The 43339-nt window shown below is 68.3% G+C and carries 50 protein-coding genes and 2 tRNA genes (1 of these 52 only partly in view); 25 read left to right on the top strand and 27 right to left on the bottom strand.

Annotated features, from left to right (window positions below; all coding sequences use genetic code 11):
* Positions 1-468, top strand: partial view of an acyltransferase domain-containing protein gene (locus ACLJOO_RS12445; RefSeq protein WP_410787046.1) — the 3' end only. The gene continues 531 nt to the left of window position 1, outside the view; only the last 468 of its 999 coding nucleotides appear in the window; the start codon falls outside the window, past its left edge; its stop codon occupies positions 466-468.
* Positions 459-1241 (top strand): alpha/beta fold hydrolase, encoded by a 783-nt coding sequence (locus ACLJOO_RS12450; protein WP_410787047.1) that lies wholly within the window; start codon positions 459-461, stop codon positions 1239-1241. The genes ACLJOO_RS12445 and ACLJOO_RS12450 overlap by 10 nt, the downstream gene beginning before the upstream one ends.
* On the opposite strand, the gene trpD is transcribed toward ACLJOO_RS12450, so the two are convergent.
* Both trpD and ACLJOO_RS12460 read right to left on the bottom strand, forming a co-directional pair.
* On the bottom strand, positions 1218-2243 hold the full coding sequence (trpD, locus tag ACLJOO_RS12455; protein ID WP_410787048.1) for an anthranilate phosphoribosyltransferase: 1026 nt from the start codon (positions 2241-2243) through the stop codon (positions 1218-1220). The two genes, ACLJOO_RS12450 and trpD, sit on opposite strands and share 24 nt — an antisense overlap.
* A 145-nt stretch (positions 2244-2388) precedes the next feature.
* Complete coding sequence (locus tag ACLJOO_RS12460) at positions 2389-3126, bottom strand: glycoside hydrolase family 16 protein (protein WP_410787049.1); 738 nt, start codon at positions 3124-3126, stop codon at positions 2389-2391.
* A 75-nt stretch (positions 3127-3201) separates the two neighbouring features.
* On the opposite strand from ACLJOO_RS12460, the gene sigJ reads away from it, so the two are divergent.
* Positions 3202-4080, top strand: a complete 879-nt coding sequence (sigJ, locus tag ACLJOO_RS12465; RefSeq protein WP_410787050.1) for an RNA polymerase sigma factor SigJ — start codon at positions 3202-3204, stop codon at positions 4078-4080.
* Here the strand turns inward: sigJ and ACLJOO_RS12470 are convergent.
* Complete coding sequence (locus tag ACLJOO_RS12470) at positions 4061-4801, bottom strand: aminoglycoside phosphotransferase family protein (protein WP_410787051.1); 741 nt, start codon at positions 4799-4801, stop codon at positions 4061-4063. The genes sigJ and ACLJOO_RS12470 overlap by 20 nt on opposite strands.
* Positions 4802-4888: 87 nt before the next feature.
* Between ACLJOO_RS12470 and ACLJOO_RS12475 the strand changes: the two genes are divergently transcribed.
* Positions 4889-6157 carry an FAD-binding oxidoreductase gene (locus ACLJOO_RS12475; RefSeq protein WP_410787052.1) on the top strand — a complete coding sequence of 423 codons (1269 nt, stop codon included), beginning with the start codon at positions 4889-4891 and terminating at the stop codon, positions 6155-6157.
* Between the two features lie 44 nt (positions 6158-6201).
* Here the strand turns inward: ACLJOO_RS12475 and ACLJOO_RS12480 are convergent, their stop codons facing one another.
* Both ACLJOO_RS12480 and ACLJOO_RS12485 read right to left on the bottom strand, forming a co-directional pair.
* Positions 6202-7104, bottom strand: coding sequence for an SH3 domain-containing protein (locus ACLJOO_RS12480; protein ID WP_410787053.1), 903 nt, complete (start codon positions 7102-7104; stop codon positions 6202-6204).
* Between the two features lie 232 nt (positions 7105-7336).
* Positions 7337-7984, bottom strand: a complete 648-nt coding sequence (locus ACLJOO_RS12485; RefSeq protein ID WP_410787054.1) for a TetR/AcrR family transcriptional regulator — start codon at positions 7982-7984, stop codon at positions 7337-7339.
* A gap of 56 nt (positions 7985-8040) precedes the next feature.
* Here ACLJOO_RS12485 and ACLJOO_RS12490 point away from each other — a divergent pair, with 56 nt between their 5' ends.
* Positions 8041-8562, top strand: a complete 522-nt coding sequence (locus ACLJOO_RS12490; protein WP_410787055.1) for an ester cyclase — start codon at positions 8041-8043, stop codon at positions 8560-8562.
* A 45-nt stretch (positions 8563-8607) separates the two neighbouring features.
* Entirely contained in the window at positions 8608-9375 is a 768-nt protein-coding gene (locus ACLJOO_RS12495; protein WP_410787057.1) for an enoyl-CoA hydratase/isomerase family protein, read from the top strand.
* Here the strand turns inward: ACLJOO_RS12495 and ACLJOO_RS12500 are convergent.
* From ACLJOO_RS12500 to ACLJOO_RS12510, 3 genes are all read right to left on the bottom strand, one after another.
* On the bottom strand, positions 9346-9708 hold the full coding sequence (locus tag ACLJOO_RS12500) for a YciI family protein (RefSeq protein ID WP_410787058.1): 363 nt from the start codon (positions 9706-9708) through the stop codon (positions 9346-9348). The genes ACLJOO_RS12495 and ACLJOO_RS12500 overlap by 30 nt on opposite strands.
* Positions 9709-9785: 77 nt before the next feature.
* On the bottom strand, positions 9786-9941 hold the full coding sequence (locus tag ACLJOO_RS12505) for a hypothetical protein (RefSeq protein ID WP_410787059.1): 156 nt from the start codon (positions 9939-9941) through the stop codon (positions 9786-9788).
* Between the two features lie 10 nt (positions 9942-9951).
* The gene (locus ACLJOO_RS12510) at positions 9952-11382 is read right to left on the bottom strand and encodes an MFS transporter (protein WP_410787060.1); all 1431 of its coding nucleotides are present in this window, start codon (positions 11380-11382) and stop codon (positions 9952-9954) included.
* A gap of 179 nt (positions 11383-11561) precedes the next feature.
* Here ACLJOO_RS12510 and ACLJOO_RS12515 point away from each other — a divergent pair, with 179 nt between their 5' ends.
* Genes ACLJOO_RS12515 through ACLJOO_RS12525 form a run of 3 tightly spaced genes read left to right on the top strand, consistent with a single transcriptional unit; the run spans position 11562 to position 13817 of the window.
* Complete coding sequence (locus tag ACLJOO_RS12515; protein ID WP_410787153.1) at positions 11562-11915, top strand: YciI family protein; 354 nt, start codon at positions 11562-11564, stop codon at positions 11913-11915.
* Positions 11912-13138: an RNA polymerase sigma factor gene (locus ACLJOO_RS12520; protein ID WP_410787061.1), complete on the top strand. Its 1227-nt coding sequence runs from the start codon at positions 11912-11914 to the stop codon at positions 13136-13138. The genes ACLJOO_RS12515 and ACLJOO_RS12520 overlap by 4 nt, the downstream gene beginning before the upstream one ends.
* A gap of 19 nt (positions 13139-13157) precedes the next feature.
* Positions 13158-13817, top strand: coding sequence for a hypothetical protein (locus ACLJOO_RS12525; RefSeq protein ID WP_410787063.1), 660 nt, complete (start codon positions 13158-13160; stop codon positions 13815-13817).
* Here ACLJOO_RS12525 and ACLJOO_RS12530 read toward each other — a convergent pair.
* The 3 genes from ACLJOO_RS12530 to ACLJOO_RS12540 are packed head-to-tail and all read right to left on the bottom strand — an operon-like array spanning position 13814 to position 16188.
* Positions 13814-14365: a DUF4240 domain-containing protein gene (locus ACLJOO_RS12530; RefSeq protein WP_410787064.1), complete on the bottom strand. Its 552-nt coding sequence runs from the start codon at positions 14363-14365 to the stop codon at positions 13814-13816. The two genes, ACLJOO_RS12525 and ACLJOO_RS12530, sit on opposite strands and share 4 nt — an antisense overlap.
* Before the next feature lie 45 nt (positions 14366-14410).
* Positions 14411-15355: an aldo/keto reductase gene (locus tag ACLJOO_RS12535; RefSeq protein ID WP_410787065.1), complete on the bottom strand. Its 945-nt coding sequence runs from the start codon at positions 15353-15355 to the stop codon at positions 14411-14413.
* A 29-nt stretch (positions 15356-15384) separates the two neighbouring features.
* Positions 15385-16188, bottom strand: a complete 804-nt coding sequence (locus tag ACLJOO_RS12540; protein WP_410787066.1) for an alpha/beta fold hydrolase — start codon at positions 16186-16188, stop codon at positions 15385-15387.
* A 77-nt stretch (positions 16189-16265) separates the two neighbouring features.
* On the opposite strand from ACLJOO_RS12540, the gene ACLJOO_RS12545 reads away from it, so the two are divergent.
* A complete protein-coding gene (locus ACLJOO_RS12545; protein ID WP_410787067.1) occupies positions 16266-16922 on the top strand; it encodes a TetR/AcrR family transcriptional regulator C-terminal domain-containing protein in 657 nt (218 codons plus the stop codon).
* On the opposite strand, the gene ACLJOO_RS12550 is transcribed toward ACLJOO_RS12545, so the two are convergent.
* Positions 16902-17978, bottom strand: coding sequence for a LacI family DNA-binding transcriptional regulator (locus ACLJOO_RS12550; RefSeq protein WP_410787068.1), 1077 nt, complete (start codon positions 17976-17978; stop codon positions 16902-16904). The genes ACLJOO_RS12545 and ACLJOO_RS12550 overlap by 21 nt on opposite strands.
* A gap of 194 nt (positions 17979-18172) precedes the next feature.
* On the opposite strand from ACLJOO_RS12550, the gene ACLJOO_RS12555 reads away from it, so the two are divergent.
* From ACLJOO_RS12555 to ACLJOO_RS12585, 7 genes are all read left to right on the top strand, one after another.
* Positions 18173-18499, top strand: coding sequence for an L-rhamnose mutarotase (locus ACLJOO_RS12555; RefSeq protein ID WP_410787069.1), 327 nt, complete (start codon positions 18173-18175; stop codon positions 18497-18499).
* Between the two features lie 3 nt (positions 18500-18502).
* Positions 18503-19666, top strand: coding sequence for an L-rhamnose isomerase (rhaI, locus tag ACLJOO_RS12560; protein WP_410787071.1), 1164 nt, complete (start codon positions 18503-18505; stop codon positions 19664-19666).
* On the top strand, positions 19663-21702 hold the full coding sequence (locus ACLJOO_RS12565; protein ID WP_410787073.1) for a bifunctional aldolase/short-chain dehydrogenase: 2040 nt from the start codon (positions 19663-19665) through the stop codon (positions 21700-21702). Before rhaI ends, ACLJOO_RS12565 begins: the two co-directional genes overlap by 4 nt.
* Positions 21703-21711: 9 nt before the next feature.
* Positions 21712-23154, top strand: coding sequence for an arabinose isomerase (locus ACLJOO_RS12570; protein WP_410787074.1), 1443 nt, complete (start codon positions 21712-21714; stop codon positions 23152-23154).
* Positions 23151-24575 carry a rhamnulokinase gene (locus ACLJOO_RS12575; RefSeq protein ID WP_410787076.1) on the top strand — a complete coding sequence of 475 codons (1425 nt, stop codon included), beginning with the start codon at positions 23151-23153 and terminating at the stop codon, positions 24573-24575. The genes ACLJOO_RS12570 and ACLJOO_RS12575 overlap by 4 nt, the downstream gene beginning before the upstream one ends.
* Positions 24576-24580: 5 nt before the next feature.
* Positions 24581-24823, top strand: coding sequence for a LuxR C-terminal-related transcriptional regulator (locus ACLJOO_RS12580; RefSeq protein ID WP_130386717.1), 243 nt, complete (start codon positions 24581-24583; stop codon positions 24821-24823).
* A 64-nt stretch (positions 24824-24887) separates the two neighbouring features.
* On the top strand, positions 24888-25331 hold the full coding sequence (locus ACLJOO_RS12585; protein WP_410787077.1) for a hypothetical protein: 444 nt from the start codon (positions 24888-24890) through the stop codon (positions 25329-25331).
* Positions 25332-25337: 6 nt separating this feature from the next.
* On the opposite strand, the gene ilvA is transcribed toward ACLJOO_RS12585, so the two are convergent.
* Positions 25338-26609, bottom strand: a complete 1272-nt coding sequence (ilvA, locus tag ACLJOO_RS12590) for a threonine ammonia-lyase IlvA (RefSeq protein WP_410787078.1) — start codon at positions 26607-26609, stop codon at positions 25338-25340.
* Between the two features lie 231 nt (positions 26610-26840).
* Here ilvA and ACLJOO_RS12595 point away from each other — a divergent pair, with 231 nt between their 5' ends.
* Positions 26841-27707 (top strand): HIRAN domain-containing protein, encoded by an 867-nt coding sequence (locus ACLJOO_RS12595; RefSeq protein WP_410787079.1) that lies wholly within the window; start codon positions 26841-26843, stop codon positions 27705-27707.
* Positions 27708-27781: 74 nt separating this feature from the next.
* On the opposite strand, the gene ACLJOO_RS12600 is transcribed toward ACLJOO_RS12595, so the two are convergent.
* Complete coding sequence (locus tag ACLJOO_RS12600; protein ID WP_410787080.1) at positions 27782-28606, bottom strand: NAD(P)H-binding protein; 825 nt, start codon at positions 28604-28606, stop codon at positions 27782-27784.
* 76 nt (positions 28607-28682) lie between these two features.
* On the opposite strand from ACLJOO_RS12600, the gene ACLJOO_RS12605 reads away from it, so the two are divergent.
* Genes ACLJOO_RS12605 through ACLJOO_RS12620 form a run of 4 tightly spaced genes read left to right on the top strand, consistent with a single transcriptional unit; the run spans position 28683 to position 30339 of the window.
* Positions 28683-29102 carry a MarR family winged helix-turn-helix transcriptional regulator gene (locus ACLJOO_RS12605; RefSeq protein ID WP_410787081.1) on the top strand — a complete coding sequence of 140 codons (420 nt, stop codon included), beginning with the start codon at positions 28683-28685 and terminating at the stop codon, positions 29100-29102.
* Positions 29103-29158: 56 nt separating this feature from the next.
* A complete protein-coding gene (locus ACLJOO_RS12610; protein ID WP_410787083.1) occupies positions 29159-29347 on the top strand; it encodes a hypothetical protein in 189 nt (62 codons plus the stop codon).
* An 11-nt stretch (positions 29348-29358) separates the two neighbouring features.
* Positions 29359-29937 (top strand): class I SAM-dependent methyltransferase, encoded by a 579-nt coding sequence (locus tag ACLJOO_RS12615; protein ID WP_410787084.1) that lies wholly within the window; start codon positions 29359-29361, stop codon positions 29935-29937.
* Positions 29938-30339, top strand: coding sequence for a GNAT family N-acetyltransferase (locus ACLJOO_RS12620; protein WP_410787085.1), 402 nt, complete (start codon positions 29938-29940; stop codon positions 30337-30339).
* Here the strand turns inward: ACLJOO_RS12620 and ACLJOO_RS12625 are convergent.
* The 7 genes from ACLJOO_RS12625 to ACLJOO_RS12655 form a co-directional block, all read right to left on the bottom strand.
* A complete protein-coding gene (locus tag ACLJOO_RS12625) occupies positions 30317-30709 on the bottom strand; it encodes a VOC family protein (RefSeq protein ID WP_410787087.1) in 393 nt (130 codons plus the stop codon). The genes ACLJOO_RS12620 and ACLJOO_RS12625 overlap by 23 nt on opposite strands.
* Complete coding sequence (locus tag ACLJOO_RS12630) at positions 30702-31223, bottom strand: SRPBCC domain-containing protein (RefSeq protein WP_410787088.1); 522 nt, start codon at positions 31221-31223, stop codon at positions 30702-30704. Before ACLJOO_RS12630 ends, ACLJOO_RS12625 begins: the two co-directional genes overlap by 8 nt.
* A complete protein-coding gene (locus tag ACLJOO_RS12635; RefSeq protein WP_410787089.1) occupies positions 31220-31537 on the bottom strand; it encodes an ArsR/SmtB family transcription factor in 318 nt (105 codons plus the stop codon). Before ACLJOO_RS12635 ends, ACLJOO_RS12630 begins: the two co-directional genes overlap by 4 nt.
* A 41-nt stretch (positions 31538-31578) precedes the next feature.
* The gene (locus ACLJOO_RS12640) at positions 31579-32541 is read right to left on the bottom strand and encodes an acetylxylan esterase (RefSeq protein ID WP_410787090.1); all 963 of its coding nucleotides are present in this window, start codon (positions 32539-32541) and stop codon (positions 31579-31581) included.
* Positions 32542-32545: 4 nt separating this feature from the next.
* Positions 32546-33004, bottom strand: coding sequence for a hypothetical protein (locus ACLJOO_RS12645; protein WP_410787091.1), 459 nt, complete (start codon positions 33002-33004; stop codon positions 32546-32548).
* A gap of 34 nt (positions 33005-33038) precedes the next feature.
* The gene (locus ACLJOO_RS12650; RefSeq protein WP_410787092.1) at positions 33039-33989 is read right to left on the bottom strand and encodes a hypothetical protein; all 951 of its coding nucleotides are present in this window, start codon (positions 33987-33989) and stop codon (positions 33039-33041) included.
* Between the two features lie 91 nt (positions 33990-34080).
* Positions 34081-35679, bottom strand: coding sequence for an LCP family protein (locus ACLJOO_RS12655; RefSeq protein ID WP_410787094.1), 1599 nt, complete (start codon positions 35677-35679; stop codon positions 34081-34083).
* A gap of 266 nt (positions 35680-35945) precedes the next feature.
* On the opposite strand from ACLJOO_RS12655, the gene ACLJOO_RS12660 reads away from it, so the two are divergent.
* A tRNA-Ser gene (locus tag ACLJOO_RS12660) sits at positions 35946-36035 on the top strand.
* A gap of 207 nt (positions 36036-36242) precedes the next feature.
* Here the strand turns inward: ACLJOO_RS12660 and ACLJOO_RS12665 are convergent.
* Positions 36243-37115: an LLM class flavin-dependent oxidoreductase gene (locus ACLJOO_RS12665; protein ID WP_410787095.1), complete on the bottom strand. Its 873-nt coding sequence runs from the start codon at positions 37113-37115 to the stop codon at positions 36243-36245.
* Positions 37112-37525: a TIGR03618 family F420-dependent PPOX class oxidoreductase gene (locus ACLJOO_RS12670; protein ID WP_410787096.1), complete on the bottom strand. Its 414-nt coding sequence runs from the start codon at positions 37523-37525 to the stop codon at positions 37112-37114. The genes ACLJOO_RS12665 and ACLJOO_RS12670 overlap by 4 nt, the downstream gene beginning before the upstream one ends.
* A 29-nt stretch (positions 37526-37554) precedes the next feature.
* On the opposite strand from ACLJOO_RS12670, the gene ACLJOO_RS12675 reads away from it, so the two are divergent.
* On the top strand, positions 37555-38211 hold the full coding sequence (locus ACLJOO_RS12675) for a phosphoribosyltransferase (protein WP_410787097.1): 657 nt from the start codon (positions 37555-37557) through the stop codon (positions 38209-38211).
* A gap of 60 nt (positions 38212-38271) precedes the next feature.
* Here the strand turns inward: ACLJOO_RS12675 and ACLJOO_RS12680 are convergent, their stop codons facing one another.
* The 4 genes from ACLJOO_RS12680 to ACLJOO_RS12695 form a co-directional block, all read right to left on the bottom strand.
* Entirely contained in the window at positions 38272-40149 is a 1878-nt protein-coding gene (locus tag ACLJOO_RS12680) for a phosphoenolpyruvate carboxykinase (GTP) (protein WP_410787098.1), read from the bottom strand.
* Positions 40150-40471: 322 nt separating this feature from the next.
* On the bottom strand, positions 40472-41701 hold the full coding sequence (locus tag ACLJOO_RS12685; protein ID WP_410787099.1) for a hypothetical protein: 1230 nt from the start codon (positions 41699-41701) through the stop codon (positions 40472-40474).
* The gene (locus ACLJOO_RS12690) at positions 41698-42294 is read right to left on the bottom strand and encodes a hypothetical protein (protein ID WP_410787101.1); all 597 of its coding nucleotides are present in this window, start codon (positions 42292-42294) and stop codon (positions 41698-41700) included. Before ACLJOO_RS12690 ends, ACLJOO_RS12685 begins: the two co-directional genes overlap by 4 nt.
* Positions 42295-42467: 173 nt before the next feature.
* Positions 42468-43022, bottom strand: coding sequence for a hypothetical protein (locus ACLJOO_RS12695; RefSeq protein ID WP_410787102.1), 555 nt, complete (start codon positions 43020-43022; stop codon positions 42468-42470).
* A 159-nt stretch (positions 43023-43181) separates the two neighbouring features.
* Here ACLJOO_RS12695 and ACLJOO_RS12700 point away from each other — a divergent pair.
* Positions 43182-43254 (top strand) — tRNA-Arg (locus ACLJOO_RS12700).
* The last annotated feature ends 85 nt before the right edge of the window (positions 43255-43339 follow it).

Below are 43339 nucleotides of genomic sequence, written 5' to 3' on the forward strand. Positions count from 1 at the left end.
GCGTTCACGCGCACCCAGTTGGGCATGGGCGACGGAGTGTCCGGCCATGTGCTGTCGATCCACATCCCACCGAGTGGTCGCCTCGACGCACAGGAGTCAGAGGAGTCCGTCGCCACGGCAGTCGAGTCGTTCAGGCGCTGGTACCCGGAGGAGCCGCTTGCCGGGCTCGTCTGTCACTCCTGGCTGCTGGACCCGCAGCTGGCCGAGTACCTGCGCCCGGACTCGAACATCATGCGTTTCCAGAGCCGCTTCGACATCCTCCCGCTCCTACCACCAGAGGACCCGTCCGAGGGCGACCGTGAGCTCATGCGGTTGGGATTGCACCTGCCAGTACCTACGCATCAGCTGACCGACGAAGACCTCGACAGCGTCCCGCAGGACACGACTCTGCAAAGAGCGTTCGTCAAGCATCTGCGAGCTGGCGGGCATTGGTACGGACGGACGGGCATGCTGAAGACATGGAGCTGACGATCCCGGTTGGACAGGATGCGGTCTGGGCTGAGCATCTGGCCGGCGACGGAGTGCCGATAGTGCTGTTGCACCCGGGCATCGGGGACTCGAGGTCGTGGGACCTCGTGGTGCCCGGGCTCAGCGGGCATCGGGTCGTTCGGTACGACGTCCGTGGGTACGGGCGTTCGCCCCAGCCGACAGGTGAGTTCTCGCTGCTCGGCGACCTCGAGACGGTCCTGGAGCAGCTGAGCCTGGACCGCGTGCTGCTGGTCGGCTGCTCGAATGGTGGCGGTACGTCACTCAGCTTCGCGCTAGCCCACCCGGAGCGAGTCCACGGCCTGGTGCTGCTCTGTCCGGGCGTCCCCGGCTTCCCGATGCCCGAGGAGCCGGAGCTGGATGCGGAGTACGACGTACTCGCGGCCAAGCGGGATGTGGAGGGTCTGGTTCAGTTAGGACTGCGGCTCTGGTCTGCAGCGGGCTCTGACGACCCTGCGGTCGCACAGCTCCGCGCTGCTGTTCCAGCGTGGTTCGACCAGGGTGAGTACCTGAAACCGGATCCGCCCGTCTACGACCGGCTGCACGAGATTCAGGTGCCGTCGGTTGTCATGGTGGGTGACAAGGACCGTCCGATCCTCGCAGCCGTGGCCGGCGCGACTGCCGCGCGGATCCCCGGCTGCGAGTTCGTCTGGCTGCCCGGCGCTGACCACTTCCCGAGCCTTCGCGAACCACAGCTGGTGACCGACACCATCCTGCGGCTCGCAGGAGCCTCACCGACGAGTCCAGCGATCTAGTACTGCTGCTGCTCGCCCGCTGTCCACAGCCTCCCGGCATCGCTCGAAGCAGTCGGGCAACTGCTCCAGGCCGGCGTCCAGCGTCAGCGTCGCCAGCGCCGCCGCTGCGTTCAGCAGTACGACGTCCCGCACCGGACCGTGCTCTCCGTCGACCAATCCCCGCAACAGCCGTGCGTTGAACGGAGCATCCCCGCCACGCAGCTCCGCCAGAGAGGAGGGCCGTAAGCCCAGTGAGCGTGGATCGAACACCACCTCCGATGCAGAGCCGCCATGCACCACCCAGAGCCGCGAGTACCCAGTAGTGGTGAGCTTGTCGAGCCCGTCGTCGCCGCGGGCGACCAGTGCGGACCGGCCCTGTTTAGCGAGCGCACCGGCAAGCACAGGCAGCATGCGCGAGTTTGCTACGCCGACGAGCTGGTGTTGCGGGTTGGCTGGGTTCAGCAACGGTGCGAGCACGTTGAACGCGGTGGGGACCGCCAGCTCACGCCGTACCACGGCAACTTGGCGGAGGGCCGGGTTGAAGCGTGGAGCGAACAGGTAGGTCAGTCCGACCTCCGCAGCCCTCTGGGCGGCGTCCGCAGCGGTCAGGTCGAGTGGAACGCCCAAGTGCTCGACCAGGTCGCCAGAACCGGCTGCTGATGACGACGCGGCTCGTCCACCGTGCTTGACCACGGTGACACCAGCAGCAGCGACAACCACGGCTGCCATCGTGGAGATGTTCGCCGCGCCGGTCCGGTCGCCACCTGTCCCGACGATGTCCACGAACGGTCCGCTGATCCGCACCGGCGTTGCGTGCGAGCGCAGTACGTCAGCCAGCCCGTTGAGCTCGTCGGCAGTCTCACCCTTCGCGCGCAGGGCAATCAGGAACCCGGAGATCTGGGACGGCGACGCCTCGCCCAGTACCAGTTGGTCCATCGCCCAGCCGGTGTCCGCCGTCGTCAGGTCGGAGCCGGCCAGGAGCGCGGAGATCAGACCGGACCACGTCCGGAGCGTTGTTGCCATCGGAATTCCTCAGGGTCCTGTGTCGCCCACGAGGAGAACATGACAACGGCCGCCTCGCAGGAGACGGCCGGGTGGGTACGCGCGGATTCAGGCCGTCAGGTCGACGGCCCACCACATACTCGGGCGCTGGAACATGCCACCGACCTTAGCGCACCCGAATATGGTCGACCACAAAGCTCGGCACGTGGTCCTTCCCGGACTGCTCCGGGAAGTCGAAGACCGCGAGCATCAGCTGCATTGGGTACGTCGGAGCGCCCTGGCAACTGCGGATCGCGGCGCCGTCGACCGAGAACGTCGCCGTACCACCGGACCACTCGACCGCGTACGTGTGGAACTCCTGTACGTCGATCGGCATCCGCACCGCCTCGAAGTCCTGCGGTACGGCGGGATCGCGGATGGTCTTGAGCCCCATGCCGACCGCGGCGGACTCACCGGGAACGAGCGCGTCGCCGAATACCTCCATGACACAGATCTCGCCACAGTGGCCAGGCTGATCCTCCAGCCCGACCATCCAGAGCGACACCATGGAACCCGGACGGATGTCGGCGCGGGCGCGGAGCTCGACGTACCCGCCGTCCGAGGTCAAGCCCCAGAACGGCTCCTGCTCCTCTCTGACGAGCAGACCGTCACGGTACGGCTGCTGTCCGACCGTGCTGCCGACAGGACCCGAGTAGTTGCCCGACTGGACGCCGGAGACCCGCAGGTCCGGCTGGTGATCGCCCGCGCACCACAGGCCCTGCTCGACAGGGATGCTGAGCGTCAGGCAGGAGTCGGCCAAGTGGTACGTCGCCGCAGATGCGCTACGTGAACTCCACTGGGGCAAGTAGTGGGGTGACCAGACGGACAGGTCCAGTGATGACGTGTCGAAGTTGTCCTCGAACATGACCCTATGATCTGCCGATCGGGCTGCTTGTCACATCATGGTGGGCTGATCCGTCAGGGCACTGAGGAGGTAGCGGTGGACGAGCGTGAGCAGCTGGCGCGGCGGTTCGAGGAGAACCGCGGGCACCTGCGTGCGGTCGCGTACCGGATGCTCGGATCGTTGCCGGAGGCCGAGGACGCCGTACAGGAGGCCTGGCTGCGGCTGAGCCGTACTGACGTGAGTGACGTCGGCAATCTGGCGGGCTGGCTGACCACAGTGGTGTCACGGGTGTGTCTGGACATGCTGCGCAGCCGCAAGTCGCGGCGCGAGGACTCACTGGACACGTACGTGCCGGACCCGATCATCGGTGCGCCGGGACCGGAGGATGAGGCGGTCCAGGCGGACGCGATCGGGCTGGCGCTGCTCGTCGTACTGGAGACGCTGTCGCCGGCCGAGCGGCTGGCGTTCGTGCTGCACGACATGTTCGGGGTCGGGTTCGACGAGATCGCCACGATTGTGGACAAGTCGCCGGCCGCGACGCGTCAGCTGGCGAGTCGCGCGCGCCGGCGGGTCCAAGGTGCTCCGGCGAGTGACGGGGACGTCTCCCGGCAGCGGGCCGTCGTCGAGGCGTTCATGGCCGCGTCTCGGGGCGGCGACTTCGAAGCATTGCTAGCGCTGCTAGATCCGGACGTGTTGCTGCGCGCGGACGCGGGCACGGCGAGCGCCGAGTTCGCGGGACCGGCCGTATCGAAGCTGGTCCGCGGCGCGAAGGCAGTCGTCGAGCAGGCGCTCCTGTTCAGCCGTATGGCGCCGTACAACCAGCTCGTTCTGGTCAACGGGATGCCCGGCGTGATGACCGTCGTCAACGACCGCTTGATGGGCGTCATGTCCGTGACCGTGTCCGACGGCAAGATCACTCAGATCGACATCCTCGCCGACCTCGACCGCCTCGAGGTCATCCCGCTACCAGCCTGAGCACCCGCTGCGCCTGCGCCTCCGCGGTCCCCGGTGGATTGCGGTGGGCGCTCGGCCCGCCAGGCCCGATCAGCGTCAGCCAGAACCCTGCCCACAGACAGCGCGCCGCCTGGAACCGCTCGGGGTCCACGGCGAATCGCCGCACCAGCGGGGTCGGGTCGGTCTCTCGCCAGGACAGGTGCTCGACCAGGTTCGCCAACTCGACGGTGCGATCACCCGACCCGGCGTCCTCGAAGTCGACGATGCGGACCCGCTCGCCGTCCCACAGGTAGTTGGCGAGGTTGGGGTCGCCGTGGGCAACCACAGGATCGGGTACGGCGGTCAGGTCGGGCGGCTCGTTGTCGAGCCAGGTACGGGCAGCCTCGACGATCACGCCGTCGGTGTCGCGAAGCGCGACGAGTCCGGATCGGGTGCGGTCGACCAGAGCGGTGAGATCGATCGGCTTGAGGCCGTCGAATGGGGTTGACCAGAGGGTCTCGATGGCGTTGCCCAGAGCTGTGGTCTGGGTGGGGGTGAGGGGGCCTTCGAGGGGGTGGCCGGGGAGGAGGGTCATCGTGATCCAGGGGGGATCGGTGGATGACGTGAGGGGTTTGGGGACCAGGGCGGGCGCGGTCTGCGACAGGAGCGTGAGGGCGGCCCACTCGCGGGCCGGCTCGTCGCGCGCCCAGGACGTGTAGCGCTTGGTGAGGGTGTCTCCGGAGATGTCGACTGTGTGAGTCATCGAGAAAAGTTTGGCGTACGTGTCGAGCACCGGCGATCTCCTTCGACGTATGAGCAGGAAGCGGATACGGCGAAGGAGCGGGATCAGATGTCTACGCAGGCGATTGCAGCGGTTGCCAGTGACCTCGTGGCGGGACTGCTGGGGGCAGGTTTCAACGGTGCCGTCCGGCTGCCCGGAGAGCCGGAGTACGACGAGCAGCGGCGTTCCGTGATCCCTTCGGTGGACTCGCGCCCGCTCCTGGTCGCCGAGGCGTACGGGCGGACCGACGTACAGGCAGCAGTGCGGACCGCTCGCGAGTACGGCGTACCGATCGCTGTGCAGGCGACGGGACACGGCACCCGGGTACCCGCTGATGGCGGGATCCTGTTGAAGACGACGCAGATGACCGGCGTACTGATCGACCCGGAGCGCCGGATCGCCAAGGTCGCACCGGGCGCCCGCTGGGGTGCGGTGCTGGACGCCGCGCGGCAGTTCGGGCTCGCCCCGTTGTCCGGATCGCACCGCGACGTCGGCGTCACCGGGTACACGCTGGGCGGCGGAGTGGGGTGGCTGGCCCGCAAGTACGGGTTCGCGGCCGACAGCGTGATCCGCGCCGAGGTCGTCACCGCCGACGGCCGCACCGTCACCACGAGCGCCGAGCAGCACCCGGACCTGTTCTGGGCCATCCGCGGCGGCACCGGCAACTTCGGCATCGTCACCTCGCTGGAGTTCCGCCTGTACCCGGTCCGCGAGGTGCACGCCGGCATCGTCTACTACGGCATCGACCGCGCCGCCGCGATCCTCCGCCGGTACCGCGACTGGACCGCCACGATCCCCAACGAACTCAGCACCGCGGTCGTCCTGACCCGCGTCCCCGGAACCGAGCAGCGCGCCGTCGCGATCAAGGTCCTGTACGCCGGCCCGGCCGAGCTGGCCGAACACCTGCTGAAGCCGCTGTTCGAGACCGCCGGCCCGCGCCTCGCCGGTGAGCTGAAGACGATCGAGTACGCCGATGCCGCGATGGGCGGCACGCCCGCTCGCCACCTCGACTTCCTGGACACGCTGACCGACGAGGTGATCGACGTGGTCACCGAACTCGAGGACGCGATGGTCGAGGTCCGCCACTGGGGTGGCGCGATGGCCCACCCGGGACCCGGCGCCGGACCGATCGGTCACCGAGCGGCGTCGTACTCACTGATCATCGACCGCGAGGTGGTCGGCCTGCCGACCTCGGGGCGGACGTTCGTGAACTTCCTCGGCGATCCGGGGCGCGCTGACACAGCGTACGGCGCGGCGGATCTGGAGAGGCTGCGTGCGGTGAAGCGGGCCTACGACCCGACGAACTTCTTCCAGCTGAACGCCAACATCAAGCCATAGAAAAACGGCCCGGGTCCCCGCCCCGGGCCGTTTTCTTGTGTAGATCAGACCGTGCCGGAGTTTCCGTAGACGCTCACGTGCACGTGGTCGTAGTGGTTCGCGGTTGCGCCACCGCGGTCCTCCATCGCGCGCCAGCCCTCGCTGCTGCGCTGGACCGTCCAGATGTGCTGCGACCAGATCAGCTCGCTGATGCCGAGCTTCTTGTAGTTGACCTTCAGCCAGTCCGCGACCTCCTGGCCCTCGGAACCGCTGACCATGATGTCGAGCGCGCGCCCGGTGGAGTGCTCCGAGCCGGAGTCGCCGGACCGCAGACCGCCGTACGACGTGATGTCGGGGAACTTCGCGCACACCGCCCGGTGCACCCGGATCGCGTCCTGGGTCAGACCGCTCTCGACCGACGAGCCGGACTTGCAGGCGGCCTGTGAGATCGCGCCGGAAACAGTGGCGACCGGCTTGGTGGCTGACAGGTACTGCGCCTTCACCCAGCGGGACTTGCCGTCGCTGACGACCTCGGCCCAGATGCCGTCGACCTTGCCGGAGACCGAGACCTTGGTGCCCTTCGGCAGCACGTCCAGCAGCAGGCCGGTCAGCGGCAGCGACCAGAGGTTCACGTCGGTGGTGGTGTACTTCGTGCCGGTGATCTTCGGCGGCGTCGCGTTGGCGGTCAGATCCTGCGCCGCGCGGGTCTTCGCCGACGTCGGCTTCGGGATCGGCGCCTGCTTCTTCAGGTGCTTGGCCGTCGGGCTCGCCTTCGGCTTGGGTGCCGGAGTCGTCGACGTGGTGCTGATCGGCGGACGCAGAGCGTCCCGGCTGATCGTGGCGTCGCGCGACAGCTGCAGGGACGAGCTGGCGATCGACGGGTCGAGCTGAACGTGCTGGCTGGGAAGTGCGGCCGCCGAACCGGTGGCAACCATCGCCACTGCCGCGCCCGGAATCGCTACCTTCACGAGACCTGGCTGAATTATCTTCGAGCGCGACTGTCGGTGCCGCGCCTGTCTATGCCGTCCTGCCGCCACTTGTAGAACCCAATCTGCCGAGACCAAAACGTTATCGACCGGAGGAGTCAAGCACACTTCGCCGCGCCGGTTCGAATCGGCCCCTAGTCTTAACGCATTACGAACATCCACTGGCTGCCGTCAGTCGTGATCTGCCCGCTATCCGGATGTGACCGTTCCGATATCAAACGCTTGGTCGGCAGATCGCCGTCGTGATCGCGGTCGCCACGTGGTCGCCGTACCGTTCCGGGCTCCAGTCGCGGAGCAGGACGAGCAGCTCGTAGAGCTCGACGGAGATGTACGTCCACAGGACGTCGGCGACCTCGTCGAGCGTGATGCCGGGGCGGAGGTTGCCGGTCTCGAGCAGGTGGCGGCCGAACATCGTCATCCCGGTCAGCCGCTCGTCGAGCAACGTCTGCCAGGTCTCGCGGAGCGTGTCGTCGCCGTGCCGCCCGTCGCGGATCAGGATCTGTACCCGGGCCGATCGCTGCTGCCGCTCCACGAGACCGTCGACGTACCTCCGGATCTTCCGCCGTACGTCGGGTTCCTCCTGGATCGCCCGCGCCTCGGGGCGCTCCGCGATCGGCACCGGCTCGTCGTCGCCGGCGATGACGAAGTCGAAGACCGCTTTCGCGAGCGCTGCCTTGGTGCCGAAACCCTTGTAGATGCTCTCGGGTGAGACGCCGGCGCGACGGGCGACCGCACTTATCGTGGTCGCCTGGAAGCCGTCCGCATCGAACAGCTCGTGTGCCGCGACCACGACGTCGCGCCGCCGCAGCCGGGCCCGCTCGCGGCGCGAGGTTGCGTCGTAGTTCCTCTTGACTTCTGCCATCACCGATCCGATGCTTTTGAGTACAGTCACACTGTATCTAATTAGTGGGGGATCCGATGAGTACGACAACACAGGCCGGTGACATCGCCGTCCGCAGCATCCTGATCATGGCCGACGGGGAGCGGTCCGACTTCGACGCACTGATCCACCCGGAGGCGAGGAACCGGGAGGACGTGGTGGGGCCGGCGGGTGGCCGGGGGCGGGGACCGGCCGCCTTCTACGCGACCGCGCAGTGGCTGCGCGGCGCGTTCGAGGGCCTGTCGTACGAGATCGACCATGTGGTTGCTGAGGGCAACCTCGTTGCGGTGAACTCCACGATGAAAGGCCGCCACGTGGCGCCGTTCGTCACGTACGCCGTCGACGGTTCGGTGGACACGGTGTTCCCGCCGACCGGCAGGACCTTCGCTGCCACCCAGTCGCACTGGCTCCGGATCGAGGACGGCCTGGTCGTCGAGCACTGGGCGAACCGCGACGACCTCGGCCAGGCGAAGCAACTCGGCTGGGTCCCGCCCACCCCGGCGTACCTGTTCCGCATGGCCCGCGCAAAGTCCCGCGCCAAACGAGCCATCCGCATGTGATCCACGGCGCGGCGCCTGGGCGGTGGTTGCTGGTTGACTGCGCGGGTGGGATTTCGGATCGAAGGCGGGGCGGTTGCGCGGTTGGTGATTGATCGCGCGGCGAAGCGGAACGCGCTGACCCGCGCGATGTGGGCGGCCTTGCCCGGGCTGCTGGCCGACCTGGCGAGCGACGACGAGGTGAAGGTCCTGCTGGTGACCGGCGAGGGTGCGAGTTTCTCCGCCGGTGCCGATATCCGCGAGCTGATCTCGGGTGCCGACCCGGCCGATCCGATGGCTGAGCTGCGGGCGTCCAACCTGCAGGCCCAGGCGGCGTTGCGGGAATTCCCGAAGCCGACGATCGCGGTGGTCCGCGGGCACTGCATCGGCGGCGGTCTGGAGATCGCGGTGAACTGCGACTTCCGGTTCGCCGCCCGGGACGCCAGCTTCGGCGTCACACCGGCCCGGATCGGCGTCGTCTACCCGCCCGCCGCGATCAAGGTGCTGCTCGACCTGGTCGGTCCCGCGACCACGAAGTATCTGCTCTTCAGCGGTGAGCTGCTGACCGCGGACCGGGCCGAGCTGAAGGGCCTGGTCGACCGCGTGGAGGACGACCCGATGGCGGCGGCTGAGGCGTTCGCGGACACGCTGGTCTCACGGTCGCAGCTGACGATCCGCTCCGCCAAGGAGTCGGTGAACGCACTGCTGGCGGGCGAGGACGGAGACGCGGCAGCGGTACGGCGGTATCGCGAGACGATCGCCTCAGGCGAGCTCGCCGAAGGGATCGAGGCCTTCATGCAGAAGCGCTCACCGAAGTTCGTCTGGCATTCCCTCTGAGATCAGGGTGCCGCGCAGCTCGACCCGGTCGCCGACCGCGACCGAGACCCGGCCTGCGATCTCCTGCGCGCGCGTGTCGTCGGGCGCGTCGACCAGGAAGAAGCCGGCCAGTTGCTCCTTGGCTTCACCGAACGGACCGTCGGTGACGACCTGCTGACCTTCCCGGATCTGCACGATCCGGCCGTCCTCCGGCGGGAGCAGGCCTTCCGAGCTGACCAGTTCACCGGACTCGGCGAGCTCCCGTTCGAGCCGCATCAACCGCTCCAGGGCCGCGTCGTCGTCCGCGGTCCACACCCGGTCGACGCTCCGAAAGATCATCACGACGTACTTCATGGGCTCACGGTAACCACCCGCGCCGACAGAACCCCGCGGACCATTGCGGTCCGCGGGGCTCGGATGGACGGGTGTGGTCAATACCAGACCTTTCTGCCGCCGACGGCGCGGCCGGTTGCTCCGAGGATCCACAACACTGCACCGACCAGGAGCAGGATGATGCCCAGCGTCCACAGGATCGAGATACCGAGCACGAACCCGAGGATCAGCAGGATCAGACCGAGGATGATCATTTAGCCTCCTTCAGCTAAGCCGCCGGGCGGAAATGGCAGCCACGGACCTCCGGTTCCCACTCTTTCCGCCGCGAACCTCCAACGCTCGTTTGATCATCAGGCAACCGGCGAATCCGATCACGACGAAGAGCCAGACGGTCGCGAACGCGATCCGGTAGCCGTGGGTGAGGGCGACCGGCGTGATTCCCGACGTACTGGCAGTGGCTACGGCGGAGACTGCCGCGACGCCGACCGCGCCGCCGATCTGGAAGCTGGCGTTCTGCAGTCCGGACGCGACACCGGCGTCTTCGCCCGCGACGTCGCTCAGCGAGGCGATCGAGCCGGCGACCGTACCTGCGCCCAGTCCGGCGCCGAAGATCGTCAGCCCCCAGAAGGCCAGCTCGAAGTACCCAGAGGACACGGTGAGCTGGGTCATGAGCGTCGTACCCACTCCTGCGACCAGTAGCGACACGAACGCGACCCGGCGCGGTCCGACTCGAGTGACGAGGTGCTGACCGACTATGGACGCCACGACCGCGGCTGCTGCGAGTACGGCGGACATGAAGCCGTAGCGGATCGCTGACACACCCAGTGCGAGCTGTGCGTACTGCGTGTAGACGAAGTTGAGCCCGAACGCCGCCAGGCCCCAGCTGATCGTGATGAGGTTGCCGCCGACCAGTGCGCGTGAGTGGAAGATCCGGAGCGGTACGAGCGGTGCAGCCGAGCGCTTCTCCACTGCTACGAACAGTGCGAACAGAGCGGCGGAGGCGAGTACCAGGAGTACGGTCCGCGTCACCGACGACTCAGGTGCCTCGATGACGGCGTACACGAGGACGATGAGTGCTGCGGTGACGGTGATGGCACCGGCCACGTCGAACCCGCGGCGTCCCGGTCCGCGGCTGTCCAGCAGCAGTACGGGCGCCAGTACGACGACCAGCACGCAGATCGGCACGTTGATGAAGAAGATCCACTGCCAGCCGAGTCCGTCCGTGACAGGTCCGCCGACGAGCGAACCCGCCGTACCGCCGACCCCACTGGTCGCGCCCCAGATCCCCAGCGCCTTGTTGCGATCCGGACCGGACGGGAATGTGGTCATGACGATCGACAACGCGCTGGGAGCCAGTACGGCGGCCGCCGCGCCCTGCAGCCCGCGTGCGAGGACCAGGGCGTCACCACTCCACGCGAGCCCGCAGAGCAGAGAGGACCCTGCGAAGAGCAACAGTCCGGTGATGAAGACGCGCCGGCGACCCAGCAGGTCGGAGATCCGCCCGCCGAGCAGCAGGAGGCCGCCGAACATCAGCCCGTACCCGCTGGGCACCCACTGCGCGCCACCGGTCGAGAACGTCAGCTCCCGCTCGATCGACGGTACGGCGACCAGCACGATCGACGCGTCCAGGATGATCATGAACCCGGTCAGACAGAGCAACGCCAGCGCGAACCAGCGCTTCGAATGCGAAACCATCAGGCATCTCCTGTACGGCGGGACGCCCCGGCTGAGCGTCACTCGGCGGAGACGTCGGTGCCGGCCGGGTGGATTCGACATTCCGGTTCTGTCGAAGTACGGCGTACCTGCTTCGACGTACCTGTTAACTGGGGGTCACAGCGGCCTCCACTCGGGACAGGATGGTGACTGTGAAGTACATGCTGCTGATCTACAGCAACGCCGAGAGCTGGGCGGGCCTGTCGGCCGAGCAACGCGACGGCCTGGCCGAGGCGCACGAGACGCTGTCACGGGAGCTGACCGAGCAGGGCCTGCTCGTCAGTGCCGCCGGTCTGGCTGACCCGATCACCACCCGGACCGTTCAGGTGCGTGACGAAACCATCAACACGACGGACGGCCCGTACGCCGAGGCGAAGGAGCACCTGGCCGGGTTCTACCTGGTGGAGTGCGACACCATCGACCAGGCGATCGGGTACGCGGCCCGAATGCCGGACGCGGAGTACGTCGCCGTGGAGGTGCGACCGGTCATGGACATGTCTGGGCTGGAGATGTGACGGGCTTCGAGCTGCTGCTGCGGGAGCAGGCGCCGCAGGTGCTCAGTGCGCTGGTCCGGCACTACGGGCACTTCGACCTGGCTGAGGAAGCGGTCCAGGAGGCTCTGCTCGCGGCCGCGCAGCAGTGGCCGGCCGAGGGCGTGCCGGACAACCCCCGTGGCTGGCTGATCCGGGTCGGGTCGCGGCGGCTCACCGATCTGCTCCGCAGCGAGTCGGCCAGGCGGCGGCGTGAGGAGAACGCGGCACAGCTCGCTGCTCCGGAGGAGTTCGTCGCGTCAGGCCCGGAGATCGACGACCCGGGCGGCCGCGACGACACCCTGACGTTGCTCTTCCTCTGCTGCCATCCGGCGTTGTCCGCGGCGTCGCAGATCGCACTGACACTGCGTGCGGTCGGTGGTCTCACCACCGCGCAGATCGCGGCCGCGTTCCTGGTGCCGGAGGCAACCATGGCGCAGCGGATCAGCCGGGCGAAGCGGAGCATCAAGCAGGCGGGCAGTTCGTTCGAGATGCCGCCCGAGGCGGAGCGGGACGAGCGGATGGGCGCCGTACTGCATGTGCTCTACCTGATCTTCAACGAGGGCTACACCGCCTCGTCCGGTACGTCGCTGCACAGTGCGGAGCTGACGACCGAGGCGATCCGGCTGGTGCGTGGCGTGCGGAAGCTGCTGCCGGACGACGGTGAGGTGGCGGGGCTGCTGGCGCTGATGCTGCTCACCGACGCGCGGCGGGCGGCACGGACCGGTGCGGACGGGACACTGATCCCGCTGGCCGAGCAGGACCGCTCCAAGTGGAACCGGGCCGCCATCCTCGAGGGGGAGGCGATGGTGAGCGATGCGCTGTCACGGACGCAGCTGGGGCCGTACCAGGTCCAGGCGGCGATCGCTGCGGTCCATGACACGGCAGCGCGTGCTGACGACACGGACTGGCGGCAGATCGTCGCGCTGTACGACGTACTGGAGCAACTGGTCGACAACCCGATGGTGAAGCTCAACCACGCGGTGGCCGTGGGTATGGCGGTCGGCCCGAAGGAGGGGCTCGCCGTACTCGAGCCACTCGAGTCGGACGACCGCATGAACCACCGGCTCGAGGCCGTCCGCGCGCATCTGCTCGAGATGTCCGGTGACGTCGCCGCCGCGCGGGGGAGTTACCTGCTGGCGGCCCGCCGTACGACGAGCATGCCGGAGAAGAACTACCTGCAGTCGAAGGCGGACCGGCTGACCTGAGGTCGCGTAGGTTGGATGTGTGGATCTCACCAGAGCGTCACTCCTCCGGGAGATGCTGACCGGCACCGAACTGGGCAGCCGGACCACGGAGTTCGGCTATGCGTTACGACGCTTCACCACCAGGCGCAGCGGCCTCATGCTGTTCGGACCGGTCGACGACGAGCCCTGGCACCTGACCGCCCACCTGGACGACGAGCTCCACCGGGCCGGCGTAGAGGACCTGCGGCCGTCGCTGGTCCGCTGGTCCCCGCCGCCGGACGCACCACCGCACCTGGCGATCGGTCTGGACCGCTTGCGCGACGCAGGTCGTGGTGAGTCGTTGCTGGTCGTTGCCGAGGACGCACCAGCCGAAACGTTGCTGGAACGGATCAGCGACGTACGGCGACGCGGTACGACGATCTTCAGCATCGGAAACGGCGACAACGAACTGACGTCCCTCAGCCACGAAACCCTCGTACCCGAACTGCTAGTCCCAGACGGCTTCGGCTGGACGAGCCGATCGCTGGACCACGACGAGCCGAGGTCGGCCCTGGCCGAGGTGGACTCGCAGACCGACGAGAGCTTCGAGACGGCCCAGCACCTGGTCAGCCTCGCCGCCGCAGACGAAGAAGCCGGCCGCTCCGGCTGGCGCCGCCGCCTCCGCAACGCCATCGAACGACTGAGCGGCGAACCCGCCTAGACGTTCAGGTACAGAGCGGACAGCCGGGGGAGGCGGACCTCCAGATCCTCTTCGTCGTCGAAGTCGATCTCCTTGCCGGCGGGGAGGTCCGGGGTGTCCGGGGCGTCGCGGTCGACGGCCTTCCAGTACGCCGGCTCGTTGCCCGTCAGATTCTTGTAGGCGTGACTGCCGACGTGCAGCATCCCTTCGCCGTCGAAGCCCTCGAACCCCTCCGGCCGGTCCTCGTCGACCACATCGGCGAGCGAGTCCGGATCGATCAGCGCCGCTTCCCACACCTCCCGCCCTTGGGCGAGCAGCCAGCCCCGGAACGAGTCGAACCCGTCTTCCGAAGCGCCGGAGTTGATCAGGTACGCCGCCGCCCACAGATCCCACCGGTACGACTCGACCTGCAATCGCGCGAGCTCGGTCCCGAACCCGACGATCTCCTCGGCCTCCGCCGTACCCAGCACCTTGGTCAGCGCGTCCGCAACCCCGTCCGGATCGGCCACGGTGTCATCCACCGAGGCGCGCGCATCCTCGACCAGACCCCAGAACGAATCCCTGTCCACCCACAAACCATCTCACCGACCACGGGTCGAACGGGAGGGTCAGACCTACCAGACCTCGTCGAGTTGTTGGTGTTGTTCGGGGGTTAGGGCCAGGTGGGCGCCGGAGAGGGCGGTGGTGAGGTAGTCGGGGGTGCTGATGCCGACGATGGGGGTGATGGCGGGGGTGCCTGCGGTGAGCCAGGCGAGAACTACTGCGGAGCGGGTGGTGTTGAGGGTGGTGGCGAGGTCGGTGAGGGCCTCCAGGCGGCGGGTGGTGCCGGGATGGTCGAAGGCTGGGTCGATGGGGCGGTCGGCGCGGTTCTCGTAGGCTCCGGACATCAGCGGGCTGTAGGCGAACAGTTGCTGCTCCGGGTTGTTCTGTGCGTAGTCGAGGACCTCGTCGGTGATCCAGCCGAAGCGGTGGTCGTGGGCGTGGTCGCGGACGAACGGCCGGGGCTGCAGGTACGAGTAGCGCAGCTGCAACGCGCTCGGAGCGATCACGCCGAGCTCACCCGCCAGTCCGCGCATCCGCTCCACCCGCCAGAGCGCGTAGTTCGACAGCCCGAGGCGCCCGATGGTGCCGGCCGCAGCGTGCTTACCGAACGTGGTGACGGTCTCCTCCAGCGGAGTGGACCTGTCGTCGCGGTGTGCCCAGTACAGGTCGATGTGGTCGACACCGAGGCGGCGGAGCGAGGTTTCGAGTGCGGTGTCGATCGCTTTGGTGCCCAGGCCTTCCGAGTGCTCTGGGTAGCTGCCGGGCCAGAGCGGCTCGCACCCGACCTTGGTCGCCAGCTTGACCCGGTCCCGTACGCCGGGCCGCTGCGCGAACCACCTCCCGAGCAGCTCCTCACTCTGTCCGCCGTGTCCGCTCGGGTCCTGCCAGAACGCGTAGCAGTTCGCGGTGTCGATCCACTCCCCGCCGGCGTCCACATACGCATCCAGCAACCGGAACGAGGTCTCCTCGTCGATCCGCGTCCCGTACTCCATCGCGCCCAGCGCAAGATTCACCATGCGCCAGATCCAATCTTCTGGAGTGCGCTCTAGGTCAAGTCCGCGAACTCGCGCAGTACCGGAGCCAGCGTCGCGGGCTCGGTCCCGTGGTTCTCGCCGGGGATCGCCTTCAGCGTCGCGGTAGGCAGGTGCGCGGCCACGGCCTGGGCGCCGGCGGAGAGCGCGGGCCAGGTCTTGTCGCCGTACAGAACCAGGACGGGTGCCTTCACGTCTGCCCAGCGGTCAGCAGGCAGCGGGTTGCCCGACATCGTGGTCCCCATGATGCGGCCGTCGTACGAGATCGTGTGCGCGATCTCCTCGACCGGCGCCCAGTACGGCGACTGCTTCATGCCTGGGATCGCCTCCGCGGGCATCATCGCGGCCGCGGTCATGAAGAGCTCGGCGGCCTTGTCACGGCGCCCCTCGGCGACGAACGCGTCGAGCTGCTCGACGTAATCGGTCGGCAGCGGCGGCCGTACGTCGTCGACGACGACCGGCGGCTCGAACAGCGCCAGCCTGGCGATTGGCAGCCCGGCGGCCGCGGCATCGAGCGCAAGCAGGGAGCCGGACGACCACCCGAACACGATGGCCGGCTGACCTGCATCCTCGATCAGGGCCGCGATGTCCTCGATCTCGCGCTGGATCGCGTACGGCGCGGTGTCGCCGCTCTCGCCGCGCCCGCGCCGGTCGTACACGTACGTCCGGAAACCGTCGCTCAGCAGCTTCCCGACCTCGGCGTTGAGCGGGTTCACCGCCCGGTGCGCGGTCGCCCCGTCGATCAGGATCAGCGGTCTGCCTTCGCCGTACGCCTCGAAGGCGATCGTGGTGCCGTCGGCCGAAGTCACGGTGCTCATGGTCTTCTCCTCACTGGTTGGGAACTAGACCGTACAGTACTAGGCGGAGAACTGGACTGTCTAGTATGATTTTCGGCATGGAGCAGGCAGAGATCGAGATCGAGGGACGGACGCCCCGCAAACGCCGCGCGATCCTGGCCGCGGCGACCGAGGTCTTCCTCAGCCACGGGTACCTCGGCGCGAGCATGGACGAGGTCGCGGCCAAGGCCGGCGTCTCCAAGCAGACCGTCTACAAGCAGTTCGAGAACAAGGAGCGCCTCTTCGCCGAGATCGTCCTCGGCACCAGCGACCAGCTGCTCGACGGCCTCCAGCAGGCGTACGCCGACACGCTCGAGGGGGCCGCCGACGCGCGCGAAGCCCTGCGTGCGCTGGCGCATCGCCTGCTCCAGAGCCTGACCGCCGACAGCGTCTTGCAGCTCCGCCGGCTCGTGATCGCCGAGGCGGACCGGTTCCCCGAGGTGTGCGGCGCCTGGTTCAACAGCGGCTTCGAGAAGTCCCTCGAGGCGCTCGGGCAAGCGCTGAGTCGCCTGAGCGACCGCGGTCTCTTAAAGCGGCTCGACGACCCGACGCTGGCGGCGTACCAGTTCGCAGGGCTGGTGATGTACAAGCCGATGAATCGCGCGATGTTCGCGGGCACCCGGCAGCGCCCGAAGCCCGGTGAGCTCGAGAAGCTCGCCGACCAAGCGGCCGAGGTCTTTCTGGCGGCCTACGGACTAGAGGGTGCCGCGCGTTGACGTGCGGACCACCAGTTCCGGCGTGAACGTCACGCGCTGGTGCTCGTGGTCCGGGTTCGACGACTCGTCCAGCAGCAACTCGGCGGCCGTCCGGCCGAGCAGCTGCCGCGGCTGACGCACCGAGGTCAGCGGTACGGCGGCCGCCTCCGCGAACTCGATGTCGTCGTACCCGACGATCGCCAGATCCTCCGGAACGCGCAGCCCGAGACTCACGCACTGTTGCAGCAATCCCAACGCCAGCAGGTCGTTCGCGCAGAACGCCGCGGTCGGCCGGCGATCCGCCGGGAGCCCCGCAAGTCGTTGCCCAGCGCCCCTACCTTCGGCGACTGTGAGCGCTCCGGTGGTCAGCTCGATGAGATTCGTCAAAGGCTTCCCGGCCGCCCGCAGTGCGCGCCGGGCGCCGTCGCGCCGGTCGATGACCTGCCCGATCGTGTTCGGTCCGCCGACGTACGCGATCCGCTCGTGGCCGAGCTCCAGCAGATGCGAGATCGCGAGCTCGCCGCCGAGGACGTCGTTCACGGCGACCGAGCAATGCGACGCGTCGTCGAGCGCGCGGTCGACCACGACCACCGGAGTACCGCGGGAGGGCAGCTTGCGCAGGCGGGACGAGTTCTGGTCGATCGGCGTGATCAGGATGCCCTGGACGCGTTGCTGCTCGAGCAGATCGAGGTACGCCGCCTCGCGGTCGGCGTCCTCGCTACTGGTGCAGAGGAACACCGAGAGGCCGGCCGCCTGCGCTGCCTCCTCGACGCCCTTCGCGACGTCGGTGAAGAACGGGTTGCCGGCGTCGAGCATCACGTACGCCAGGATCCGGCTCGAGCCGGCCCGCAGCTGCCGCGCCGACTCGTTTCGGACGAAGCCGAGTGAGGCCATCGCGGCCTCGACCTTCGCCCGGGTCAGCGGGCTGACCACCTCGGGCCGGTTCAGCACGTTCGACACGGTCCCCAGCGAGACGCCCGCGGCCGCGGCGACTGCCTTCACGCCGGCTGCATGTGGTTTCGGCGCGCGGCGCCGCCGAGTGCGCTCGGGCAGGGCTTCCGCATCGTCCACGGACACGAGACCTCCCTGCGCACTTGAAACGTCTTAGCGGCCGAAGAATACCCGGTTTCGGCCCGATCTCCGCGTCGGCGGTCCGGTACCGGCCGCAAAAGCTGGGCAGGCTCTTGACGGCCGCAAGGGACCACGCTTAGCGTCATGGAGCACTCTTGAAACCTTTCATAGATTCTCCCGCCCGAGGTGCTGGTGACGCCGTGAATCGTTATTGCTTCTGCCTCCAGGTCCGACCGGACCGCTTGGACGAGTACGTCGAACGGCACCGCAGCGTCTGGCCGGATATGCAGGCCGCGCTGCGGGACTCCGGTTGGCACAACTACTCGCTCTTCCTTCGCGACGACGGCCTGCTGATCGGGTACGTCGAGTCCGAGGACCTGGAGGCGGCGCAGAAGGCGATGGCGGCGACCGAGGTCAACACCCGCTGGCAAGCCCAGATGACCGAATTCTTCACCGGTATCGATGGCAGGCCGCCGGACGAGTCGTTACTGCTGCTGCCCGAGATCTTCCACTTGAAAGAGGACTGACGCATGACGACCGAAGCCGTGAAGGCCGCCCTCAGCCGCCAGGAGATCGAGCTGCCCTCGTGGGCGTTCGGGAACTCCGGCACCCGGTTCAAGGTGTTCAGCCAGCCCGGGGTGCCGCGGTCGCCGGAGGAGAAGATCGCCGACGCGGCCGTCGTCCACAAGTACACCGGGGTCGCGCCGAGCGTGGCGCTGCACATCCCCTGGGACAAGGTCGACGACTACTCAAGCTTGGCGGCGTACGCGAGGGAGCAGGGTGTCCGGCTCGGGGCGATCAACAGCAACGTGTTCCAGGACGACGACTACAAGCTGGGCAGCGTCACCAACCCGGATCCCGCAGTACGGCGGAAGGCCACCGACCACCTTCTCGAATGCGTCGACATCATGGACGCGACCGGGTCCCGCGATCTGAAGCTGTGGTTCTCCGACGGCACGAACTACCCGGGCCAGGACGATATCCAGGACCGCCAGGACCGGCTCGCGACCGCGCTGAAGGAGGTGTACAACCGGCTCGGCGACGACCAGCGGATGCTGCTCGAGTACAAGCTGTTCGAGCCGGCCTTCTACACCACGGACGTCCCGGATTGGGGTACGTCGTACGCGCACTGTCTCGAACTGGGCCCGAAGGCAACGGTCTGTATCGACACCGGGCACCACGCGCCGGGGACGAACATCGAGTTCATCGTCGCGTTCCTGCTCCGGACCAAGAAGCTCGGCGCGTTCGACTTCAACAGCCGGTTCTACGCCGACGACGACCTGATGGTCGGGGCCGCGGACCCGTTCCAGCTGTTCCGGATCATGAACGAGATCGTCCGCGGCGACGCGCTCGACCCGGATCGCGGGATCGCGTTCATGCTCGACCAGTGCCACAACATCGAGGAGAAGATCCCCGCGATCATCCGCTCGGTGATGAACGTCCAGGAGGCGACCGCGAAGGCGCTACTGGTCGACCGCGACGTACTGCGGGCGGCCCAGCAGTCGGGCGACGTACTGAGTGCGAACGCGGCGCTGATGGATGCCTACAACACCGACGTCCGGCCGCTGCTCGCCGAGCTGCGCGAGGCGCAGGGCCTGGATGCGGACCCCGTCGCGGCGTACAAGCGCAGCGGCTACTTCGAGCAGATCACCAAGGACCGAGCCGACGGCCAGCAGGCCGGATGGGGAGCATGACAGTGACCGACACCGCCTCTGAGCTTGTTGCGCGGAGCAACCGGCTCGGTGCCGATCCGCGCAACACGAACTACGCCGGCGGGAACACCTCGGCGAAGGGTACGGAGACCGATCCGGTCACCCAGCAGCCCGTGGACCTGGTGTGGGTGAAGGGCTCCGGTGGGGACCTGGGAACGCTCACCGGCAAGGGTCTCGCCGTACTGCGACTGGATCGGCTGAACGCCCTGGTCGACAGCTATCCCGGCGTGGACCGTGAGGACGAGATGGTCGCCGCGTTCGACTACTGCCTGCACGGGAAGGGCGGTGCGGCCCCGTCGATCGACACCGCGATGCACGGGCTGGTCGATGCCCCTCATGTCGACCATCTGCACCCGGACTCCGGGATCGCGCTGGCGACCGCGGCCGACGGCGAGAAGCTGACCGCGGAGTGCTTCGGCGACCGCGTGGTGTGGGTGCCGTGGCGGCGTCCAGGTTTCCAGCTCGGGCTGGACATCGCGGCCGTGCAGCGGGAGAACCCGCAGGCCATCGGCTGCATCCTGGGCGGCCACGGCATCACCGCGTGGGGTAATACGTCCGAGGAGTGCGAGGCGAACTCCCTGGAGATCATCCGTACGGCGGAACGCTTCCTGGCGGACCGCGGCGTCGCCGAGCCGTTCGGCGCGCTGGTGGCCGGCTACGAACCTCTCCCCGCCGACGAACGCCGCCGCCGGGCAGCCGAACTCGCGCCTGTCATCCGTGGGCTGGCGTCAACAGACAAGCCACAGGTCGGCCACTTCAACGACTCCGACGTGGTGCTCGAGTTCACCGCTCGGGAGAAGTTGACCGAGTTGGCCGCGCTGGGCACGTCCTGCCCGGACCACTTCCTCCGTACCAAGGTGCGTCCGCTGGTGCTGGACCTGCCGCCGTCGGCCTCGGTGGAGGACGCGGTTGCGCGGCTGCAGGAGCTGCACGCCGCCTACCGCGAGGAGTACGCGGCCTACTACAACCGGCATGCCGAGCCGGACAGCCCGGCGATGCGGGGCGCCGACCCGGCGATCGTGCTCGTCCCGGGTGTCGGGATGTTCAGTTTCGGGAAGGACAAGCAGACCGCGCGGGTGGCCGGCGAGTTCTACGTGAACGCGATCAACGTGATGCGGGGCGCCGAGGCGGTGTCGACGTACGCGCCGATCGACGAGCGGGAGAAGTTCCGGATCGAGTACTGGGCGCTCGAAGAGGCGAAGCTGCAGCGGATGCCCAAGCCGAAGCCGCTCGCTACCCGGGTCGCCTTCGTGACCGGTGGCGGATCGGGGATCGGGAAGGCGATCGCGCGACGGCTGGCCGCCGAGGGCGCGTGCGTTGTCGTCGCGGACCTCGACCAGGCTGCGGCCGAGGCCGTGGCGAAGGAGATCGGGTCCACGGACGTGGCCGTCGCGGTCGGTGCGGACGTGTCGTCGGCGGATGCGGTCGAGGCGGCGTTGCGCGCGGCGGTGCTGGCGTTCGGCGGTGTCGACCTGATCGTCAACAACGCCGGGCTGTCGATCTCGAAGTCGTTGCTGGAGACTACGGAACGCGACTGGGACCTGCAGCACGACGTGATGGCGAAGGGTTCGTTCCTGGTGTCGCGAGCGGCGGCGAAGGTACTCATCGACCAGGGGATGGGCGGCGACATCGTCTACATCTCCAGCAAGAACTCGGTGTTCGCCGGCCCGAACAACGTCGCGTACGGCTCCGCCAAGGCGGATCAGGCGCACCAGGTACGGCTGCTCGCGGCCGAGCTCGGCGAGCATGGAGTCCGGGTCAACGGCGTGAACCCCGACGGCGTCGTCCGCGGATCCGGGATCTTCGCCGGCGGTTGGGGTGCGAAGCGGGCCGCGGTGTACGGCGTACCGGAGGAGGAACTCGGTGCGTACTACGCGCAGCGGACCCTGCTGAAGCGTGAGGTGCTGCCGGAGAACGTCGCGGCCGCGGTGTTCGCGCTGACCGGTGGCGACCTGACGCACACGACCGGCCTGCACATCCCCGTCGACGCCGGCGTGGCCGCCGCCTTCCTCCGATAGGACCTCTCGATGACCGAGCTCGACGCCCGCCTGGGTCTGGAACGGATCACGTCGCGCCGGACCCGGATCGGTCTGGTCGCGGGCGGCTTGGGTGCGTACTGGCCGCAGTTCCCGGACCTGCTGCCCCAGTTGCAGGCGTCGGCTCGTCGGGTCTCCGAGCGGTTCTCGGCGCTGGACTGCGATGTGGTGGACGTGGGGTTCATCTCCGACGCGCAGGAAGGTGCAGTGGCTGCGGAGAAGCTGCGGGCGGCGGACTGTGATCTGATCGTCGGCTTCCTCACGACGTACATGACCGCGTCGATGCTGGTGCCTGTTGCCCAGCGGAGCGGGGCGCCGGTGCTGTTGCTCAACCTGCAGCCGACCGAGGCGATGGATCACGCGAGCTTCGACACGGGCGCCTGGCTCGCCTACTGCGGCGCCTGTCCGTTGCCGGAGATGGCGAACGCGTTCGAGCGGTGCGGGATCGACTTCCGGTCGGTGTCCGGCTACCTGGAGGACGAGCGGGCCTGGGCGCGGATCGACCGGTGGATCCGCGCCGCCGGAGTACGCGCCGCGCTGCGGCACGGACGGCACGGCCTGCTCGGGCATCTGTACCCGGGGATGATGGACGTGATCACCGACCCGACACAGGTGTCCGCGCAGCTCGGCGGGCATGTGGAGATCCTGGAGATCGACGACCTCCGGGTGCGGGTGGAGAAGGTCACCGACGCGGAGACGTCGGCCAGGATGGAGCTCGCCCGGGAGATCTTCACCCTCGACGACTCGGTGAAGGACGAGGACTTCCGGTGGGGCGCCACCGTATCGGTCGCCCTGGATCGCCTGGTCGAGGACTTTTCCCTTGATTCGCTGGCCTATTACCACCGCGGGCTCGACGGCGAGACGCACGAGCGGGTCGCGGCCGGGATGATCCTCGGGGCTTCGTTGCTGACGGCAAGGGGTGTGCCGTCGGCCGGTGAGTACGAGCTGCGGACGTCGCTGGCAATGCTGGTCATGGACAAGCTCGGCGCCGGCGGGTCGTTCACCGAGCTGCAGGCGTTGAACTTCCGCGACAACGTGGTCGAGATGGGACACGACGGGCCGGCGCATCTGGCGATCTCGGCGCGGAAGCCGTTGCTGCGTGGGCTGGGTGTGTACCACGGCAAGCGCGGGTGGGGCGTGTCGGTGGAGTTCGACGTACAGCAAGGGCCCGTGACGCTGTGCGGTCTCGGGCAGCGGCGGGACGGGTCGTTCAAGCTGATCGCTTCCGAGGGGACCGTCGTACCTGGACCGCTGCCGCAGATCGGAAACACGACGTCGCGGGTGGACTTCGGGTGTGATCCGGGCGAGTGGACCGACGCCTGGTCGGCGTCCGGCGTCGCGCATCACTGGGCCCTCGGGACGGGGCACCGGGCTGCCGACCTGGCCGCGGTCGCCGATCTGATGCACCTCGACCTCACGGTGGTCGCACCGTGAAGCGGGTCGCGGCGGTGGACCTCGGGGCCTCGAGCGGCCGGGTGATGCTCGGCGAGGTGGGTCCGAACGTCCTGCAGCTGCGCGAACTGAACCGCTTCTGGAACGGCCCGGTCCGCGTGCACGGGACGCTGCACTGGGACGTCCTGCACCTGTACCGCTCGATCCTCGAAGGTCTCGCCTTGGCCGGCCAGATCGACAGCATCGGCATCGACTCCTGGGCCGTCGACTACGGCCTCATCGATGCACACGGCCACCTGCTCGCCAACCCCATCCACTACCGCGACTCCCGCACCGACGGCGTGATGGACCGCGTACTCTCGACGATCCCCGCAGCTGAGCTGTACGCCGTCACGGGCCTGCAGCAGCTGCCCTTCAACACGATCTACCAGCTGGCCGCCGAGGAACTGCCGGTCGACGCTGCCACGTTGCTGATGATCCCTGACCTGCTGGCGTACTGGCTGACAGGTGAGATCGGGGTGGAGCGGACCAACGCATCTACTACCCAGCTGTACGACGTGGTGGCCCGGGACTGGAGTGACGAGGTGTTGTCGCGGGTGGGGTTGCCGCGGCGGGTGTTTCCTGCGCTGCGCGAGCCCGGCGATGTGATCGGCAGCGTGTTGCCCGATGAGACCGGGCTGGCGCCGGGGATTCCGGTGATTGCTGTCGGATCGCATGACACGGCTTCGGCTGTCGTTGCGGTGCCTGCGGTGGGTGAGCGGTTCGCGTACATCTCGTCGGGCACCTGGTCGCTGGTCGGGCTCGAGCTCGACGCGCCGGTCCTGACGGACGACGCGCGGGAAGCGAACTTCACCAACGAAGGCGGCGTCGACGGGCGGACCCGGTTCCTGCGCAACGTGATGGGGCTGTGGATCCTGCAGGAATGCCAACGGGTCTGGGGCGACGACGATCTGCCCGGGCTGCTGCGGGACGCGGCCGCCGCGCCGCCGTACGCCGTACTGATCGATCCGGACGCTCCCGAGTTCCTTGCCCCGGGCAACATGCCCGCGCGGATCGAGGCGCACTGCCGAGCGACCGGTCAGGAACCGCCACGGTCCCGCGGTGCGGTGGTTCGCTGCATCCTGGAGAGCCTCGCCCTCGCGTACCGCCGGACGTTGCGTACGGCGCAGACGATCGCTGACCGAGAGGTCGACGTACTGCATGTGATCGGCGGTGGTTCGCAGAACGAGTTGCTCTGCCGGCTCACCGCCGACGCGTGCGGTGTACCGGTCCTCGCCGGGCCCGTCGAGGCCTCCGCGTTGGGCAATGTCCTCGTCCAGGCTCGCGCCCTCGGCGAGCCCTTCCCGGACCTGAGCGCGATGCGCGCCCTCGTCCGATCCACACATTCTCTGCGGCGCTACGACCCGCAGGGTAAACCGGCCGACTGGGACGCCGCCGAGTCCCGGGTATTCGGAACCAGGTGATCAGCATGACCGTCCTCCCCCAGGAACTTCGACCGCTCGCGCGACGGGTGCCGCCGCGCGAGATCAGCCACGACGACCTGCAACTCCTCCGCCTGCTCGCCACCGGCCTCCCGGTCGACGGCGTCGCCCGGCGACTCGACCTGTCCGAACGCACCGTCCGCCGGCGTACCCGGCTGATCTGCGACCGCCTCGGCTTCAGCACCGCCATCGAAGCCATCGTCTGGGCCGCCCGCCGCGGCCTGGTCTGAGAGGGAGTTAGGCGGCGACGGCTCCGGGTACCGGGGGTTCTGATCATCGAGCCGAGGAGGACCGATGGATGGAATGACCATCGTCTGGATCGTCGTCGCTGTCGCGGTACTGGTCATCGTGATCGCGCTGATCGCGGGCATGGCGTCGCGCAGGTCGCAGCACCGGGCCGAGCAGCAGGCGTACGAGCACGAGCAGCAGGCGCGAGCCAGCGCGGCACAGGCCGACAAGCAGCGTGCCGTCGCCGACGAGGTGGACGCGCGTGCCCGCAAGGCGCAGGCCGTCGCCGACGAGAAGACGGCCGAGGCGCGCCGGTTGTCGGCCGGTGCGACCGAACGCCGCGATGCCGCCGCGAACGCGCGCGCGGAATCGGACGAGCATCGCACCCAGGCCCAGAACCTCTGGCCGGACGACGGCACCCAGAACCGCGAGGGGCAACCGGTCGATCCGGACTGGGACGACGGCAGGCATCCGCACGACCCGCGGCACCCGAAGCACACGCGGGGTTGAGAAGCGTCAGATCAAGTACCTGAATTCTGGTGAGTTCGGGTTGATGCGTTCGATGTCGAGCGGGGCGGCCTCCATGCGGGAGAGCAGGAGGGGGAGGTCGTCCCGGGTACTGATCTCGATGCCGACCAGGGCGACGCCGGTCTCGCGGTTGTTGCGCTTGACGTACTCGAAGAGCGTGATGTCGTCGTCGGGGCCGAGCGTCTCGTCGAGGAATGCCCGTAGAGCGCCGGGCTCCTGCGGGAACGTCACCAGGAAGTAGTGCTTCAGGCCCTCGTACACCAGCGAGCGCTCGAGGATCTCGCCGTACCGGCTGACATCGTTGTTCCCGCCGGACAGCAGGCAGACGACGGTCTCGCCCGGGCGTACGTCGAGGCCGTTGCCCAGGGCACTTGTCGACAAAGCGCCCGCGGGCTCTGCGATCAGGCCGTCGGTCTGGTAGAGCGCGAGCATCTCCGAGCACACGAGCCCTTCGGGCACCGACATCAGCTCGACTCCGGCCTGCTGCACCAGCGGGAGGGTCGCGTCGCCAACCCGGCGTACGGCGGCACCGTCGACGAAGCTGTCCAAGTGCGGCAACGTCACCGGCTTGCCGGCCGCGACCGCCGCCGCCATGCTCGCCGCGCCACCCGGCTCCACCCCGACGATGCGTACGCCGGGATGCCGCTCGGCGATCCACGTTGCAACCCCCGCAACGAGACCGCCCCCACCGACCGGAACCACGAGTACGTCGGGAGCGTGGCCGAGCTGCTCCACCAACTCGATCGCCACGGTCCCTTGCCCCGCAACGGTTCTCGGGTCGTCGAACGCCGGCACCATCGTCGCGCCGGTCGCGGAACCCTCCGCGATCGCGGCGGCGGCCGCGTCGTCGTACGTGTCGCCGGTGACGATCACCTGGATCTGCTTGCCGCCGAGCGCCGCGATCCGGTCCCGCTTCTGGCGCGGCGTCGTCCGCGGCACGTACACCTTGCCGTGGACGCCGAGCATGTGGCACGAATACGCCAGCCCTTGGCCGTGGTTGCCGGCACTTGCACACACCACGCCGGCGGCCTTGGCCGCGTCGTCGAGCTGTGCGATCAGGTTGTACGCGCCGCGAAGCTTGTAGGAGCGGCCGATCTGGAGGTCCTCCCGCTTGAGCCAGACCTGCGCGCCGGTCCGCTCCGAGAGGCGGAGATTGCGCTCCAAGGGTGTACGGACGGCGACGCCGTCCAAGCGCTTGATGGCCTCCTCGACCGCTTCGGCGTCAACCGTTGGTCGAGCGACTGAACCACTGCCGTGCATGACGTTCCTTCCCGTGCATTTGCACGATCTTCGCCGATTCGCTCGCTGCACAAGACGATTCGCGTCCACAGTCCGGACCGACGGATACCCTTTGCGTATCAGACTCTTGCACCATGCGTGAAACGGCTCTTCACTGGGCAGTCTAGTTTTCATACGCTCACTCGGTGTAACGGCCAGGGCCTTGGGAGAGATGAGCCCTGTAGAGCCGGTCAAGTGAGGACTGGAGGGCACATGGAACTGATTCCGTTCAGTCTGTGGGGCGACGCTTTGTGGTGCGGTCAGGAAGTCGTGCGGGAGATCCCGCACGAGCAGGCGATCAGAAGCCTGTTCCCGGACCCCATCCCGGCGCGCGGCGCAGATCTGGACACCGAGGCGGACCTCGTCCCGGAACCGCACAACCGTTTCGACCCGCGGTCGATCGCCGTCCGGGTGCAGGGCAAGGTTGTCGGCTATCTGCCGAGGGACGACGCGCACCGGTACCACCCGGTGCTGTCAGAACTGGTGGCGCAAGGCCTGCAACCGCAGGTCCCTTGTCACCTGTGGGTGAGTGAGTGGGAGCCGGCGGACTGGGACGGTAAGGGCGCCCAGGGCACCGAGTTCCACGCCAGTGTCGCGGTCGCCCTCGGGCAGCCGCACATGCTGATGCCGGTGAACCTGCCCCCGCCGGGCAGTTTTCACCTGCTACCGCCCGGCAGCGGCATCGTCGTACCGGGCAGCGAGGTGCATCCCGACGTACTGGCGCCGTTCTTCCGCGCGGAGGGCGAGTGCTGGGCGTACGCCACCATGCACGCGATCGAGGAGGAGGACAGCTTTCAGGACCGGCACCGGATCGTGGTCGAGATCCGGCTCGACGACGAACCCGTCGGCCGGCTCAGCCCGCGGCTGAGCGCCGAGTTCCTGCCCGCGATCCATTACCTCGCCGACATGCGTGCCGAGACCGCCGCCCGGGTCGCCGTTCGCGGCGATCGCACCGCATCGGAGGTGATCCTCTACGCGGCGCGGAGTCACGACCTGCCGGCCACCTGGCCGGACGGGCTGGCCCGCTCCCCAGTCGCTTCCCCGCAATGGCACTACTGGGCGACTAAAGAGGCCAACTAGGCGGCTGCGCAGTACTGACCATGCCTCACCAGGCCGGTACTGCGGAGCTACTTTCAAGGCGCCGGGCAGCTCCCCTAGGAGAGCTGCCCGGCGTTCTCCTCGCACCACGCGGAAAACGTGTTCGGCGAGCGTCCGGTAAGACGCCGTACGACGTCTGTTCGCACGCCGATCGTGTCGGCGCGCATGAGGGTCAAGCCCTCGATCAGAGCGGCCGCCAATTCCGCCGGAGCCCCTTCTGGATAACGGAATCGGACCGCCTCCTCGGGGGTCGCGATCGGGCGTACGTCGAGTGCGCGGCCGATCGCCGTACCGAGGATCGCGACCTGCTCGGCGACCGTGAACGCCTCGGGTCCGGTCAACGTGTACGCCTGCTTCTCATGACCGTCCTCCATCAGCACGGTCGCCGCGACCGCCGCGATGTCCGCCGGGTCGATCGGCGCCATCCGTCCAGGCCCGATCGGGTCGAGCACGTACCCGCCGGCACGGATCGTCGGCAGCCAGTCGAACGCGTTCGTCATGAACCCGGTCGGCCGCAGGAACGTCGCCGCGATCCCCGAATCCGCGATCAGCTGCTCCCGCGCGTGATGCCACCGCCCCATCGCGGGGATCGGGTCCCCGAGTACGGCGTACGACGACAGGTACACGATCTGCCGGACGCCGGCCTGACGTGCGGCCGCGACGACGTTGGCCGTGTGCTCAAGACCGGTGCCGGGCACGAGCAGGAACACCTTGTCGGCACCGCGCAGGTCGAGCGGTCCGTCGAGATCTCCGACGACCTGCTCGGCGGGCAGTTCGGGCCGCGGACTGCGAACGAGTGCGCGGAACTCGGCGCCGCGCCGGTTGAGTTCCTCGACGAGCGTGCGGCCGACGTGTCCGGTGGCGCCGGTGACGATGAGCATGGCAAACTCCTTTACCGGTTAACGAGTCGGCGAGAACGTTAACCGGTAAACGATTCGATCGTCAAGGAGTCTGTCGATGCCCGAGTTCCTGGAGCTGCACAGCAAGACGTCCAAGTTGCTGCGGGCGGCTGCGGACGCCGCCGTCCAGCGGCACGGGCTGCGGCTCGGGCAGGACCATCTGCTCGCCGCGCTGTGGGCGGAGGACGGTCGTACGCCGGGCGAGATTGCGGCCTCGGTGAACGTCACCACACCAGCCGTCACCAAACTCGCCACCCGGCTGGCCGAGTCGGGCCTGCTCGAACGCCGGCCCGATCCGCGCGACAACCGCCTGGTGCGGCTGTGGCTGACGCCGGCCGGGCGGGCGCTCCAGGCCCCCGTCGAGGCCGAGCGTCAGCAGCTCGAGGACCGCATCACGGCGACACTCACGAAGACCGAGCGAGCCCAGTTGCTGAAGGCGCTCGCGAAGATCAATCAGGTGTTGGTGGACGGGCTGTGAAGTACCTTGGCGGTATGGCGAATGTGCCGGTTTGTCCGGTCTGTGGAGAACGGGGAGTGCCGATCCTTTACGGCCTGCCCACCCCGGTCGCGCGCGAAGCCGCCGCGGCCGGCCGGGTGCGTCTGTTCGGCTGTGTGATCCCGGCCGAGCCGGACAACTGGACGTGCGCGCAGGACCACACCTGGCAGGCGGACGACGACCAGGTCCTGAGCGCCGCCATCGACGCCGCGCTCCAGCGGGACTGATTGCCCACCGGATGAAGCAGCCGTGGAACCACAACATTCACTACCACTCGCGGATCCTGGACGCCGTCCCGCACAGTGCTGAGCGAGCGCTGGACATCGGCTGCGGCGAGGGCATGCTCGCCCGCAAGCTGCGCAGCGTCGTTCCCGAGGTCACCGGGATCGATCTCGATCCCCCGAGCCTTGAACTGGCGCGTCAGCAGCAGGATGACATCGAGTACGTCCACGGGGACTTCCTGCAGCATCCGTTCGAGCCCGAGTCGTACGACGTGGTCGCGTCGGTCGCCACACTGCATCACGTCGACGCCCGCGCCGGGCTGCTCCGGATGCGTGAGCTCCTGCGTCCGGGTGGGGCGTTGGTGGTGGTCGGTCTGGCACGTACGACGCCACGCGACCTCCCGTACGCGGCAGCCGGCCTCGCCGCGGCGTACGCACACCGAGCGGTGAAAGGCCACTGGGAGCACCCGTCCCCCACTGTGTGGCCGCCACCCGTCACGTTCCACGAGATGCGCGACCTAGCCGGGGAGCTCCTACCCGGCTCGACGTACCGCCGCCACCTCCTCTTCCGCTACTCGATCACCTGGCGGAAGTGAATGAACGTCGTCACCCCGGACACCGAGCTGCTCACCCGCGCTGTCCGCACCTTCCAGAACACCGACGCCGCCCCGGACTACCTCGCCGCCCACAACACACTGATCTTCGTGGCCACCACCGATGACGAGGTCACCGGATGGTGCTGGGGCTATCTGCTGCCACGGCCCGACGGTGTAGCCATGCTCTATCTCCACAACCTGGCGGTCGTCGAGTCCTACCGAAGTCAGGGCATCGGGCGCGCCCTGATGAACGCGTTCATGGACGCTGGCCGGTCCGCCGGCGCGACCAAGATGTTCCTCACCACCGGGGCTGAGAACCAGCCGGCCCGCGCGCTTTACGACTCCCTCGGCGGCGGACTTGCCACGCAGGGCGCAACGGTCAACTACTGGTTCCTGCTGTAGCTGTTTCGGTGTCCCAGGTCGAGAGGCAGAACGGGTGGCCGGCGGGGTCGGCGTACACGTAGCAGTGGTCGGAGTTGGGTTGGTAGTCGAGCAGTGTGGCACCGGCCGCGAGGACCCGTGCGCCGGTTGCCTCGAGGTCGTCGACGAGGAAGTCGAGGTGCATCTGCATCGGTACGTCGTTCCCGGGCCACTGTGGTGGCCGGAAGTCCTCGACTTGCTGGAAGGAGAGGACCCCATTGGGGCCGGACACGGACGCCCAGTGCGACGTACCGTTGACGACTCCACCGGTGATCTCCGCGTAGAACTGGGCGAGCGCGAGGGCGTCCGGTGCGTTCACGGTGGTCCCCTCCAGCTTGATGTTGTCAGACATCGGTCGTCCGGTACGCCGGGGTGAGTTCGATCCACCGCGCGTGCCAGGCCGGGGCGGGCGCCTCCGCGGACCACCCGCCGTCGTGCGCTGGACCGTCATTCGCCAGCGACCGGCCGAGGTCCTCCAGGTGCACCTGCCAGCCGGCCCCGTGGAAGTGCAGCGAGCCGACCGGCAGACCGCGCTCCTCCACCACCAGCTTGGTCTGCGAACCCATGGGCGTGAGCCAAGCCTCGAGCTGACACTCGTCCGCAGTGCCCGGCTCCGTCGTGAGCAGCAGGTGGTGCGGCGCATCGCAGACCTCGATCCTCGCCGGACCGTTCCACGTGCTCGTGAAGACGGCATGGATCGTCCCGCCTTGGCTCAGCTCGCCGGACACCTCGGCGATCCACCGCGCGAGTCGCTCCGGCGTGGTGCAAGCCGCCCAGAGGTCGTCGATGTCCGTGTCGTACACGTCCTCGACGCGCACCGCGCCGCGGGTTTCGTCGAGGGCCCGCATCGTCCCGAGAATCTTCACGACCGAGCCTTCTTTCCGCGAGCGACCTCTGTGTGCAGTGCATCCAGCCGGTTCCGCCACAGCGCGCGGTACCCCTCGAGCCACTCGTCCACCTCGACGAGCGCCTCCGGCCGCAGGCTGTAGATCCGCCGCTGCGCCTCCTGCCGTACGTCGACCAGCCCGGCCTCCCGCAGTACTCGCAGATGCCGCGACACCCCCGGCCGCGCAATCGGCAACGCCTCCGCCAACTCACCGGCCGTCGCCGGATGATCCCGCAAGATCCCCAGCACCGTCCGCCGACTCTGATCCGCCAACGCTTGCAACACCACGTCCATGAGGCCGAATGTACCCAAGTGGGTACGTAACCGCAAGGGTACTAAAGAAGCTTGGCGCCGATCAGTTGGTAGATGTCGTCGAGGGCGCCCGGGAGATCGTCGTGGCCGAAGTCCGGGTACGTGCGGACTTCCTTGGGTGACTGGATCTTGTTGTAGGCGGCGAACTGGGTCGAGGGCGGGCAGATCTGGTCCTCGAGGCCGGTGAAGAGCATGACCTCGGCCTGGATGCGGGGTGCCAGGTGCTGGATGTCGATGTAGCCGAGCGTCGTGAACACCTCCTCCTGACGGAGGTGCCGCGGGTCGCGCTTGCGGAACCAGGTGACGATCTCGTCGTACGGCGAGGTTTCCAGGTTCAGATCCCACGTCCGCTGGTAGTCGGACAGGAACGGGAACACGCTCGCGACGTACTTGATCGTCGGCGTCAGCGCCGCCGCCACCAGCGACAACCCACCGCCCTGGCTCCATCCGGTCGTCGCGATCCGGGCCGCGTCGACCTCCGGCAGCTCGCCGATGAGGTCCGCCAAGCGCCGCGTGTCCAGGAAGACGTGCTTGTAGAGCAGCCCGTCCGGCCCGTCGTCGAGCCCGTGCACCAGGTGGTGATGCAGCGAGAAGCTGTTGGATGCCTGCGACGACGTACGGAAACCGACCTGCTCTCGCACATCCAGCGCCGCGACAGTGAACCCGCGAGCGGCGTACGGCAGCAGCTCGACCCACTTCGGCTGCTCACCGCCGTACCCGTGGAACAGCAGCACGGCCGGCCCGGTCGGCTCGGCGGGGCGCACTACCTTCGCGTGCACCCGGTAGCCGCCGGTCCCGGTGAAGTACAGGTGCTGTGCGGTCGCCGTCGTCAGCGGGAAGTCAACGGCGTCGACGAACTCCGCCTCGGCCGGCACCGAGTCGAGCTCGAGGAGCGCTTTGTCCCAGAACGCGTCGAAGTCCGCGGGCCGCGGGTTCGTGCCCTGGTACGTGAGAAGTTCGTCGTACGACAGCTCGAAGGAAAGCACCGGATCATTCTGCGCTGTTGTTGTCCTCGGGGGCAGTCCCGTCCCAGATCGTGTACCCGTGGGCCGCGTTCAGCTTGTCCCGCAGCGCGGTCTCCAGACTGTTGGCCTTCCCGGGCGCCAGCCACGAGACCGGCAGCAGGATCGGGTGGTCGGGGTTCTTGGTGCGCAGCACGATCGCCTCGCCGTGGGTGGTCTCGACCCGGCCGACCTCGGTGATGTCGGTCCAGGGCGTGCGAAGGCCGCGGACCTCGAGGTCGCCGTCGCGGAGCCGCGCGACCTTCGGCGGCCGGGCCAGGATCCACAGTCCGGCCAGCGCGATCATCCCGCCGAGCGTGACGAACACCGAGACGGCGACACCCGGCAGCCCCAGTGCCCAGAGCACCGCGGCGACCCCGAGAATGATCAGCCCAGCGGCCAGGATCCCGAGGAACCGTCCAGCCCGCATCCGGTACGTCGTACGCATCGCCACAGGATCTCATCCGCCCGGGGCGACCGGATCAGAAGGCTTCCGTCTCGGACTCCTGGGTGTTGCCGGCCACCGACTTCAGCGTGAGCGACCACGAGAACGACCCGTCCAGGAACCGCTCGAGCTTCGAGTACGAGCAGTTCTCGGTGAACCGGTTGTTCTTCGCGTCCCAGTTCGTCCCGGTCTTGTAGTAGACCCAGTAGTCGCCGCGGATCCCGTTCAGCGTCGCCGTCTTGTTCGCCCGGACGTAGATCGACGCCTGCGGCTTGCGTGGGTTGCTCGCCGTGACCACGACCACGATGTCCGAGCCGGCGTTGGTGATCCGGAGCGAGCCGGAGCCGCGCGAGCCGGACCGCTGGAAGACGTCGCCGTTCTCACCCCGGCCACCGAGCACGGCCGGCTGGGCCAGCTTCGCCGGCACCGACAGCGCACCGAACTTCACACCCTTGCCGATCGACTTCTGCACGCTCTGCGCGAGCTCGGCGAAGGCGAACCGGAGACCGCTCTTCGCCTCGTACAGCCGGACGTCCAATGCCTTCGGCAGACCGCAGCTGGTCTTCGTCTCCCCGGCCCTGCTGAGCTCCGCGGCCACGTTCCCGGCGTACGCGTCGAAGGCGTCGAGGACCCGGGGATGTGCGGACACCAGGCCGCGCGGCGGCGTGATCTTCACGAGCTCGCTGCGTTCGAGTACGACGGCGCTCGCGAGCTGGGCGCGGGACGCGTCGAACGCGGCCACCGTCTGCGCGTTCATCACGCGCCCGACGTACGGCTTGAGGACCTTCTCGACATTGGTCAGCGCCCGCTGGTACATCGGCACCGAGAGCGCCACGGCAGTCGGTGTCGGCTTAGGTGTCGGCTTGGGCGCCGCCGACGACGGCGGCGGCGCACTGGTGCTGGTCGTCGTACCCCCTGCCGAGGGCGTATCCGAACTGTCTGCCTTGCCGCTACAGCCTGCGCAGAGCAGGGCCGCAACTCCGACCACAACCGCTAACGAACGCCTCACAGTCACCCCCAGGTGTGACCAATCTTCACTTTGGTCCAATACTTCCCTGAGAGGGGTTCACCAATCCGGATCAGTTACCGCCGGTGCCGGTCTCGCTCGGGTTGTACGCGCAGGCGTCGTTCAGGTTCTCCGCGGCACCCGGGGTGGTGGCCGGCTTCGACGGAGTCGTCGGCCGCTTCGTGCTGCCGGAGGTCGGCGCCTTGGTCGCGGTCTTGGTCGGCTTCGGCGTCGACGCGACCGGGTTGGTCTTCGGGGCGATCGCCTTCTGGATGATCTCCTGCATCGCCGTGTAGTCCGGGTTCTTGCCGGTCGGGAAGTTCTTGTTCTTGTCGAGGTCGATGTTGGTGACCTTCGCGTTCTTCACCTTCAGCGCGAGCTGGATGAAGGCCTGCAGGATGTCCTGCGGGATGTCGGTGCGCAGCAGCTGCTTCCCGGCCTTGGCGATCTGCTGGTACGACGTCACGAGCGCCTGGGGGTTCGCGCTGTTCACCAGCGCGTGGATCGTGCACCGCTGCCGCTCCTGCCGGGACGGGTCGCTCAGGCCGAAGCGGCCGCGTGCGAACCACAGCGCGTGGTATCCGTCGAGCTTCTGGTTCGGGCCCGGCTCGATGTAGCCGCTCGGCTTCTTCTCGGTGTTCGATCCGGGGCCGGCGCCGTAGTCGCCGCCGATCGGCACCCGGTAGTTGACGTTCACCGTGATGCCGCCGAGCGCGTCGATGATCTGCCGGAACCCGGCCAGGTTGACCTGCATGTAGTAGTCGATGTCCAGGCCGAGCGCGGCGCTCGCGGCCAGCTTGACCACGTCCGCGCCCTCGTTGTCGGTCTGGCCGAGAATCCCCGGATGCGCCTTCGGGACGTTCTCGTACATCGCGTCCAGGTAGTACTCCGGCTGCTCGACGTTCCCCAGGTTCGGGTCCCAGAAGCCGTCCGGGTACACCTTGTGCAGCGGCGAGTCCTCCGGGAACGGCATCCGCATCCAGTTCCGGCTGAGCGAGATCAGCGCGGTGTCACCGGTCTTGGTATCGATGCTCGCCACGATCACTGTGTCGGTGCGCGTGCCGGTCCGGCCGACGCCGTCGTCCGCGCCGAGCAGCAGCAGGTTCAGCCGCGGGGTGTTCGCCCACGGGTCCTTCGCGTTGCTGACCTTCGGCCGGGTCGCGCTCTTCGAGTTCCCCTCGGACTGGAACACGCTGCCGATCAGGTCACGCTGCGCCATCACGGTCTGCGCCGCGACGGTCGTCGGTACGGCGATCGCGAAGCAGAGCAACCCGACGAACATCGAGCCGGCCAGCCGGCCGGTGTAGGTCATGCTGACCGGGCGAAGCAGCTTGTGCGACGCGACCACGGTCCAGATCCAGCCGACCCCGAGCAGTACGACGGCACCGGTCGCGATCAGCAGCTGTCGCGGGGAGACGAGCAGAGCGAGCACAGAGTCGCGGTGCGTGAGACCGACGTACGCGGCGATCAGCAGCAGGCCGATGCTGATCGTCAGGATGAACGCGCCGAGCTTCTTCCGGCCGCCCATCAGCAGCCCCGAGCCGGGGACCAGGGCGCTGAGCAGCGTCAGGCCGATCGCCTTCGACGCCGTCCGGGCACGGTGCGTTCGAGCCCGGGACCGGGTGGCACGAGGCGCTGCCCTCCGACCGGCTGCGCGAGTACTCCGCGACATGGCTCCGTTCCCTGATCGACGACGTCACGACCCTTCCGTCGGCCGCGCGAGGCAGCCCACGGTACTTCAGACGCCCACGACACCCGGTTGGTTGACGTGATGCTGGCGACCCCCGTCGATGCTCGTCAGCGTACAGGGGCTCCGGGCTACTACCGCAACGTGCCGTGTCAGCGACCGAGCGTGCTCGCCAACCCGCTTTGCTCCCGGACCGGTCGAGCGGATACTCTTGGCCGTCGTCGCGTCCGCTCCTCGAGTGGACCGTCGGAGGAGGCGTCGCCTAGTCCGGTCGATGGCGCCCGCCTGCTAAGCGGGTTGAGGGTTACCCCCTCTCGCGGGTTCAAATCCCGCCGCCTCCGCTCCTTGGAGCTCCCTGTCTGCGGAAAGCGCAGACCAGGGAGCTCCGGCCATTTGTCCGGGGGTGCAACCCCCGGACCCCGCCCGGAGGGGCTTCGCCCCCCGGACCCCCCTTGGGGCGACTGCTCCGCGTGCGACTGCTCCGTGCCGCGGCTTGTGCCGCGGGCGACCGCTTGGTGCGGTGCTTGTTCGCTCGCGGATTGCTTGGGTCAGCTGGTTGCTTCGGCTATGCGTTCTACGGTGCGTGGGGTCATGGGTTCGGGGGAGATGATCAGGTGGTTGACGCCTAGCTTTTGGTACGCGGTTGCGGCCTCGGGGAGGTCTTGTACTGGGATGGCGTTGGGGTTGGGGTCGGGTGCTGGTTGGTCGGGGTCTCGGACGATGACGCCTACGGTGCGGCTTACTGCTTCGGTGGGGCGGTGGGCGGTGATGAGGGCTTGGCGGAGGGTTTCTAGGCGTTCTTCGACCTTTAGGGTTGGAGCGCCGTACCAGGCTGTGTTCCAGGCGTCGGCCCATTGGGCTATTAGTTGCATCATTCTTGGGCGGTGGCCGGCTACCAGGATTGGGATCTGGTGGGGTGGGGCGGGGTCCAGGTTCGCGTCTTGGACCTTGTAGTAGGTGCCTTCGTAGGTGACTGTTTCGCCTCGGATCAGGCGGGCTACGATTTCGAGCCATTCGGTGAAGCGGCCTACTCGGTGGTCGGTCGGCAGGCCGAAGGCCTCGTATTCGGGGTCGTGCCAGCCTGCGCCGACGCCGAGGGTCAGGCGGCCGCCGGAGACCTCGTCGAGGGTCGCGGCCATCTTCGCCGTCAGACCGGGATCGCGGAACGATGCGCAGAGCACCATGTTGCCGAGCTCGACCCGGGACGTGACAGCGGCGATCGCGCTCAGCAGGGTCCAGCTGTCGTGCATGCCGAAGACCTGACCCTCCGGATCCCGGTAGAGGAAGTGGTCCGCGAGCCACACCGAGTCCAGCCCGCCCTCCTCGGCCGCCTCCGCAACCGCCCGTACGTCCTTCCACCCAGGCATCCCGCCGCCCGGCCCGTCCCCGGCCCCGAGCGGCAGCATCACTCCGATCTTCACGCCCACGGTCCGACCCCACCGATCTTCTCGACGCTGATGTGCGTGACGTACCCGGCCGGAAGGTCGTCGCCGGGCAGGAAGTCCGCGTCCGGACCGATGTAGGTCTTCGCCAGCTCCCGCAGTACGCCGACCGCGCCGCCCTCGGTGATCCGGGCGGTGCCGTTGACGATCAGGTACTCCGCCAGGCCCATCTCGTTGACGTTGTCGGTCTCGATCGACAACGAGACCCGGCCGTCGCGGCGGATGTTCTTCACCTTGCGGTTGTTCGGGACGTGCGCGGCGATGATCTCGTCGCCGTCCAGGCCGACCCAGATCACCGAGACCTGCGGGCTGCCGTCCGGGTTGAGGGTGACCAGGTGCCCGAGGGCGTCGGATTCGAGCACGGCCCGCGCGCTGTCAGGGATTCGCATGCGGTCAACGTACGTGGATCATGGGCGCTATGAGGAGGCCGTACCCGGATCGGGCGGCCGCGGGCCGCGTGCTGGCCGACGAGCTCGGATCGGTCGGCGGTTCCGTACTGGTCCTCGGCCTGGCGCGGGGCGGCGTACCCGTCGCGGCTCCGGTCGCGGACGCCCTGGACGCGGAGCTCGACGTACTGATCGTGCGCAAGCTCGGGTTGCCCGGTCAGCCGGAGTTGGCGATGGGCGCGATCGCCGGCGTCGGCGAGGAGTTGCACGTGGTCCGCAACGAGCCGATCGCTGCGGAGGTCGACGCGGAGACGCTGGAGGCCGTACGCCGGCAGGAGGTCCGGGAGCTGCGCCGGCGCGAGCAGGCGTACCGAGGGGACCGGCCGCCGATCGACGTACGGGATCGCGTGGTGATCCTGATCGACGACGGCCTCGCGACCGGCGCGACGATGCGGGCCGCGGTAGAAGCAGTACGACGTCATCGGCCGGCGCGCGTCATCGTCGCCGTACCCGTGGGCGGCATCGAGAGCTGCCGGCGGCTGGCGCGGGTCGCGGACCAGGTGGTGTGCGCGTGGATCCCGCAGTACTTCGCCGCGGTCGGGCAGGCGTACCGGGACTTCTCACCGGTGAGTGACGACGAGGTACGGCGAGTACTCGCGGAAAGCACAGCACGGCGCCCCGGGAGGTGATCCGGGGCGCCGCACTGTGTTGGCCCGGCCGCCGGCTTCCGACTCGGCGGCCGGTGCTCGTCAGCCCAGACGGGCCTTGAGGTTGTCCAGCTCGACCTTCAACGAGGCCGGGACGGTGTCGCCGAGCTTGGCGAACCACTCCTCGATCAGCGGGATCTCTGCCTTCCACTCCTCGACGTCGACGTCGAGCGCGATCTCCAGGTCGTGCACGGTCATGTCCAGCCCGGCGACGTCGAGTGCGTCCGCGGCCGGCACCCGGCCGATCGGGGTCTCGACAGCGTCCGCCTGGCCCTCGAGCCGCTCGATGACCCACTTCAGCACGCGGCTGTTCTCACCGAAGCCCGGCCAGACGAACTTGCCGGCCTCGTCCTTGCGGAACCAGTTCACGTAGAAGATCTTCGGCAGCTGCGCCGCGTCGTGCTGCTTGCCGACGGTCAGCCAGTGGTCGAAGTACTGCCCCGCGTCGTACCCGAGGAACGGCAGCATCGCCATCGGGTCCCGCCGTACGACGCCCACCTGGCCGACCGCCGCGGCGGTCGTCTCCGAGGACAGCGTCGCGCCCATGAAGACACCGTGCGCCCAGTCGCGGGACTCGGTCACCAGCGGGATCGTCGTCGCGCGGCGGCCGCCGAAGATGATCGCGGAGATCGGTACGCCGTTCGGGTCGTCGTACTCGTCGGCGATGATCGGGCACTGCTTGATCGGCGTGCAGAACCGGCTGTTCGGGTGGCTGGACAGCTCACCCGAGTCCGGCGTCCACTCGCGGCCCTTCCAGTCGGTCAGGTGGTCCGGCGGGGTCGGCGAGTAACCCTCCCACCAGACGTCGCCGTCGTCGGTGAGCGCGACGTTGGTGAAGACCGAGTTGCCCTTCTCGATCGTGCGCATCGCGTTCGGGTTGGTCTTCCAGCCGGTGCCGGGAGCCACGCCGAACAGGCCGAACTCCGGGTTCACGGCGTACAGCCGGCCGTCCTTCCCGAAACGCATCCAGGCGATGTCGTCGCCCAGCGTCTCGACCTCCCACCCCTCCAGAGTCGGGTCGAGCATGGCCAGGTTCGTCTTGCCGCATGCGCTCGGGAAGGCGGCCGCGATGTAGTGGACCTTCTTCTCCGGTGAGATCAGCTTCAGGATCAGCATGTGCTCGGCGAGCCAGCCCTCGTCCCGAGCCATCGCCGACGCGATCCGCAGCGAGTAGCACTTCTTGCCGAGCAGCGAGTTACCGCCGTACCCGGAGCCGTAGGACCAGATCGCCCGCTCCTCGGGGAACTGGACGATGTACTTCTCGTCGTTGCACGGCCACGGCACGTCCTGCTGGCCGGGCGCGAGCGGCGCGCCGACCGAGTGCAGACAAGGCACGTAGGGGGAGTCGGTGCCGAGTTTGGCCAGCACCTCGGCGCCGGTGCGGCACATGATCCGCATCGACGCGACGACGTACGCCGAGTCGGTGATCTCGACGCCGAACATCGGCTTCTCCGCGGTCAACGGGCCCATGCAGAACGGGACGACGTACATCGTCCGGCCGCGCATCGAACCGCGGTACAGCCCGGTCAGCGTCGCCTTCATCTCGGCCGGCGCCATCCAGTTGTTGGTCGGACCCGCGTCCTTCTCCTCGACCGAGCAGATGAACGTGCGCTGCTCGACCCGGGCGACGTCCGACGGGTCGGTGCGGACCCAGAACGAGTTCGGCTTCTTCTCGTCGTTCAGCCGGACCATGGTGCCGGCCGCGATCAGTTCGTCGGTGAGCTTGGCGTACTCCGCGTCCGACCCGTCGACCCAGTGGATCCGGTCGGGCTGCGTGAGTGCGGCGACCTCGGCCACCCAGGCCAGCAGGCCGGCGTGGCGGGTCGGTGCGTCGGTCAGGTCGTACGGCGCCGGGAGGGGATCCGTTGCGGCTGGTGAGGTAGCGGACTCGGTATGGGTCGGGCTGGCGGTGGTCGTCATCGGCGGCTCATTCCCTCTCGGCTGTCGGCGCCGGCAACCGTGCGGCCCCTCGACGCTGAGGGGGTACGGCTCCGGCCGCCGGGGTCTCCGGCGGTTCGATTCAGCTGGCTGGCGGTGTGATCTCTCGCATACCAGTGCATCCAGTGGGCATATACCAGTGTGCAAGTGGTACTACGGTACGGGATCGGCGCAAGTGCTGAGAACCCCTAGAACGTGAACCCGGTCACAAAGTTTTCGCGACAATCGCTTTCCGGTTCAGCTTGTGAAAATGAGAACGGCCCGCGCTGTTCGCGCGGGCCGTTCCAGGAGATTTTCCGGTACTTCAGCTGGTCTGCCGCCAGATGTCGTTCACGAGCCGCTGGATGTCTGCGGCCTCGGCCGGCTGGCCGTAGACCATCGCGCCGACCAGCCACCACTGCCCGCCGCTCTGGAACGCGTGCGTCATCGTGATCGTGTACGGCGTCGTCGTCGACACCGTCAGCCAGGTCCGTGCGTCCTTCGCGGTCGCCGGCGCGGCGGTCTTGTAGATCTTCGTCCACTGCTGGTCGAACGTCGGCCGGTCGGACAGGCACTTGGCCAGGCTCGCGCACGGATGCAGCGCGAACTGCGCCTTCATCGCGTTCTTCAGCCCACCCGGTTCGTACTCGTTCTTGGTCACGATCCGCCGCAGGATCAGCTGCGACGACTCACCGAGGGAACTCACCTCCGGCGGCCGCGGCCAGCCGATCGCGAACGGCAGCTCGGCGTTCGCGACGATCTGTACGTCGGCGCCGGCCGCGTAGGTCGCGCCGAAGACGCCGGGCGATCCGTCGGGCCGCTTGTACGGCGCGGTCGTCACGCGCTCGATCGGCGGGATCAGGACGTTCGAGGCGATCGGCTCCGGGCTGACGGCCGCGGGCGGGGCGGCCTCGACCGGGTCCTTCTTGACGGAGCCGCCGATCGCGGTGCCGATCGAGTAGGCGATGCTGAAGACGATCAGCACGACAACCGCGACGACGCCGTAGATCCAGGCGCCGATCTTGCGGCGGTACTGCCGCGCAATCTCGATCTTCGACTGCGGCTGCTCTTCTTGTACTTGGGTGGTCGCGTCCTGTGCCGTCTGCTCGGGACGGTCGACGTACGACGGGATACCGCCGCGCGGTGTGTTGTCGCCGGGCGGGAGGACCGGCGGCGTCGCACCGAAGCCGACGAGCTGGTTCCGGACCGCCTGCAGCGACTCGTCGTCGTTCCCGAGTACGCCGTCGAGCGGGTCGACGAGGCGCTCGGCGCCGGTCTCGCCGTGGACGAGCTGCGTGATCGCGTACGGGCGGTTCGAGTTGAGGTTGGCGGCCCAGAGCGGGGTCTCGTGCCGGCCGGGTTCGAGTGCGGCGGTTCGGCTCGCCTTGGTGAGGCGGTCGACCACGGTCGGGTTCCGGGCGCCCTCCTCACTGAGGACGAGCGCGATCACGTCCGTCCCGGTGAACGTGCGGCCGTGCCACAACTCCGCCAGCGGGTGCAGCAGGATTCGCTGATCGAACTGGTAGCCCGGGATCTCCGGCGTGCTGTTGGTCATGACTCTTTGCTTTCCCACATCGCCCGGTCCGCGAGGGCCAGCGCCGCCTTCTGCGCCGTGTCCGCGTCCACGGGGTTGGCCTTGTAGTCCACCAGTACGACGATGTCCGCGCGCTGCACCAGCGTGTGCACTGCCCAGGAGTCACCGGCCAGTCCGCTCGCGGTCCGGCTGACCTTGGTCGGGTACGGGCGGTCCCCGTCGTACTTCGTCATCGTCGACCGGCTGAACGTCCGCTCCGCGACCTGGGTCGGCGTGAACGGCGCGTTCCCCGCGCCGGCGTCCAGCCCGCCGTACGCCGTGATCGTGACGTTCACGCTCGCCGACGTGTACGCCCGCACCTTCTGGCGCGAGCTGGCCGCCGTGCAGCTGATCGCCGTCGTCCCGCCCTGCGTCATCGTCACCGGACCGGACGATGCCTTGGGCAACAGGTTCGCCACGTCCCCGATCCGCGCGCACAGATCCGCCGGCAGCGCCCGCGCCGGCAGGATGTCCTTCGGCGTCACCGGCTCCCCGACCGCGAACCCGACCCCACCCCCCACCAGCGCGGCCACACCACACCCGATCGCCGTACCCCGCACCAGTCGACTACCCATGCCCGCGACCTTAACCATGCGAAGGTCCTCACCCGCGGCAAGGTGCCGTGACTGTGAACAAGAAGTGGTGACTGCGAACAGGAAATAGCCTGTCCACAGCCACCGCCGGGGTGGTCATGGGCCGACTCGTGGCACGTCGGACGAGGACCGACATACCGGAGTTGCCTGCTTGGTCAGCCGAGGAGGGTTTTCACCGAGCCGCCGGACTCGGTGAGCTTCGTGCCGAGCCCGTTCAGCGCCTCTCCGACCGTCGCGAGAATGCCGGACAGGTCCTGCAGATTCCCGGCCAGCGCCTCGACCTCGGTCGCCACGCCGCCGATCTGGCCGCTCCCGTCGTTCAGCTTCTTCGCCGCGGCGTCGCCGATCCCGGGGATCTTGTCGAGCTCACCCGCGAGCCCGGCCAGCATCCCGGCCGCGTCGTGCAGCTTGTCCTTGGCCGCCTTCATCGTCCCGGCGCTCCCGGCCAGCGCCTTCCGCGCGCCGCCCTCGCCGTCGTCCCCGACCAGCGCCCCGGCCGCCTTCGCCGCCTGTTCACCGGCCTCCGCCAGCCCCGACCCGATCGTCTTCAGCAGCTCCGGCAGCTTCCCGATGAGCCCGAGCGCGTCATCCGGCAACCCGCGCACCAGATCCAGCACCTTCTGGAAGTCGTCCGAGTTCTCCATCACGAACCCGACCGCCTTCTTCACATCCCCCAGATCTCGCCCACCGAGCAAGTCCTCAATACCCATGCGCGGATCGTAGAGCCCCCACCTCGCATCCCAGTGCGCGCCGCACCGTGCCGCCGTCGTACCCCCGCCGTACCCCCGAATTCACCCCCCGAAGACCTCCCTCCAGAGCCGATTGGCCTCCACCCACCCCCTCCATGTATCGTTACTCGACGTTGTCCAGCGCTCGTAGCTCAACGGATAGAGCATCTGACTACGGATCAGAAGGTTGGGGGTTCGAATCCCTCCGAGCGCGCAAATCGAAGGCCCAGGCAGACACTCTCTGACCTGGGCTTTTGTGTTTCCGGAGTGAAGGGCGAAGAGGGCGGCTGTCGTGCTCG

The organism is Kribbella sp. C-35 (assembly GCF_046549195.1).
Classification (GTDB): Bacteria; Actinomycetota; Actinomycetes; order Propionibacteriales; family Kribbellaceae; genus Kribbella.

Excerpts from the sequence above, each read along its gene's own strand:
- ACLJOO_RS12485 (WP_410787054.1), bottom strand. The coding sequence starts at position 7,984 with ATGGCAGAAGTCAAGAGGAACTACGACGCAACCTCGCGCCGCGAGCGG.
- ACLJOO_RS12545 (WP_410787067.1), top strand. The coding sequence starts at position 16,266 with ATGGAGCAGGCAGAGATCGAGATCGAGGGACGGACGCCCCGCAAACGC.
- ACLJOO_RS12685 (WP_410787099.1), bottom strand. The coding sequence starts at position 41,701 with ATGACCAACAGCACGCCGGAGATCCCGGGCTACCAGTTCGATCAGCGA.
- ACLJOO_RS12625 (WP_410787087.1), bottom strand. The coding sequence starts at position 30,709 with ATGTCTGACAACATCAAGCTGGAGGGGACCACCGTGAACGCACCGGAC.
- ACLJOO_RS12655 (WP_410787094.1), bottom strand. The coding sequence starts at position 35,679 with ATGTCGCGGAGTACTCGCGCAGCCGGTCGGAGGGCAGCGCCTCGTGCC.
- ACLJOO_RS12460 (WP_410787049.1), bottom strand. The coding sequence starts at position 3,126 with ATGTTCGAGGACAACTTCGACACGTCATCACTGGACCTGTCCGTCTGG.
- ACLJOO_RS12695 (WP_410787102.1), bottom strand. The coding sequence starts at position 43,022 with ATGGGTATTGAGGACTTGCTCGGTGGGCGAGATCTGGGGGATGTGAAG.
- ACLJOO_RS12605 (WP_410787081.1), top strand. The coding sequence starts at position 28,683 with ATGCCCGAGTTCCTGGAGCTGCACAGCAAGACGTCCAAGTTGCTGCGG.
- ACLJOO_RS12490 (WP_410787055.1), top strand. The coding sequence starts at position 8,041 with ATGAGTACGACAACACAGGCCGGTGACATCGCCGTCCGCAGCATCCTG.
- ACLJOO_RS12565 (WP_410787073.1), top strand. The coding sequence starts at position 19,663 with ATGACAGTGACCGACACCGCCTCTGAGCTTGTTGCGCGGAGCAACCGG.
- ACLJOO_RS12505 (WP_410787059.1), bottom strand. The coding sequence starts at position 9,941 with ATGATCATCCTCGGTCTGATCCTGCTGATCCTCGGGTTCGTGCTCGGT.
- ACLJOO_RS12635 (WP_410787089.1), bottom strand. The coding sequence starts at position 31,537 with ATGGACGTGGTGTTGCAAGCGTTGGCGGATCAGAGTCGGCGGACGGTG.
- trpD (WP_410787048.1), bottom strand. The coding sequence starts at position 2,243 with ATGGCAACAACGCTCCGGACGTGGTCCGGTCTGATCTCCGCGCTCCTG.
- rhaI (WP_410787071.1), top strand. The coding sequence starts at position 18,503 with ATGACGACCGAAGCCGTGAAGGCCGCCCTCAGCCGCCAGGAGATCGAG.
- ACLJOO_RS12675 (WP_410787097.1), top strand. The coding sequence starts at position 37,555 with ATGAGGAGGCCGTACCCGGATCGGGCGGCCGCGGGCCGCGTGCTGGCC.
- ACLJOO_RS12580 (WP_130386717.1), top strand. The coding sequence starts at position 24,581 with ATGACCGTCCTCCCCCAGGAACTTCGACCGCTCGCGCGACGGGTGCCG.
- ACLJOO_RS12585 (WP_410787077.1), top strand. The coding sequence starts at position 24,888 with ATGGATGGAATGACCATCGTCTGGATCGTCGTCGCTGTCGCGGTACTG.
- ACLJOO_RS12475 (WP_410787052.1), top strand. The coding sequence starts at position 4,889 with ATGTCTACGCAGGCGATTGCAGCGGTTGCCAGTGACCTCGTGGCGGGA.
- ACLJOO_RS12690 (WP_410787101.1), bottom strand. The coding sequence starts at position 42,294 with ATGGGTAGTCGACTGGTGCGGGGTACGGCGATCGGGTGTGGTGTGGCC.
- ACLJOO_RS12645 (WP_410787091.1), bottom strand. The coding sequence starts at position 33,004 with ATGCGTACGACGTACCGGATGCGGGCTGGACGGTTCCTCGGGATCCTG.
- ACLJOO_RS12540 (WP_410787066.1), bottom strand. The coding sequence starts at position 16,188 with ATGAGCACCGTGACTTCGGCCGACGGCACCACGATCGCCTTCGAGGCG.
- ACLJOO_RS12615 (WP_410787084.1), top strand. The coding sequence starts at position 29,359 with ATGAAGCAGCCGTGGAACCACAACATTCACTACCACTCGCGGATCCTG.
- ACLJOO_RS12510 (WP_410787060.1), bottom strand. The coding sequence starts at position 11,382 with ATGGTTTCGCATTCGAAGCGCTGGTTCGCGCTGGCGTTGCTCTGTCTG.
- ACLJOO_RS12570 (WP_410787074.1), top strand. The coding sequence starts at position 21,712 with ATGACCGAGCTCGACGCCCGCCTGGGTCTGGAACGGATCACGTCGCGC.
- ACLJOO_RS12500 (WP_410787058.1), bottom strand. The coding sequence starts at position 9,708 with ATGAAGTACGTCGTGATGATCTTTCGGAGCGTCGACCGGGTGTGGACC.
- ACLJOO_RS12470 (WP_410787051.1), bottom strand. The coding sequence starts at position 4,801 with ATGACTCACACAGTCGACATCTCCGGAGACACCCTCACCAAGCGCTAC.
- ilvA (WP_410787078.1), bottom strand. The coding sequence starts at position 26,609 with ATGCACGGCAGTGGTTCAGTCGCTCGACCAACGGTTGACGCCGAAGCG.
- ACLJOO_RS12535 (WP_410787065.1), bottom strand. The coding sequence starts at position 15,355 with ATGGTGAATCTTGCGCTGGGCGCGATGGAGTACGGGACGCGGATCGAC.
- ACLJOO_RS12620 (WP_410787085.1), top strand. The coding sequence starts at position 29,938 with ATGAACGTCGTCACCCCGGACACCGAGCTGCTCACCCGCGCTGTCCGC.
- ACLJOO_RS12680 (WP_410787098.1), bottom strand. The coding sequence starts at position 40,149 with ATGACGACCACCGCCAGCCCGACCCATACCGAGTCCGCTACCTCACCA.
- ACLJOO_RS12670 (WP_410787096.1), bottom strand. The coding sequence starts at position 37,525 with ATGCGAATCCCTGACAGCGCGCGGGCCGTGCTCGAATCCGACGCCCTC.
- ACLJOO_RS12595 (WP_410787079.1), top strand. The coding sequence starts at position 26,841 with ATGGAACTGATTCCGTTCAGTCTGTGGGGCGACGCTTTGTGGTGCGGT.
- ACLJOO_RS12600 (WP_410787080.1), bottom strand. The coding sequence starts at position 28,606 with ATGCTCATCGTCACCGGCGCCACCGGACACGTCGGCCGCACGCTCGTC.
- ACLJOO_RS12450 (WP_410787047.1), top strand. The coding sequence starts at position 459 with ATGGAGCTGACGATCCCGGTTGGACAGGATGCGGTCTGGGCTGAGCAT.
- ACLJOO_RS12515 (WP_410787153.1), top strand. The coding sequence starts at position 11,562 with ATGCTGCTGATCTACAGCAACGCCGAGAGCTGGGCGGGCCTGTCGGCC.